Genomic DNA, 56263 nt, shown 5'->3' with positions numbered 1-56263 from the left:
GCCCTCACCGGCCATGACACGAGCACCGGGGCCGATCTGAAGACCGACAAGGACGAGGTGGCGGCATGAGCACCGCGACGACCACGGACACCCACGACCTCGCCCCGGTGAGCGCCGAGTCGCTGGCCGCGCTGCTCGTGGCCGGCGAACGGCCGGCGCGCCCCAGCGCCTGGTCGGCCTCCCTGACCTTCGGCTGGCGGGCGATCCTGAAGATCAAGCACGTGCCGGAGCAGCTCTTCGACGTCACCGCGTTCCCGATCATGATGGTGCTGATGTACACGTACCTCTTCGGGGGCGCGCTGGCCGGCTCCCCGCAGGAGTACATCCAGTTCCTGCTGCCGGGCATCCTGGTGATGTCGGTCGTGATGATCACGATGTACACGGGCGTCTCGGTGAACACCGACATCGAGAAGGGCGTCTTCGACCGGTTCCGCTCACTGCCGATCTGGCGGCCGTCGACGATGGTCGGCTATCTCCTCGGCGATGCCCTGCGGTACACCATCGCCTCCGTCGTGATGCTGACCGTCGGACTCGCCCTCGGCTACCGGCCGGACGGCGGTGTCATCGGCGTGATCGCGGGGATCGCCCTGCTGGTCGTCTTCTCGTTCGCCTTCTCGTGGATCTGGACCATGTTCGGGCTGCTGCTGCGCACCGAGAAGTCGGTGATGGGCGTCAGCATGATGGTGATCTTCCCGCTCACCTTCCTGTCCAACGTGTTCGTCGACCCGCACACCATGCCCGGCTGGCTGCAGGCCTTCGTCAACAACAGCCCGGTCACCCATCTGTCCTCGGCGGTACGGGGCCTGATGGCCGGGGACCGGCCGGTCGCCGAGATCGCCTGGTCACTGGGGTGGGCCGGACTGTTCGTGCTGGTCTTCGGGCCGATCACCATGCGCCTGTACAACCGCAAGTGATCCGGTTCCCGGCGCGAAACCGCTCTAGTCGACCCGGACGATCGTGATCAGCCGGTCCGTCAGCTCCAGTACGCCGACGGCGGGGTCGTCGTAGGCGAGGACCCGGTGGCCCCGGACGACGCTGACCACCAGGTCCTTCGTCTCGCGCGGACCGCGGCCCGCCTCCGCCTTGGTCACGGTCCGTTCGACGAGGTCCAGCCCACTGCCCTGCTGTATGAGGTCCTCCATCACCAGACCGGCCGACGGGCTGAGCACACTGAGCCCCAGCAGCCGCCCGGCCGCTCCGGCGCTGGTGATGACCTCGTCGGCGCCGGACTGCTTGAGCAGCGGCGCGTTCTCCTCCTCGCGCGCCGCGGCCACGATCTTCGCCGTCGGGTTGAGCTGGCGGGCCGTCAGCGCCACCAGGACGGCCGTGTCGTCGCGCTGGGTCGCGATGACGATCCGTCCGGCCCGCTGCACCTCCGCCCGCCCCAGCACATCACTGCGGGTGGCGTCCCCGACCACGCCCTGGTAACCCTCGGCCGTCGCCGCGTCGATCGCCTTCGAGCTGGGGTCGATCACCACGACCTGCTCCTTGCGCAGCCCCGAGGCACAGGCCGTCCGGATCGCGGACCTCCCCTTCGTGCCGAAGCCGACGACGACAATGTGGTCGCGCAAGGGGACCTCCGGTGCGGGAACGGACACGGGCCCTGGGACCGTGTTGCTTCATGACGGGTGGGGACCCGCCGGGAACCATGGTGCCCATCGATCGGATCACGGCCACAGGGGGCGCGCGATGAAGGACCAGGAACGACAGCCCACCGGGCCGGTGCGGCTCTCTCTCGTCAGGTCCCTCTGGTACCGCTCCCGCCGGGAGGCACGCGACGACGCCGAGGCGGGTCGCTCCATCACCATGCCGGTGAGCGTCGGCGCGCCCCCGCTCCAGCAGGTGCTGCGCCGCCTCGCCATGGGCCTGCTGGTGCTGGCCCTGACCACCCTGATCGTCTACGCCGACCACGAGGGCTACAACGACAACTCCGACGGTTCCGTGGACCTCCTCGACTCCGCCTACTACGCCACGGTCACCCTCTCCACCACCGGCTACGGCGACATCACCCCCGTGAGCGACACCGCCCGGCTGGTCAACATCCTCGTCATCACCCCGCTGCGCGTGCTGTTCCTGATCATCCTGGTCGGCACCACCCTGGAGGTCCTCACCGAACGCACCCGGCAGCAGGTGCGCATCCACCGCTGGCGGATGCGCACCCGGGACCATGTCGTGGTCGTCGGATACGGCACGAAGGGCCGGCACGCGGTGGAGACGCTCGTCGCGCAGGGGATCGCCAAGGAGCGGATCGTGGTCGTGGACACCCAGCGCAAGGCCACCGAAGCGGCCGGCGACGACGGGCTGGTAGCCGTCACCGGGGACGCCACCCGCAGCGAGGTGCTGCGGCGGGCGGAGACGCAGCACGCCTCCCGGGTGATCGTCGCCCCGCAACGCGACGACACGGCCGCCCTGGTCACACTGACGGCCCGACAGCTCAACCGACGCGCCACGATCGTGGTGGCCGCCCGGGAGGACGAGAACGTGCCGCTGCTCCGGCAGTCCGGCGCGAACACCGTGGTCACCAGTTCCTCGTCCGCGGGACGGCTGCTCGGTGTCTCGATGGTCAGCCCGACCGTGGCGAAGACCCTGGAGAACCTGATGACCCTCGGCAGCGGGCTGACCCTCTTCGAACGCCCCGTCGCCGAAGGGGAGGAAGGACAGTCTCCGCGCAGCTCCGCGGACCTGGTCGTGGCCGTCGTGCGGGGCCGGCAGCTGCTCGACTACGCCGATCCCCGACTCACCCAGCTCCAGCAGGGGGACCGGGTGATCACGGTCCGCCGGGCCGTTCCGGCACCCGAACAGGTGTGACGGGGTCCGCCATGCGGGTGTTTCACGTGAAACAGATGATTTGTTTCACGTGAAACAGGGCGTGGTCGAGGCCGGGCGTTTCACGTGAAACAGGCCGCGACCCCGGCCGTCGCCCACGGCAGATCGAGAAGTTCCGTCCGCTGACCGGCCCGCGCTCCACCCGGCGGTACGACGGCCAGCGCATCGGCCGCCGCGACCCCCCGGAGCATCGCCGGGCCGTTGTAGTGCAGCGGGACGACATGATCGCCGCGCAGCACCACCGGGACCAGCCGGGTGTCATGGGGATGCCCGTGCACCTCGTCCCGCAGGGGCAGCGCATACCGCTCCGGGGCGGACCGGGCGGACAGGGTGCGCAGCAGGGGCTCGGCGAGCGTGAGGAGCCCGGAGACGGCCGCGAGGGGGTTGCCGGGCAGCCCTACGAGGTGCTGCTCGTCCTTGGTACGGGCCAGCAGCATCGGGTGCCCGGGACGCACCTGGACGCCGTCCACGAGGAGCTCGGCGCCGACCCGGCGCAGGACGGGGTGGACGTGGTCGACGGGGCCGGAGGCGGTGCCGCCGGTGGTGACGATCAAGTCGGCGGACGACCTGCTGACGGCCTTGTGCAGAGCCTTCTCGTCGTCGCCGATCCGCCGCACGGCGACGACCTCGGTGCCCAGGGCCCGCAGCCACGGCGGCAGCATGGGGCCGAGCGCGTCCCGGATGAGACCGTCGTGCGGGCGGCCCTCGGTGAGCAGTTCGTCGCCCAGGACGAGCACCTCGGCCCGGGGCCGGGGCACGGCGGACAGGGTGTCGTATCCGGCGGCCGCGGCGAGGCCGAGCACGGCCGGGGTCACCACCGCACCGGCGGGCAGCAGATGATCGCCGCTACGGCACTCCTGCCCACGGGGGCGGATGTCCTGGCCGTGGCTCATGTCCCGGGTCGGGTGGAGCCGCCCCTGGGCGTCGGTGCGGCCGTGCTCGCTGCGCAGGACCGCCGTGGTGTCCGGGGGGATCCGGGCGCCGGTGGCGATCCCGACGGCCTCGCCGTCGGCGAGGGGCTCGGGCGCGGTACTGCCCGCCAGCACGCCCTCGTCCCGGACCCGCCAGGGGCCGGGGCCCGCGACAGCCCAGCCGTCCATGGCGGAGGTGTCGAAGGAGGGCAGATCGGTGAGGGCGGTCAGCGGGGCGGCGAGGACCAGCCCGAGGGCGTCGCCGAGGGTCACGGAGACGGGGGCGCGGCGCGCGGCCTGGGACCGGGCGGCCCGGGCGGCGACGGTCCGCGCCTCGGGCCAGGGGGTGGCGTGGTGCCGGTGGCCCTGGCGGTCGGCCGGAGCGGGTCCGGAGGCCCCCCGGTGGGCGGCAGCCGGGGTGTGGGGGCCGTGGGCGGGGTCGCCGCATTCGGGGCGGGCGGATGCCCGCCCGGGCGCGGGGTCGCCGACCGGGCGTGCGGGGCCCTTGCCGTCGTTCACGAGGGCGAGCACCTCCTCCACGTCGAAGCCCTCGGCATCGGGGGCCTGTGTGTCCCGGCCCTCACGGATGCCGCGGCGGGTCATCCGGCGTCCGGTGCCGCGTCACCGGGCCGGCCGGCAGCGGGGCCGCCGGAGCCGCCGGAGCCGTCCTGGCCTCCTGCGGCTGCCTCTTCCGCCTCCTTCGCCCAGCGCAGCGCCAGGGCGGCGGCCTTGCGGGCGGCCTCGGCCACGGCCTCGGGCCCTCCCTCGGCCTGGGCGGCCGCGTAACCGACCAGGAAGGTGGTCAGCGGTGCGGCGGGCCGGGCCACGCCGTGGGCGGCGTCCCGGGCTAGATCGAGGAGCACCCCGATGTCGACCTCCAGGTCGATGCCCAGCTCGTCCTTGACTGCGGAAATCCATTCGTCCAACACGTGGTCATGCTCCCTGATGCGTGCCCTGGCGGTGGCGATGTCGTCCCAGGTGTCGCAGTCGAAGGACGCGACGGGGTCGGGGACGCGCGTGAGGTGGAGACCGGCGGTCAGCCGGCGCAGGGGCAGCCCCGTGAGGCCGCCGGGGGCGGCGCCGAGCGGCGCGAGCTCGCGGCGCAGGGCGGCCGTGCGGTACGCGGCGACGAGCGGCTGGTCGCGGCCGTCGGCGTCGGTGAGCAGCGCGCCCTCGGCGGTGCCCGCGCGCAGGGCGGCCAGCAGCCGTCGTACGGTGCCGGCCGCGAGGAAGGGCAGGTCGGCGGAGAGGACGAGGACGTCGTCGGCCGTGGTGCGGCGCAGACCGGCGTCGAGCGCGGCCACGGGACCCGCGCCCGGCGGGTCCTCGCGCGCCCAGCGCACCGGCCGGGCGGTGGGCCGGGGATCGGCGACCACGACGGTGGTGCGGGCGTCGGCGCAGGCGGCGAGCACCCGGTCGAGCAGCGCCCGCCCGCCCACGCGCACCCCCGGCTTGTCGGCGCCGCCGAGCCGCCGGGCGCCGCCGCCCGCGAGCACGACGGCGTCATACGCGGTGGCGGCCCGCGCCGACGGAGGGCCGGCGGGGGGGCCGGAGGGCTCGAACGAGGTCACCCCCTGAGTATGCGGGCCTCCTCGATCACAGGGAACGTGGGGAGCCGCGTGATCACAGCGTGCGCAGCAGCACCGCCGGCTGTTCCACGCAGTCCGCGACATAGCGCAGGAAGCCTCCGGCGGTGCCGCCGTCGCACACCCGGTGGTCGAAGGTGAGCGAGAGCTGCACGACCTGGCGCACGGCCAGCTCGCCCTCGTGCACCCACGGCTTGGGGACGATCCGGCCGACGCCCAGCATGGCCGCCTCGGGGTGGTTGATGATCGGCGTGGAGCCGTCGACGCCGAACACGCCGTAGTTGTTCAGCGTGAAGGTCCCGCCGGTCAGCTCGGCGGGGGTGAGCCGGCCGTCCCGGGCGAGGTCGGTGAGCCGGGCGAACTCCGCGGTGAGCCCCTCGGCGTCCCGGGCGTGCGCGTCGCGGACGACGGGCACGACCAGCCCCCGCTCGGTCTGCGCGGCGAAGCCCAGGTGCACCTGGTCGAACCGGACGATCTCCCGCGCCTGAAGGTCCACGGCGGAGTTCAGCTCCGGGAAACGGGCCAGGGCGGCGGTGCAGATACGGGCCAGCAGCGCGAGGAGGGAGATCTTCGGGCCGCCGACGGCGTTCATCGCGGCGCGGGCCCGCATCAGCTCGGTCGCGTCGGCGTCCACCCAGCAGGTCGCGTCGGGGATCTCGCGGCGGCTGCGGGAGAGCTTGTCGGCGACGGCGCCCCGGACGCCCTTGAGGGGGACGCGATGGCCGCCGGTGAGGGCGGCGGGGATCGGGGTGGGGGCCGCCGGGGCGGGCGAGGGCTCGGGCGTGGCCACCGCCGCCCTCAGGGCGTTCTCCACATCCGCCCGCAGGATGAGCCCGTCGGGGCCGGAGCCGGTGAGTTCGCGCAGATCCAGGCCGTTCTCGCGGGCGAGCCGGCGGACCAGCGGGGAGATCACCGGGACGGGTCCCCCGGGCAGACCGCCGCCGGCGCCCGGCCCGCCCGGTGCCGGGAGATCCCCGCGACCGCCCGCCGTGAGCGGCGCGGGAGCAAGGGGCGGCACCGGAGCGACGGGCGGCACGGGAACGGCAGGCGGCACGGGAGCGACGGGCGTCGGCCGTTCCGGCCGTACCCGCCTGCGTCGCGCCGGTGCCTCCGAGGTGCCGTAGCCCACCAGCACGTTCCCCGAGCCCGCCGCAGGACCGCCGGAGGCCGGCGGACCGACCGCGACGGTGATCAGCGGCGCGCCGACGGGCAGTTCGGTGCCCTCCTCGCCGAAGCGGGCGGTGACGACACCGCCGTAGGGGCAGGGCACCTCGACCATCGCCTTGGCCGTCTCGACCTCGACGACCGGCTGGTCCACGGCGACGACGTCGCCGACCTGGACGAGCCAGCGCACGATCTCCGCCTCGGTGAGCCCCTCACCGAGGTCGGGCAGCTTGAACTCCAGCACCTGTGCCATCAGTTCCCGGCCTCCCACTGCAGCCGTGCCACGGCGTCCAGGACACGGTCGACGCCAGGCAGATGGTGGCGCTCCAGCATCGGCGGCGGGTACGGGATGTCGAAGCCCGCGACGCGGAGCACCGGCGCCTCCAGGTGATGGAAGCAGCGCTCGGTGACCCGGGCCGCGATCTCCCCGCCGGGACCGCCGAAGGAGCCCGACTCGTGGACGACGACCGCGCGCCCGGTGCGGCGGACCGAGGCGGCGACCGTCTCGTCGTCGAAGGGCACCAGGGAGCGCAGGTCGACGACCTCGAGGTCCCAGCCCTCGGCGCGGGCCGCCTCGGCGGCTTCGAGGCAGACCGGGACCGAGGGGCCGTACGTGATCAGAGTCGCGCTGGTGCCGGCGCGGCGCACGACGGCGCGTCCGATCGGGTCGACCGTCTGCGGGTCCTCGGGGTTCCAGGTGTCCTTGGACCAGTACAGCCTCTTGGGTTCGAGGACCACGACCGGGTCGTCGGAGGCGATGGCGGCGCGCAGCAGTCCGTAGGCGTCGGCGACCGTGGCGGGCGTGACGACATGGAGCCCGGGGGTCGCCATGTAGTAGGCCTCGGAGGAGTCGCTGTGGTGCTCGACGCCGCCGATGCCGCCGCCGTAGGGGACGCGGATCGTGATCGGCAGGGGCATCCGGCCGCGGGTGCGGTTGCGCATCCGGGCGACATGGCTGATCAGCTGCTCGAACGCCGGGTAGGCGAACGCGTCGAACTGCATCTCGACGACCGGGCGCAGTCCGTACATGGCCATGCCGACGGCGGTGCCGAGGATGCCGGCCTCGGCGAGCGGGGTGTCGGTGCAGCGGTCCTCGCCGAACTCCTTCGCGAGCCCGTCGGTGACCCGGAAGACTCCGCCGAGGGTGCCCACGTCCTCGCCCAGGACGTGCACGGACGGGTCGGCCGCCATCGCGTCGCGCAGCGCGCGCGTGAGGGCCTGCGCCATGGTGGCGGGCTTGAGGGCGACGGTGGTCATCGGTGGGCGCCTTCCTGCTCCGCCGCGAGTTCGGCCTCCAGCAGGGCGCGCTGTTCGCGCAGCTGCGGGGTGTCCTCGGCGTACACGTGGGCGAAGAGGTCCATCGGGTCGAGGGCCGGGTCCTGGTTCATCCGGGCGCGCAGGTCGGCGGCCATCGTCTCGGCGGCGTCCTGTGCGGCCTGCCGGGCGTCGTCGTCGAGCAGCCCGCGCGCGGTGAGCTCGTGTTCCAGCAGGAGGATCGGGTCGTGCTCGCGCCAGGTCTCGACCTCGGCGTCGCCGCGGTAGCGGGTGGCGTCGTCGGCGTTGGTGTGGGCGTCGATGCGGTAGGTGACGGCCTCGACGAGGGTGGGGCCGCCGCCCTCGCGCGCCTGCCGTACGGCGTCGGTGAGGACCTCGTGCACGGCGGCGGCGTCGTTGCCGTCGACCAGGCGGCCCGGCATGCCGTAGCCGACGGCCTTGTGGGCGAGGGAGGGGGCGGCGGTCTGCTTGGCGAGCGGTACGGAGATCGCGAAGCCGTTGTTCTGGACGAGGAAGACGACCGGGGCCTGCCAGACGGCGGCGAAGTTCAGCGCCTCGTGGAAGTCGCCCTCGCTGGTGCCGCCGTCGCCGACCATGGCGAGCGCCACCACGTCGTCGCCCTTGAGGCGGGCGGCGTGCGCGAGTCCCACGGCGTGCGGGAGCTGGGTGGCGAGCGGGGTGCACAGGGGGGCCACCCGGTGCTCGTACGGGTCGTAGCCGGTGTGCCAGTCGCCGCGCAGCAGGGTGAGCGCCTCGACGGGGTCGACCCCGCGGGCGACGACCGCGAGGGTGTCGCGGTAGCTGGGGAACAGCCAGTCGCGGTCCTTCAGGGCCAGCGCGCCGGCGACCTCGCAGGCCTCCTGGCCGGTGCTGGAGGGGTAGACGGCGAGCCGTCCCTGCTTGGTGAGGGCGGTGGCCTGCGCGTTGTAGCGGCGGCCCAGCACCAGATGGGCGTACAGCCGCCGCAGCAGCTCCGGATCGGCCTTCGCGGCCTGCTCGGTGCCGAGGACGCGGTAGGGCTCCGCGTCGGGCAGCAGCGGCGCGGGGTCGGTGCGGGGCTGCCAGGCGGGCGGCGGGGTCGGCCGGTACGCGCCCCGCTGCTCCATGACCGTCATGACGGCACCTCCTCGTGGGAGCGGCTCAGGGAGGCGGGTCGGCTTGTGACCCGCCTCACCTACCGATTGTTCGGTCGTCGGCACATTTTGGCTACAGGCACCCTCAGGCTGTGGACAAACGGTTCTCCACAACCTGAGATGGACGCAGGACGTCCATGGCGGAGAGGCGGGGGGACATGGCACCTGAACAAATGGCCGAGTACCCAGAGAGCGGGGAGAGCGGGGACAGCGCGCAGGAGCCGCCGCCGGCGCGGCCGCTCGACGCCATCGACCGGGACATCCTGCAGATGCTCCAGGCGGACGGCCGGGCCTCGATACGGTCGGTCGCCGAACGGGTGCACGTCTCACGCGCCAACGCCTACGCGCGGATCAACCGTCTCGTCGAGGACGGCGTCATCCGGGGGTTCGGCGCCCGGGTGAACCACGAGCGGGCCGGCCAGGGGACGAGCGCGTACATCACGCTGAAGATCGTGCAGAACACCTGGCGGACCGTGCGCGAGCAGCTCAGACAGCTGCCCGGCGCCTCCCACATCGCCCTCGTGGGGGGCGATTTCGATGTCCTGCTGCTGGTGCACACGCCCGACAACAGGGCGCTGCGCGAGGTGGTGCTGACCCGGCTCCAGGCCATCCCCGAGGTGCTCAGCACCCGCACACTGCTGGTGTTCGAGGAGGAGGACCTGGAGCCGCAGGGGTAAGGCGTCAGTGCTCCGTGCGCAGGCCGGCGAAGACCAGGCGCACCACCGCGTCGGCCACGTCGCCCTCGGCCATCCCCCGGCCGCCCGGCCGGTACCACTCGACGATCGAGTTGATCATCCCGAAGACCAGCCGGGTGGCGAGCCGCACCTCCACGTCGCCGCGCACGTCCCCGTCGGCGGCGGACGCCTTCAGCAGGTCGGCGACCCGGTGGTCGAAGTCGCGGCGGCGCTCCAGGGCCCATCGCTCGGTGTCGGTGTTGCCGCGCACCCGCAGCAGCAGCGTGACGTACGGCAGTTCGCCGATGAGGACCTCGACCATGCGCCGTACGACGTACTCCAGGCGTTCCACGGAGCGCCCCACGCGCGCGTGCTCCTCCTCGAGGATGCCGAACAGCCCGTCCAGGGCCCGGCTGACGGCCCGCCGCAGCAGTTCCTCCTTGCCGGCCACATGGTGGTAGATCGAGGACTTGGAGATGCCTGCCGCGCGGGAGAGGTGCTCCATGGACGTGCCGTCGTAGCCGCGCTCGTTGAAGACCTGGACGGCGACGGAGAGCAGGGTCTCCGGGGTGTACGTGTCGCGCTTGGCGGTGGTCACGAGGCGCCCTCCCGCTTCTCGGTGGCGAACGAGTGCCGGTACAGGGCGAGGGACGGGGCGTAGCGGCCCGAAGGGTCGCGGTCGTGCAGGTCGTCCAGGAGGGAGAAGGCCCACATACGGCCGAGGCGACGGCTCCACTCGAAGGGGCCGAGGGGGTAGTTCACGCCGAGGCGCATCGCGGTGTCGATGTCCTCCTCGGTGGCGACGCCCTTGGCCACGGCGTCGTGCGCGAGGTCGACGATCCGGGCGACCGTGCGGGCGACGATCATTCCGGGGATGTCGCCGATGACGCTGACGTCCTTGCCGAGCGCCTGGAACAGGCCGATCGCCTCGGACAGGGTCTGCTGCGAGGTGTCCTGGGAGGCGGACAGGGCGATCCGGGTGGCCTTGCGGTAGTCGAGGGCGAGGTCGAAGTAGACGACGTCGCGGAACTCCACGGAGGTCTGGCCGTCGGCGAGGGCGAGCTGGCCGCCGCCGGGCAGCACCAGCCGGGTGCCGTGGTCCTCCTCGTCCTCGCGGACCTGGATGCCCGCCTCGCGGATCAGCGCGAGCAGCTCGGCGGCGGGGCCCAGGTCGCCCTCGGCGAGGACGTAGGCGGGCGCCTGCTGCTTCTCGGCGGTGTGCGGCTCGGCGCCCTCCGCCCCCGTGCCGTCGTCGCGGTAGTCGAACCAGCCGTGGCCGGTCTTGCGGCCGAGGCGGCCGGACTCGACGAGACGGCGCTGGGCGAGCGAGGGGGTGAAGCGCACGTCCTGGAAGAAGGACTGCCACACCGAGTGCGTGACGGACTCGTTGACGTCCTGCCCGATCAGGTCGGTCAGTTCGAAGGCGCCCATCCGGAAGCCGCCGGACTCGCGCAGTACCGCGTCGATGGTGGCCGGGTCGGCGCCCTGCGCCTCGTAGACCGCGAACGCCTCGGCGTAGAAGGGCCGCGCGATGCGGTTGACGATGAAGCCGGGGGTGTCGGCGCAGGCGACCGGGGTCTTGCCCCAGGAGCGGGCGGTCTCGTACGCGCGCGTGGCCGACGTGACGTCGGTGGCGTACCCGGAGACGACCTCGACCAGCGGCAGCAGCGGCGCCGGGTTGAAGAAGTGCAGGCCCACAAAACGGCCCGGGTTGCGCAGGGCGCCGCCGATGGCCGTCACCGACAGGGAGGACGTGTTGGTGGCGAGCAGACAGTCCTCGCCGACCACGTCCTCCAGCGCGCGGAAGAGCTCCTGCTTGACGTCCAGCTGCTCCAGGACGGCCTCCACGACCAGTCCGCAGTCCGCGAGGTCGCCGAGGCTCTCCGCGGCCACCAGACGCGCGCGTGCGATGTCCCGGTCGGAGGCGGCGAGACGGTTCTTCTCCACGAGCCGGTCGAGGCGGGCGCCGATCGCGACGGCCGCTTCCCGGGCCCGGCCGGGGGCGGTGTCGAACAGCCGTACGGGGTGGCCGGCGACCAGCGCGACCTGGGCGATGCCCTGGCCCATGGTGCCGGTGCCGACGACGGCCACGGGGCTGCTGAGGTCGAGTGCTGTCATGTGCGCGATCCTCCCGCACGGGGTTTTCCACAGATGCGGCAGGCCCCCTTGTCCCGACCGATCGTTCGGTTACTCTAGCCCTGACTGGCTGTTCCTGCCCAGGTTTCCGCCAGGTCATGAGCTCGACGGAGAGTTCTCAAGACGAGGAGTTGGTCCCGCATGGCCGCCGCCGAACCGACCGCGCACGATCTGATCGCCCAGCACCGGCCCACCCTCGACCAGGCCCTGGAGGCAATCCGCACCCGCGCGTACTGGTCCCCCCACCCGGAGCACCCCAAGGCCTACGGCGAGAACGGCAGCCTGGACGCTGCGGCCGGCAAGGCCGCCTTCGACGCCCTCCTGAACACCCGTCTCGACCTCGGCCAGCCCGGCACCGACGACTGGGTGGGCGACGAGACCTCCCCCTACGGCATCGCGCTCGGCGTGACCTATCCGCACGCGGACGTCGACGTGCTGCTGCCCGCCATGGCGGCCGGGCAGCGCGCCTGGCGCGAGGCGGGCGCGGAGGTCCGCGCGGTGGTCTGCCTGGAGATCCTCAAGCGGATCGCCGACCGGACGCACGAGTTCGCGCACGCGGTCATGCACACCTCCGGCCAGGCGTTCATGATGGCGTTCCAGGCGGGCGGCCCGCACGCGCAGGACCGCGCCCTGGAGGCCGTGGCGTACGCGTACGCCGAACAGATCCGCACGCCGGGCACGGCGGAGTGGAGCAAGCCCCAGGGCAAGCGCGACCCGCTCGCGATGACCAAGACGTTCACCCCCGTCCCGCGCGGCATCGCCCTGCTCATCGGCTGCAACACCTTCCCCACGTGGAACGGCTACCCGGGCCTGTTCGCCTCCCTGGCCACCGGCAACGCGGTCCTGGTCAAGCCCCACCCGCGCGCGGTGCTGCCGCTCGCGCTGACCGTGGGCGTCGCGCGCGAGGTGCTCGCCGCGGCCGGCTTCGACGCCAACCTCGTCGCCCTGGCCGCCGAGCGCCCGGGCGAGGGCATCGCCAAGACCCTCGCGACCCGCCCCGAGATCAAGATCATCGACTACACGGGCTCGACCTCCTTCGGCGACTGGCTGGAGGCCAACGCCCGACAGGCGCAGGTCCACACCGAGAAGGCCGGCGTCAACACGGTCGTCGTGGAGTCCACCGCGCACTACAAGGGCATGCTCGCCAACCTGGCGTTCTCGCTGTCCCTGTACAGCGGCCAGATGTGCACCACCCCGCAGAACCTGCTGATCCCCCGCGACGGCATCCACACCGACGAGGGCCCGAAGACCTACGACGAGGTGGTCGCCGACCTCGCCCGCTCCGTCGACGGCCTGCTCGGCGACGACGCGCGCGCGAACGCGCTGCTCGGCGCCATCGTCAACCCGGACGTCAAGGCCCGGCTGGAGGCCGCCGCCGGCCTCGGCGAGGTCGCCCTCGCCTCCCGCGAGGTGACGAACCCGGAGTTCCCGGACGCGGTCGTGCGCACGCCGGTGATCGTGAAGCTGGACGGGGCGCGGAAATACTGGGAGGGCGCGGACGACGAGGCCGCGTACATGAGCGAGTGCTTCGGGCCGGTCTCCTTCGCCGTCGCCGTCGACTCCGCCGCGGACGCGCTGGCGCTGCTGCGGCGGACGGTGCGGGAGAAGGGGGCGATGACGGTGGGCGCGTACACGACCGACGACGCGTTCGAGCGGGACGTCGAGGAGGTCTGTCTGGAGGAGTCCGCGCAGTTGTCGCTCAACCTCACCGGTGGGGTGTACGTCAACCAGACGGCTGCCTTCTCCGACTTCCACGGGTCGGGGGGCAACCCGGCGGCCAACTCCGCGCTGTGTGACGGGGCGTTCGTGGCGAATCGGTTCCGGGTGGTCGAGGTGCGCCGGGACGCCTGAGGGCGCGGGAGGGCACGGGAGGGCACGGGAGGGCACGGGAGGGCGCCTCACGGCCCTCCCGACGCGCTCCAGTGGTACAGCGTCATCGCCACGCTCGTCGCCAGGTTGTAGCTGGAGACCTGGGGGCGCATCGGCAGGGACAGCAGGTGGTCGGCGCGGGCGCGCAGCTCGGTGGAGAGGCCGGTGCGTTCGGAGCCGAAGGCCAGGAGGGCGTCGTCGGGGAGCTTGACGCCCCGTAGGTCGTCGCCCTCGGGGTCCAGGGCGAACAGCGGGCCGGCGGGCAGGTCGGGCACGGCCAGCCGCTCCACGGCGGTCGCGAAGTGCAGGCCCGCCCCACCGCGCACGACGGTCGGATGCCAGGGGTCGAGCGTGCCGGTGGTGACCACGCCGGTCGCCGCGAAGCCGGCGGCCAGCCGGATCACCGCACCCGCGTTGCCCAGGTTGCGCGGGTTGTCGAGGACCACGACGGGCGCGGTGCGCGGTGTGTGCGCCAGCCTCGCCAGCTGTGCCTCGCGGGAGGGTCGTACGGCCAGGGCGGCCACGGCCGTGGGATGCGGGCGGGGGACCAGCGTGGCGTACGTGGTCTCCGGGACCTCCGTCAGAAGGGCGTCCAGGGTGTCGCGTACGTCCGGGGCGAGCTCGTCGGCCAGGGCGAGCGCGGCCGCGCGGTCGGCGGTGACCGCGACCGGCACCTCCGCTCCGAAGCGCACGGCGTGCTTGAGGGCGTGGAAGCCGTCCAGCAGGACGTGCGAGTCGGCCAGGCGGCGCCAGGCGCTGACGGGGTCGGTCATCGCATCGCTCACGGGGTCGGGCATAGGTCGGTCATGTCGGGGAGCCTACGTGGCTGGGCTCGGTGTTCTCCGGAGTCCGCTGGTGCGGCAGGGCAACCCGGCCGTCGCGCGAGAACACCAGCTCACGCGCGCGCAGCGACCAGGCGCCGAGGCGGCGCAGGAAGGGCGTCGGCAGGAAGATCGCATCCGCAGCGATCATCGCCAGGGAGAAGAACGGCAGGCCGAGGACGACGGCGATCGCGGCGTGCTCGGTCATCATCACCGCCAGCAGGACGTTCTTCACCCGGCGGTTGAACAGCGTGAACGGGAAGGCGACCTGCACGACGACCGTGCCGTACGTCACCAGCATCACCATGGTGCCGCTGCTCGACAGCAGGTCGCCGAGCACGGGCCAGGGCGAGAAGTAGTCCAGGTGCAGGGGGTAGTAGACGGCGGTGCCGTCCTGCCAGCGCGAGCCCTGGATCTTGTACCAGCCGGCCGTCGCGTAGATCAGACAGGCCTCGGCCATGATCACGACCAGGGCGCCGTTGTGCAGGATGTTGCCGATCACGTCGAGCAGGATCCGCGGCTCCGCCGACCCGGTGCGGCGCCCGACGAGCCACCACAGGGCCTGCGCGGCCCAGGCCGCCCACAGGAGCGCCGGAATCGTCCACTGGCTGTGGAAGCCGCCCGTGGCCGTCACGGTGATCAGCACGGCCCCGAGGGCGAACCACAGGGCGGGCCCGACCCGGTCGGTGACCCGTTCGCCCCGCGCGCGTGCCTCCTCGGCGCGGCGCGCCCGGCGGGCGTCCAGCGACCACACCCGGCCGCAGCGGGTGAACACCAGGTAGATCGACATCAGGTGCAGGACGTTGTCGCCGCCGTCCCCCATGAAGACGCTGCGGTTCTGCAGCGAGAGCACACCGACCATGAACAGCACCGACATGGTGCGGGTGCGCCAGCCCACCAGGAGCAGGGCGCTCGCGAGGACGGCGAGGGCGTACACGAGCTCGAACCAGACCCGCCCGTCCGACCACATCAGGGCCGTGAACGCGCCGTTGGTGTCGATCAGCTGCTTGGCCAGGACCCAGCTCCAGGGGCTGTCGGGGCCGTAGAGCTCCGCGCGGTGGGGGAGCTCGCGCAGCAGGAACATCAGCCAGGTCGCGCTGAAGCCGATCCGGACCACGGCGCTCTGGTACGGGCCGTGCGCGGACTCGGTCACGCGTGCGATGGCGGAGGACACCGTGAGGGTGAAGCGGTTCACCGCACACCTCCCCGGGCCTCGGCGGCCGGCACCGTCCACCAGGGCAGCACCCGGTACACCGGCGTCGAGGACGCCTTCTCCGTGCTCCACTTCGGCGGGGTCACGTTGACGGTCCGGGAGCGGACCTGGACCCGCTCGAGCTTCCCGTCCTCACCGGCGGCTCCACCGCGGTGCAGGCGCAGCTCGACGATCCGGCGCAGATAGGTCTCGGAGAGGTCGCCGCGCAGACCGACGGGGCGGTTGTCGGAGCCGTGGGTGGCGGTGAAGAAGTCCCAGGCGCGGCGCAGCTCGTTCTGCTGGGTGTGGCTCGGCACGATGTTGCGGTCGATGTCCCGGCCGTCCTGCGCGGACAGGTCGTACCAGCCGGTGGTGCGCAGGCCGCCGTCCGCGGTGCTGATCCGGGCGCGGACCTGGACCGCGATGTTCTGCTGGAGCGGGTTCGGCGCGAACAGCTTCCAGTTCTGTTCGAACTCCGGGTAGACCCAGTCGTCTATCGCCCTGCCGTGGGTCTTCGTCACCGTGTTCGAGGGCGCGACGTGCAGGAACACCATTCCCAGGTGCACACAGACGGCGACGGCGACGACGGCCAGCGCCAGGGCGGCGCCTATCTGGTAGCGGGGCGAGAGCGCGGCCACACCGGTACGGGGTTCGGGGGGAGGCGCGTCGTCCGGGGGCGGGGTGCCGAGGGGCGCGGCGGCCGGCAGCGGGGTGTCCTCGGGTGCGGCGCCCTGCGGCGGCACGCTCACCGGCGCGGCGGCCGACGACGGAGTCTCCGCCTCCGGTTCCGGCGCCGCCCCCGGCCCCCGTGCGGCGTCACGCCCTGTGTCGTACGCGTCCATTCCGCCCCGTTCCCCGATCCCGGTCGACTTCCCGTGTCCGCTGCGGCTGCCCGTGCCTGCCGCGTCGCGCAATCGCGAACGGTACTCAGCCCCACCCGCTCGGCGCAGCCCCTCCCCGCCCGCAGGTTATCCACAGCGGTTGACACCTTACGACGGCCGTCCCACCATGGAATCGCACGGACCGAACGATCGGTCGGGAGCGATCCGGACGGACAGCCGGGGAAGACAGCCGGACAGACAGCCGGGAAGCCAGGCAGACAGCCAGGAAGACAGAGGGGGACCTCATGGCGACAGCTACCGCGCCCCGCACGGCCGACGACGAGGCGTACCAGCGCACCTTCGACGCCGCCGTCGCCGCCGACGAGCGCATCGAGCCCCGCGACTGGATGCCCGACGCCTACCGCGCGACGCTGGTGCGGCAGATCGCCCAGCACGCCCACTCCGAGATCATCGGCATGCAGCCCGAGGCCAACTGGATCACCCGCGCGCCCTCCCTGCGCCGCAAGGCCATCCTGATGGCCAAGGTCCAGGACGAGGCCGGCCACGGGCTCTACCTCTACAGCGCCGCCGAAACGCTCGGCGTCGGCCGCGACGAACTGCTCGACAAGCTCCACACCGGCCGCCAGAAGTACTCCTCGATCTTCAACTACCCCACGCTGACCTGGGCGGACGTCGGCGCGATCGGCTGGCTCGTGGACGGCGCGGCGATCACCAACCAGGTCCCCCTGTGCCGCTGCTCCTACGGGCCGTACGCCCGCGCGATGGTCCGCATCTGCAAGGAGGAGTCCTTCCACCAGCGCCAGGGGTACGAACTGCTGCTGGCCCTCAGCCGCGGCACCCCCGAACAGCACGCGATGGCGCAGGACGCGGTGGACCGCTGGTGGTGGCCCTCGCTGATGATGTTCGGCCCGCCCGACGACGAGTCCGCGCACTCCGCGCAGTCCACGGCCTGGAAGATCAAGCGGCACTCCAACGACGAGCTGCGCCAGCGCTTCGTCGACATCTGCGTCCCGCAGGCGGAGTCCCTCGGCCTCACCCTGCCCGACCCGGACCTCCGGTGGAACGAGGAGCGGGGGCACCACGACTTCGGCCCGATCGACTGGACGGAGTTCAAGGAGGTCATCAAGGGCAACGGGCCGTGCAACGAACAGCGGATCACCCAGCGCAGGCGGGCCCACGACGAGGGCGCGTGGGTCAGGGAGGCGGCCGCGGCCCACGCGGCCAAGCACAGCACGGAAAGGAACGGGTCCTCGGCATGACGAACACCGACTGGCCACTGTGGGAGGTCTTCGTGCGCTCCCGGCGCGGCCTCTCCCACACCCACGCCGGCAGCCTGCACGCACCGGACGCGGAGTTCGCCCTGCGCAACGCCCGCGATCTGTACACCCGGCGCGGCGAGGGCGTGTCCATCTGGGTGGTGCCGTCCTCGGCGGTCACCGCCTCCTCGCCCGACGAGAAGGACCCGTTCTTCGAGCCGTCCGCCGACAAGCCCTACCGGCACCCGACCTTCTACGAGATCCCGGAGGGGGTGCAGCACCTGTGACCGCGACCGTCCCGATGACCGCCGCCCTCGCCCTCGGCGACGACGCCCTGGTGCTCTCCCACCGCCTCGGCGAGTGGATGGGCCACGCGCCCGTGCTGGAGGAGGAGGTCGCCCTCGGCAACATAGCCCTCGATCTGCTGGGCCAGGCCCGCGTCCTGCTGTCGATGGCCGGTGACGAGGACGCCCTCGCCTATCTGCGGGAGGAGCGCGCCTTCCGCAACCTCCAGCTCGTCGAGCAGCCGAACGGCGACTTCGCCCACACCATCGCCCGCCAGCTGTACTTCTCGACGTACCAGCATCTGCTCTACGCCGAACTGGCCACCGGCGACAGCCCGTTCGCCGCCCTCGCCGCCAAGGCCGTCAAGGAGACCGCCTACCACCGCGACCACGCCGAGCAGTGGACCCTGCGGCTCGGCGACGGCACCGACCTCAGCCATGAGCGGATGCGGACGGCGTGCACCGCGCTGTGGCGGTTCACCGGCGAGATGTTCCAGCCGGTGGACGGGCTCGACACGGATACCGGGGCGCTGCGGGCCGGCTGGCTGGAGGCGGTCGGCGCGGTGCTGCGGCAGGCCGGTCTGCCGGTTCCCGAGGGAGCGCAGTCCGGCGCCTGGACGGCCGGCGCGGGCCGGCAGGGCCTGCACACCGAACCGTTCGGCCTGATGCTCGCCGAGATGCAGCATCTGCACCGCAGCCACCCGGGGGCGTCATGGTGACCGCCACCGCCCTGGAGGCGGAGCTGCTCGCGCTGGCCGGTTCGGTGCCGGACCCGGAGCTGCCCGTGCTGTCGCTGAGCGAGCTGGGCGTGGTGCGGGGCGTGCGCGTCCAGGACGCCGGCGCCGTCGAGGTCGAGCTGACCCCGACGTACACCGGCTGCCCGGCGATCGAGACGATGGCCGCGGACATCCGGCAGGTGCTGCACGAGCACGGCGTCCGGGACGTCACCGTGCGCACGGTGCTGGCCCCGGCCTGGTCGACGGACGACATCACGGCCGAAGGCCGCCGCAAACTGCGGGAGTTCGGCATAGCGCCGCCCCGGACCACGCGGGAGACCGGCCCGGTCGCACTGCTTCTGGGCCCCACCAGGACGCTCGACGAGGACCCGGTGCGCTGCCCGCACTGCGGCTCCGCCGACACCGAGCTGCTCAGCCGGTTCTCCTCCACCGCCTGCAAGGCGCTGCGCCGCTGTCTGGCCTGCCGTGAACCCTTCGACCACTTCAAGGAGTTGTGATGGCCCGAGCCGTGACGGCCCGTTTCCACCCGCTCCCGGTGGCCGCGGTGGACCGGCTCACCGACGACTCCGTCGCCCTCACCCTCACCGTCCCCGAGGCCCTGCGCGAGGAGTACCGGCACGCGCCCGGCCAGCACCTCGCGCTGCGGCGGGTGGCCGACGGCGGCGAGATCCGGCGGACGTACTCGATCTGCTCTCCCGCCCCCGACCCGGCCGGCGAGGGACCGCGCACGCTGCGGGTGGGCGTGCGGCTGGTCGACGGCGGCTCCTTCTCGACGTACGCGCTGAAGGAGATCGCCGTCGGCGACGAGCTGGAGGTGATGACCCCGGCGGGCCGGTTCACGCTCGACCCGGCGCCCGGGCTGTACGCGGCGATCGTCGGCGGCAGCGGCATCACCCCCGTGCTGTCGATCGTCTCCACCCTGCTGGCACGCGAACCCGGCGCCCGGTTCTGTCTGATACGCGGCGACCGTACGGCCGCGTCGACGATGTTCCTGGAGGAGGTCGCCGACCTCAAGGACCGTTATCCCGAGCGGCTGCAGCTGGTCACCGTGCTCTCCCGGGAGGAACAGCAGGCGGGGCTGCCGTCCGGACGGCTGGACCGGGAGCGGCTGACCGGGCTGCTGCCGGCGCTGCTGCCGGTCGCGGAGGTGGCGGGCTGGTTCCTGTGCGGACCGTTCGGGCTGGTGCAGGGCGCCGAGCGGACCCTGCGCGAGCTGGGCGTGGCCCGCTCCCGGATCCACGAGGAGATCTTCCATGTGGACGGCGCCGCGCCCACCGCCCGCGTGGCGGCGCCCGCGCACGCCACGGTGACGGCCCGGCTCGACGGCCGGGGCGGCAGCTGGCCGGTGCGGGACGGGGAGTCGGTGCTGGACACGGTGCTGCGCAACCGGCCCGACGCGCCCTACGCCTGCAAGGGCGGGGTGTGCGGGACCTGCCGGGCCTTCCTGGTCTCCGGCGAGGTGCGCATGGACCGCAACTACGCGCTGGAACGGGAGGAGACGGAGGCCGGGTATGTGCTGGCGTGCCAGTCGCATCCGGTGACGGAGGCGGTGGAGGTGGACTTCGACCGGTGAGGTGCGGGGGCCCGCCGCGGGCGTTCCCTTCTTCTAGAACCTGTTCTATCTTGACGGACCGTCAGATCGACCGTCAGATCGACCGTCGGATCCAGGCGCAGCCATCGCGGTGCCGCCGGATCAGCCGACCCGTCGGAGAGGACAGGCCGTGGACTTCACCTTCAGCGAGGAGCAGCAGGCGGCGGCCGAGGCGGCGCGCGGAGTCTTCGCCGGGGTCGCGCCCGACGCCGTGCCGAGCCCCGCGCTCACCCAGGGCCGCCCGGTGGCCGACGACTTCGACCGGGCGCTGTGGGCCACGCTCGCCTCGGCCGATCTGCTGAGCCTGCTGCTCGACGAGGAGTACGGCGGGGCCGGACTGGACGCCGTGGCGCTGTGCCTGGTGCTGCGGGAGGCCGGGAAGGTGCTGGCGCGGGTGCCGCTGCTGGAGAGCACCGCGGCCGCCGCGGCCGTCCAGGCGTACGGCGGGCCGGAGCTGAAGGCCGAGCTGCTCGCGCGGGCCGGACGGGGCGAGGTCGTGCTGACCGCCGCCGCGCACGGCCGCACCGGGCACGACGCAGCCGAACTCGCCGTGACCGCCCGGCGGGACGGCGCGGGGGGCGCGGGCGGCACGGGCGGCGAGGCTGGCGCGGGCGGTGCGAGCGGCATGGGCGTTGACGCAGGCGCGGGCGGCGGCGATGACTGGATTCTGGACGGGGTGCAGACGGCGGTGCCCTGGGCGTATGAGGCCGACTACCTCCTCGTACCGGCGCGCACCGGCGACGACCGCGGTGTCCTCGCCGTGGTCGCACGGGAGCGGGAGGGGGTCGTCCTCGCCGAGCAGATCTCCACCACCGGGGAGCGGCTGGGCGAACTGCGGCTGGAGTCGGCGCGGATCCCGGCCCGGTACGTCCTCACCGCCGAGGGTGCCGGGGAGTGGCTGCGGCAGCTGCTGGCCACCGGTACGTGTGCGCTGGCGCTCGGCCTCGGGGACCGGGTCCTCGGGATGACCGGCGACTACGCGAGCAAGCGGGAGCAGTTCGGGCACCCGATCGCCACCTTCCAGGCCGTCGCCGTGCAGGCCGCCGACCGCTACATCGACCTGCGCGCCATGGAGGTCACCCTGTGGCAGGCCGCCTGGCGGATCGCCTCCGGGGCGCCGGGCGCGCTGCCCGCCTCCGGCGATGTCGCCGTGGCCAAGATCTGGGCCTCGGAAGGGGTACGGCGGATCGTGCAGACGGCACAGCATCTGCACGGCGGGTTCGGTGCCGACGTCGACTACCCGCTGCACCGCTACCACGCCTGGGCCAAGCATCTCGAGCTGTCGCTCGGGCCGGCGGCCGCCCACGAGGAGACCCTGGGCGACCTGCTGGCCGCCCATCCCCTCGTCGGCTGACCGTCAGGCTCCCCAGGCTAGAGAACGGCCCCCGGCTGTCCCTCGTCGGTGACGACGGGACGGCCCAGGGCCTGCCAGAACTGCATACCGCCGTCGACGTTCACGGCGTCGATGCCCTGCTGGACGAGGTACATGGTGACCTGGGCCGAGCGGCCGCCGGAGCGGCAGATCACATGGACGCGTCCGTCCTGCGGGGCCGCCTCGGTCAGCTCGCCGTAGCGGGCGACGAACTCGCTGATGGGGATGTGCAGCGCGCCTTCGGCGTGACCCGCCTGCCACTCGTCGTCCTCGCGGACGTCCAGCAGGAAGTCGCCGTTCTCGACCTCGCCGACCTCGACCGTGGGCACCCCAGCTCCAAAACTCATGCCCCCGACGCTACCGGACGTGACAAGCCGGGCTACCCCACGAGCTCGGCGAGCTCCGCCTCCTTCTTGGCGACATCGATCAGCAGCTGCTCGGCGATCTCGTCCAGGAGGCGGTCGGGGTCGTCCGGAGCCATCTTCAGCATGGAGCCGATGGCGCTGTCCTCCAGGTTGCGGGCGACCAGCGTGAGCAGTTCCTTGCGCTCGGCGAGCCACTCCAGGCGGGCGTACAGCTCCTCGCTGGGCGTCGGGCGGCGCTCGGCGGGCGGCGGGCCGGCGGCCCACTCCGCGGCGAGCTCGCGCAGCGCGGCCTCGTCACCGCGGGCGTAGGCGGCGTTGACTCGGGTGATGAACTCCTCGCGCCGGGCCCGCTCCCCGTCCTCCTGCGCCAGATCGGGGTGGGCCTTGCGGGCCAGCTCGCGGTAGAGCTTGCGGGCCTCCTCGCTGGGCCGCACCCGCTCCGGGGGGCGCACCGGCTGGTCCGTGAGCATCGCCACGGCCTCCGGGAAGAGGCCCTCGCCGTCCATCCAGCCGTGGAACAGTTCCTCGACCCCCGGCATCGGCAGCACCCGGGCCCGCGCCTCCCGCGCGGCGCGCAGGTCCTCGGGGTCACCGGTGCGGGCCGCCCTCGCCTCGGCTATCTGTGCGTCCAGCTCGTCGAGCCGGGTGTACATGGGGCCGAGTTTCTGGTGGTGGAGCCGCGAGAAGTTCTCGACCTCGACGCGGAAGGTCTCCACCGCGATCTCGAACTCGATCAACGCCTGCTCGGCGGCCCGCACGGCCTGCTCCAGCCGCTCCTCGGGCCGCGACTGCTCAGCTTCGGGGGTCGTCACCCGACCAGCGTAGGCCAAGCGCGACGTACCTACCGGCGTGCCTCGGGGCAATCCACGGCGACCCACTCGGCCTCGAGATCCCGGCAGACCACCATCAGCGTTCCGGGACGGCAGGCGATCTCATGGGTGCAGCCCTCGGGATGCGGGAGGATCTCGTCGAGGATCACATCGCCGAGGTCGTCGAGGGCGCAGACGTCGAGGATCCCGGCCTGAAAGCGGGAGACGCCCCGGTAGCGGACCACCAGGTCCTCGTCGTGCTTCCAGCAGTTGTGGCCGAAGTGGATCTCGATGTCGCCGTCCCCGGTCCGGCGGGCCTCGCCCGGCTTGAGGTCCTTCACGCACCGCTTGCCGGAGAAGGTGTAGTGGGCGGGGTCGGTGGCGAAGGCGCGGGCCCCCGGTGGCAGCTGCTCCGCCAGCTCGGGGAGCCGCTCCAGATAGGGCCGGGGGTCGATGACCCCGGTCAGGCCCCCGACCTCGCCGTCGAGATCCACGTACCTCACCAGGACGTCATCCTTCTCACACTCCCGTCTCCGCCGCGATCCTCCCCGCCCGTACCGCCGTCACCAGGTCGCTGTGGTCGGCCTCCGTGCGGTCGGCGTAGGTGACGGCGAAGGCGGCGATCGCCTCGTCGAGTTCCTCGTTCTTGCCGCAGTAGCCGGCGATCAGGCGTGGGTCGGCGCTGTGGGAGTGGGCGCGGGCCAGGAGGGCGCCGGTCATCCGGCCGTAGTCGTCGACCTGGTCGGCGGCGAGCGCGGCCGGGTCGACGCTGCCCTTGCGGTTGCGGAACTGCCGTACCTGGAAGGGCCGCCCCTCGACGGTCGTCCAGCCCAGCAGGATGTCACTGACGACCTGCATCCGCTTCTGGCCGAGGACCACCCGGCGGCCCTCGTGGGCCTCGTCCGGCGTCTCGAAGCCGGCCGTCCGCAGATGCGGCACCAGGGCCGAGACACGCGCCTCCTTCACCTGGAGGATCAGCGGCTCGCCCCGGTGGTCCAGGAGCAGGACGACGTACGAGCGGGTGCCGACGCTGCCCGTGCCGACGACCCGGAAGGCGACGTCGTGGACCGCGTGCCGGGCGAGCAGGGGGTGGCGGTCCTCGGAGAGGGTGGCCAGGTACGGCTCCAGGGAGAGGGCCACCGCCGCGGCCTCCCCGTCCGGGATCCGGCGCAGCACCGGCGGGGCGTCGACGAAGTGGCGGCCCCCGTCCTCGGTGCGGGTGGTCGACTTCGCCGCGAACCGCCCGCTGGTGTTGGCCCGCGCCTTCTCCGAGACCCGCTCCAGGGTGCCCACGAGGTCGTGGGCGTCGGTGTGGGAGACGAGCTCCTCGTCGGCGATCGCGTTCCAGGCGTCCAGCACCGGGAGCCTGGCCAGCAGCCGCATGGTGCGGCGGTACGAGCCGGCCGCGCCGTGGGCGGCCTGGCGGCAGGTGTCCTCGTCGGCGCCGGCCTCCCGGCCCGCGAGCACCAGGGAGGCGGCGAGCCGCTTGAGGTCCCACTCCCAGGGGCCGTGGACCGTCTCGTCGAAGTCGTTGAGGTCGATCACGAGACCGCCGCGGGCGTCCCCGTACAGACCGAAGTTGGCCGCGTGGGCGTCACCGCAGATCTGGGCGCCGATCCGGGTCATCGGGGTGCGGGCGAGGTCATGGGCCATGAGACCGGCCGAGCCGCGCAGGAAGGCGAACGGAGTGGCCGCCATCCGTCCGACCCGTATCGGCGTCAGCTCCGGGATACGCCCCTGGTTGGACTCCTCCACCGCCGTCACCGCGTCCGGGCGGGAGGCGTCCAGGTCGAGCAGGGCGTGCGAGGACCGCGCGACCGCGTCCCGCAGCGCCTTGCCCCGCTCCTTCGGCGTGACGGCCCGAGCCGCCACCCCGGCGCCCGCCCCGGCCCCCGTCACGACCTCGGCCGCGGCCCCGGCCTCCGAGGCGAACCGCCCGGCGAATCCGCGCACATGAGGCAGCCTGCGCGCCCCGCCCGCCACTGCCCCCGCCTCGACCTCGGCCACAGTGACCGCCTCCCCCACATATCCGCACACGTCGATCAATTCGAGCCGACCGTACAGCCCGTGGCCTGCATCACGGCAGCCCTGTTTCACGTGAAACCAAGGAGGTCGACAGCCTGAGACGTTCCTCACACGCTGTAAGCACCTCACGCCCCGCTCGACACAACGCAGAAGCCCCCAGGTCTGAGACCTGGGGGCTTCCGACTGGTGCGCGAGGGGGGAGTTGAACCCCCACGCCCTTGCGGGCACTGGAACCTGAATCCAGCGCGTCTGCCTATTCCGCCACCCGCGCATTGGGTGTGTCCTCCGGCTTCGGGCTTTTCTTCCCTCGGGCCTTCCGACATGCAGAACAGTAGCACGGTGACCAGGGTGCGTTCACATCCCTTATCCGGGGCAGAGGACCCCTGAAGAGGGCGTCGGCAACCTCCTACGTCTCGGCGGTGACTGGTTCACGTATCAACCTCGTACCTATGGCGCTCGTCTCCCCGGGAGCCGGACGAGGTCCACAGTCGGGTGCGGGACACTGGTCGTCGGCCGCCTCTACGATCCTGGGCAGAAAACAGGTACGGAAGCAGGTACGGAGACAGGTGCGGACGAGGGCGTCGACACCCGTCGACGGGGCCGACAGAGGGAACCAGCCGATTCAGCGGCGCGTGGATACGATCAGTAAGCAGTACCAGGTAAGCAGCAGGACACGGGACGCAGGTCACGACGGAGGAGGTGCCTCATGGGAGTCCTGAAGAAGTTCGAGCAGCGTCTCGAGGGTCTGGTCAACGGCACCTTCGCCAAGGTCTTCAAGTCCGAGGTCCAGCCCGTGGAGATCGCGGGAGCGCTGCAGCGCGAGTGCGACAACAACGCGACGATCTGGAACCGCGACCGGACCGTCGTCCCCAATGACTTCATCGTGGAGCTGAGCGCGCCGGACTACGAGCGCCTCAGCCCCTACTCCGGCCAGCTCGGCGACGAGCTCGCCGGCATGGTGCGCGACTACGCCAAGCAGCAGCGCTACACCTTCATGGGACCGATCAAGGTCAACCTGGAGAAGGCGGACGACCTCGACACCGGCCTGTACCGGGTCCGCAGCCGTACGCTCGCCTCCTCCAGCAGCCAGGCCGCCGCGGGCGCACCCGGCGGCGCGGCCCAGCGGCCCGGCGGATACGGCCAGCCGCCCGCCGGCGGCACCGCCGCTCCCCCCATGCCGTCCGCGCCGCCACCGGCCGCCGGCGGCCGTCCCGGCGGATACGGCTATCCGCCCGCCGCCGGTGCCCAGCGCCCCGGCGCGGCGGGCGGCGGACTCGCCGGCGCCCCGGCGCCCGGCTCGCGCGCCCGCCACTGGATCGAGATCAACGGCACCCGCCACCAGATCTCCCGCAACACCCTCGTGCTGGGCCGCTCCACCGAGGCCGACGTGCGGATCGACGACCCCGGCGTCTCCCGCCGGCACTGCGAGATCCGCACCGGCTCGCCGTCGACGGTCCAGGATCTCGGCTCCACCAACGGCATCGTGGTGGACGGGCAGCACACCACCCGCGCTACGCTCCGCGACGGCTCGCGGATCGTCGTGGGCAGCACCACCGTTATCTATAGGCAAGCCGAAGGGTGAAGCGGGGGCAATGTCAGAGCTGACCCTCACGGTCATGCGGCTGGGTTTCCTGGCCGTACTGTGGCTGTTCGTGATCGTGGCCGTGCAGGTCATCCGCAGCGACCTGTTCGGTACGCGCGTCACCCAGCGCGGCTCGCGACGGGAAGCGGGACGACCGCAGCAGGCACAGCGCCAGCAGGCGCCCCCGCAGCAGCGCCAGCAGCCCGCCGCCGCCTCAGGTGGCCGCCGGGGCCGTAACGCCCCGACCAAACTCGTCGTGTCCGAGGGCACCCTCACCGGCACGACCGTCGCGCTGCAGGGCCAGACCATCAGCCTGGGCCGGGCGCACGACAGCACGATCGTGCTGGACGACGACTACGCCTCCAGCCGTCATGCCAGGATCTACCCGGACCGCGACGGCCAGTGGATCGTCGAGGACCTGGGCTCCACCAATGGCACGTACCTCGACCGAACGCGGTTGACGACCCCCACGCCGATCCCGCTGGGCGCGCCGATCCGTATCGGCAAGACCGTCATCGAGCTGCGGAAGTAGTGCTACATCATGACTGAGCGCGAGCGGAGCGAGCACGCCACGGCGGCCGGCACCCCGGTCCCAGGCGCGCTCCCGACCGGAGGGTGGGCAGTGTGGCTCGACACGACCGGCTGTACCCGGGGCCGACGGGCGAGGTGGGCATGAGTCTGTCACTGCGTTTCGCCGCCGGATCGCACAAGGGCATGATCCGCGAGGGCAACGAGGACTCGGGTTACGCCGGCCCCCGCCTGCTCGCCATCGCCGACGGCATGGGCGGCGCCGCCGCCGGTGAGGTCGCCTCCTCCGAGGCCATCTCCACCATCGTCGCCCTCGACGACGACGTGCCCGGCTCCGACGTCCTCACCTCGCTCGGCACCTACGTCCAGCGCGCCAACGACCAGCTGCGCTCCCTGGTCGAGGAGGACCCCCAGCTCGAAGGCATGGGGACCACCCTGACCGCCCTGCTGTGGACGGGCCAGCGCCTCGGTCTGGTGCACGTCGGCGACTCGCGCGCCTACCTGCTCCGGGACGGCGTACTGACCCAGATCACCCAGGACCACACCTGGGTACAGCGGCTCGTCGACGAGGGCCGCATCACCGAGGAAGAGGCCACCACCCACCCCCAGCGCTCCCTGCTGATGCGGGCGCTCGGCAGCGGCGAACACGTCGAGCCCGATCTGTCGATCCGTGAGGTCCGGGCCGGCGACCGCTATCTGATCTGCTCCGACGGACTGTCCGGGGTGGTCTCCCACCAGACCCTCGAGGACACCCTCGCCAGCTACCAGGGCCCGCAGGAGACCGTGCAGGAGCTGATCCAGCTCGCGCTGCGCGGCGGCGGCCCCGACAACATCACCGTCATCGTCGCCGACGTCCTCGACCTGGACACCGGCGACACCCTCGCCGGGCAGCTCTCCGACACCCCGGTCGTGGTCGGCGCCGTCGCCGAGACCCAGCACCAGCTGCACGACAACGGCATCATGCAGACCCCGGCCGGCCGCGCCTCGAACCTCGGTCGCAGACGCCACGCGGGCGGCGGGGGCGGCGAGTTCGGCCCGCCCGGCTCCGGCGGCGACATCACCGGCTTCATCCCCACCGACGGCTTCCAGCAGTACACCGACGACGACTTCGTCAAGCCGCGCAAGGGCCGCAGGTGGCTGAAGAGATCCTTCTACAGCGTCCTCACCCTCGCCGTCCTCGGCGGGGGACTCTACGGCGGCTGGCGCTGGACGCAGACGCAGTACTACGTCGGCACCAACGGCGAACACCTCGCGCTGTACCGGGGCATCAGCCAGGACCTGGCCTGGGTCTCGCTCTCGAAGGTGGAGAAGGACCACCCCGAGATCGAACTCAAGTACCTCCCGGAGTACCAGCAGAAGCAGGTCCAGGCCACGATCCCCGAGGGCAGCCTGAGCAGCGCCCAGAAGAAGATCGAGGAACTGTCGGTCCAGGCGTCGGCGTGCCAGAAGCAGGCGCAGTCCGACGCGGCCAAGACCACGGCCGGTGCGAAGACCGGCTCCGGCCAGTCCACCGGCGGCACGGGAACCACCCCCGCGTCCCTCACGTCCAAGGCTTCACCGAGCCCGACCCCGAACCCGAGCAAGCCCTCGGGTTCGTCGTCCCCGTCCCCGTCCGCGACCGCCAACCCCAGCCCCGGCCCCACTCTCTCGGAGGAAGAGCAGAAGGTCGTCTCGCGGTGCGGTGAGCAGTAGGCAAGCCGTGAGAGGCCCTGTCACATCATGAGCAGTACTACTAATTCGCCGACGCATCACACGTCCACGATCGGCTCGATCGGCACCCCGAGCCGGCGCAACACCGAGCTCGCGCTGCTGGTGTTCGCCGTCGTGATCCCGGTCTTCGCCTACGCCAACGTGGGCCTCGCGATCAACGACAAGGTGCCGTCCGGCCTGCTGGCCTACGGCCTGGGCCTCGGCCTGCTGGCCGGCGTCGCCCATCTCGTCGTACGCAAGTTCGCGCCGTACGCCGACCCGCTGCTGCTGCCGCTGGCCACCCTGCTGAACGGCCTCGGGCTCGTCGCGATCTGGAGACTGGACCAGTCGAAGCTGCTCCAGCAGATCAAGCAGGCGGGCACGGCCGCGCCCCGGCAGCTGTTGTACACGGCGATGGGCATCGCGCTCTTCATCGTGGTGCTGATCTTCCTCAAGGACCACCGCGTCCTGCAGCGCTACACGTACATCTCCATGGTCGGCGCGCTCTTCCTGCTGCTGCTCCCGCTCGTTCCCGGCCTCGGCCAGAACATCTACGGCGCCAAGATCTGGATCTCGGTCGCCGGTTTCTCCATCCAGCCCGGTGAGTTCGCGAAGATCGTGCTCGCGATCTTCTTCGCCGGCTATCTGATGGTGAAGCGCGACGCGCTCGCCCTCGCCAGCCGCCGCGTCCTCGGCCTGTACCTGCCGCGCGGCCGCGACCTCGGCCCGATCATCGTGGTCTGGCTGGTCTCGATCCTCATCCTGGTCTTCGAGACGGACCTCGGCACCTCGCTGCTGTTCTTCGGAATGTTCGTCATCATGCTGTACGTCGCCACCGAGCGGACCAGCTGGATCGTCTTCGGTCTGCTGATGTCCTCGGTCGGCGCGGTCGGTGTGGCCCAGTTCGAGAGCCACGTCCAGCAGCGCGTCCAGGCCTGGCTCTCCCCGATGGGCGAGTACAAGCTGTCCCAGAAGGGCGTCTACGGCCACTCCGAGCAGGCCATGCAGGCCCTGTGGGCGTTCGGCTCCGGCGGCACCCTCGGCACCGGCTGGGGCCAGGGCCACTCCGAGCTGATCAGGTTCGCCGCCAACTCCGACTTCATCCTCGCCACGTTCGGCGAGGAGCTGGGCCTCGCCGGCATCATGGCGCTGCTCCTGCTGTACGGCCTGATCGTGGAACGCGGCGTGCGCACCGCCCTCGCCGCCCGCGACCCGTTCGGCAAGCTGCTCGCCATCGGCCTCTCCGGCGCCTTCGCCCTCCAGGTGTTCGTCGTCGCCGGCGGTGTGATGGGCCTCATCCCGCTCACCGGTATGACGATGCCCTTCCTGGCGTACGGCGGTTCGTCGGTCATCGCCAACTGGGCCCTGATCGGCATCCTGATCCGGATCAGCGACACCGCGCGCCGCCCGGCCCCGGCCCCCGCCTCCAACCCCGACGCCGAGATGACCCAGGTGGTCCGCCCGTCATGAACAAGCCCCTGCGCCGGATCGCGATCTTCTGCGGCCTTCTCGTACTGACCCTGCTGCTGCGGGACAACTACCTGCAGTACGTCAAGGCGGACACTCTCGCGAGCGACACCAAGAACCGCCGCGTCAACATCACGCGCTACTCCACGCCGCGCGGCGACATCATCGTCGACGGCAAGGCCATCACCGGCTCGGTCGAGACCACCGGCGACTACAAGTACAAGCGCACCTGGAAGGACGGCGCCATGTGGGCGCCGGTCACCGGCTTCTCCTCGCAGGCCTTCGGCGCCAACCAGCTTGAGAAGCTCGAGGACGGCATCCTCTCCGGCAACGACGACCGGCTCTTCTTCCGCAACACCCTGGACATGATCACGGGCAAGGAGAAGGAGGGCGGCAGCGTCGTCACCACCCTCAACGCCGCCGCGCAGAAGGCCGCCTACAACGGCCTCGGCAGCAAGAAGGGCGCCGTCGCCGCGATCGACCCGTCCACCGGCAAGATCCTGGCCCTGGTCTCCACGCCGTCTTACGACCCCTCGAAGTTCGCCGGGTCCTCCACCAAGGACCAGGAGGCCTGGCTGGCCGTCCAGAAGAAGAACGACCCCGACGACCCGATGCTGAACCGCGCGCTGCGCGAGACCTACCCGGCGGGCTCCACGTTCAAGGTGGTCACCGGCGCCGCCGCGCTGGAGAACGGCGTGGTGTCGGACATCGACGACGCGACCAAGACCCCGGACCCGTACCAGCTGCCGCAGTCCACCACGCCTCTCACCAACGAGCACGGCGCCTGCGAGAACGCCACCCTGCGCGAGGCGCTGCGGGTCTCCTGCAACACCGTCTTCGCGAAGATGGCCGACAACGTCGGCAACGAGAAGATGATCGAGCAGGCGGAGAAGTTCGGCTTCAACGAGGCCGAGCTGGACACCCCGGTCCGCGCCGAGGAGAGCGTCTACCCCAAGGACAACCGGCCGCAGAACGCGCTCGACGGCATCGGCCAGGGCTCCATGCGGGCCACCCCGCTGCAGATGGCCATGGTCGCCTCGGCGGTCGCCAACGACGGCAAGCTGATGAAGCCGTACATGGTCGACGAGCTCAAGGCCCCGAACCTGGACACCCTGGAGACCACCGAGCCCCAGGAGCTGTCCCAGGCGGTCTCGGCGGAAACCGCCCAGAAGCTCCAGGAGATGATGGAGACGGTCGTCAAGAGCGGTACCGGTACGGCCGCGAAGATCGACGGCGTCACCGTGGGCGGCAAGACCGGTACCGCCCAGCACGGCATCAAGAACAGCGAGAAGCCGTACGCATGGTTCATCTCGTACGCGAAGCTGTCCGACGGCAGTTCGCCGGTGGCCGTCGCGGTGGTCGTCGAGGACGGCGCGGCCAACCGTGAGGACATCACCGGCGGCGGTCTCGCCGCCCCGATCGCGAGGAGCGTGATGAAGGCCGTCATCGACAGCAAGAAGTGACCCCCATCACGTTGCCTGCCCATCGGTGCACGTTGCGATACCGGTCCTGCATCAGGTGACGGGCTTGGCCAGGTCACAGACCGCCGTCCGGGTACGGTATGCCCGGACGGCAGCCTTCGACCGCACACGTGTGCCGGTCGGGACCGACGGAGAGGGCTGGTAGGTAGCTATGGAAGAGCCGCGTCGCCTCGGCGGCCGGTACGAGCTGGGCCATGTGCTCGGTCGTGGTGGCATGGCGGAGGTCTATCTCGCGCATGACACCCGCCTCGGCCGCACCGTGGCGGTGAAGACGCTGCGCGTGGACCTCGCGCGCGACCCTTCCTTCCAGGCCCGGTTCCGCCGGGAGGCCCAGTCGGCCGCCTCACTGAACCACCCCGCCATCGTCGCGGTCTACGACACCGGCGAGGACTACATCGACGGGGTGTCGATCCCGTACATCGTCATGGAGTACGTCGACGGCTCCACGCTGCGCGAGCTGCTCCACTCCGGCCGCAAGCTCCTGCCGGAGCGGACGCTGGAGATGACGATCGGCATCCTCCAGGGCCTGGAGTACGCGCACAGAAGCGGCATCGTGCACCGGGACATCAAGCCGGCGAACGTCATGCTGACGCGCAACGGCCAGGTCAAGGTCATGGACTTCGGCATCGCCCGGGCGATGGGCGACTCCGGGATGACGATGACGCAGACCGCGGCCGTGATCGGCACCGCTCAGTACCTCTCGCCGGAACAGGCGAAGGGCGAGCAGGTCGACGCGCGCTCGGACCTGTACTCGACGGGGTGCCTCCTCTACGAACTGCTGACGGTCCGCCCGCCCTTCGTCGGGGACTCCCCGGTGGCGGTGGCCTACCAGCACGTCCGCGAGGAGCCCCAGCCCCCGTCGGTCTTCGACCCCGAGATCACCCCCGAGATGGACGCGATCGTCCTGAAGGCGCTGGTCAAGGACCCGAACTACCGCTACCAGTCGGCCGACGAGATGCGCGCGGACATCGAGGCCTGCCTCGACGGCCAGCCGGTCGCGGCCACGGCGGCGATGGGCTCCGTGGGCTACGGCTACGGCGACGACCAGGCCACCACGGCGATGCGCTCCGCGGGCGCCGGCGCCACGTCGATGCTGCCGCCGATGAACCCGGACGACGGGGGCTACGGCTACAACGACTACGACGACCGCCCGGACCGCCGCCGCCAGAAGAAGTCGAACACCTCGACGATCCTGCTGGTGGTGGCCGCGGTCCTGGTGCTGGTGGGCGCGATCCTGATCGGGAAGTGGGCGTTCGGCGGCGGGGACGCGGCCAACGAGACGGTGGACGTGCCCAGCCTGATCAGTCAGACCGAGGCCAACGCCAGACAGCAGTTGGCCAACGTCGACCTCAAGGTCGGCACGGTCACTCAGAAGGCCTGTGAGGACCAGCCCAAGGGCCAGATCTGCGACCAGGACCCCGATCCCAAGACCAAGGTCAACAAGCAGACGGAGGTCAACCTCGTCGTCTCGACGGGCGCTCCGAAGGTCGCCGTGCCGAACGTGATCGACAAGGACGTCGAAACGGCGACGAGCCAACTCGAGGACAAGGGTTTCGAGGTCAAGACCAAGGAGACTGAGTCCTCGCAGGAGGCGGGTACCGTCCTCAGCCAGGACCCCGATCCGGGTACGGAGCTGGAAAAGGGCAAGACGGTGACCTTGGAGGTCGCCAAGGCCGAGGAGAAGGCCACCGTGCCCGACGTCTCCGGTCAGACCTGTGAGGCGGCCAAGGCCCAGATGCAGGCCAACAACCTGACCGGCAACTGCGTCGACGTCGACACCCAGGACCAGAACCAGGTCGGCAAGGTCGTCTCGACCAGCCCCCAGATCGGCTCCCAGGCCGACAAGGGCTCCACGGTGACCATCCAGATCGGCAAGAGCAGCCAGACCCAGGTGCCGTCCGACCTCCAGGGCCTGACCCTGAAGGACGCCAAGCAGAAGCTGCAGGACGCCGGTCTGAACGTCGGCAACATCTCCGGCTCCCAGGACGACAACGCCCAGGTCATCAGCTCGGACCCGAGCCCCGGCAGCACGGTCAACCGCGGCACGACGGTCAACCTGGTCGCCATCAACACCGGCAACAACAACGGCGGCAACGGCGGATTCCTCAACGGCGGCAACGGTGGCTAGCGGCTGAGCCCGCGAGGCAAGCGTGAGGGGCCCGGTACTCGTCCGAGTACCGGGCCCCTCGTCGTCGCGGTCAGCCGCGCAGTTCCTTCGGCGGCGTCCGGTCCGCGTCCACCTTCTGGACCCGCTCCAGTTCGCCCCACACCACGTACCGGTAGCGCGAGGTGTACACCGGGGTGCAGGTGGTCAGGGTGATGTAGTGGCCGGCCTTCTTCTTGCCGGACTCCTCGGGGATCCGGCCGAGGACCTCGACGTTGTACTTCGAGGTCTCGGGGAGGATCGCGTAGACCTTGTAGACGTACCAGTCGTCCCGGGTCTCGAAGACGATCGGGTCGCCCTTCTTCAGCTTGTCGATGTTGTGGAACTTCGCGCCGTGGCCGTCCCGGTGCGCGGCGAGGGTGAAGTTGCCCTCCTTGCCGCTGCTGGGGAGCGCGGCCTTGACGGGGTCGGTGTAGTAGCCGGCCACGCCCTCGTTGAGGACATCCGTCGAGGTGCCCTTCTCGACCAGGACCTCGCCGTTCTTCATGGCGGGCACATGCAGGAAGCCGATGCCGTCCTTGGTGTCGAGCGCGCCCGGCCCGGTGTCCTGCTGGGCCCAGTTGTCCCGGACCTTGTCCGCCTGTTTGTCGGCTTGCCGGTCGGCGACGACGTTCGTCCACCACAGGGAGTAGACGACGAACAGGCCGAGGACCAGGCCCGCCGTGATGAGGAGTTCGCCGAAGACGCTGACGGCCAGGGCGATCCGCCCGCCGCGCCGGCGCCGGGGACCCTCCTCGGGCGTGTCCGTGTCCGGTACGTGCTCGGTGTCGTCGGTGGTCGCTGCCACGTGCATCTGCCCCTACTCGAAACCCTTGACGCAGGGCCCTTACCCAAGGCTCTTACTGGACGAGCGCATCCGGCTTGCCCTTGCTGCGCGGCCGCTCCTCGACCATCTTGCCCCAGACGATCAACCGGTACTTGCTGGTGAACTCCGGCGTACAGGTGGTGAGGGTGATGTAGCGACCCGGACCGGTGAACCCGGACTGCGGCGGCACGGCGTCCAGGACGCTGGTGTTGCTGGGCGAGGTGACCGGCAGCGAGGACGTCATCTTGTAGACGAAGTACTCGTCCTGCGTCTCCACGACCATCTCGTCGCCCGCGGTGAGCCGGTTGATGTAGCGGAACGGTTCGCCGTGCGTGTTGCGGTGGCCCGCGAGGCCGAAGTTGCCGCTCTTGTCCTCGGGCATGGCCGTCTTCAGCGCGCCCTCGCCGTAGTGCCCGACCATGCCCTTGTCGAGCACCTTCTTGTTGCTGACGCCCTCGGCGATCGGCACCACCACGTCCAGCTTGGGGATGTGCAGGATCGCGAAGCCCTGCCCGGGCGAGAAGGTGCCCGGGTTGCGCTTGCCGTTCGCCCAGTCGTCCTGGAGGCTGTTCGCCTCCTTGCTGGCCTGCGCGTGCGCCCGCACATTGGTCCACCACAGCTGGTAGCTGACGAAGAGCAGCATCAGCACGCCCGTGGTGATGAACACCTCGCCGACCGCCCGGCTGGCGACCACCGCGGCGCTGGGCTTGCGCGCCTTGGCCTGCCGGCGCGCCTCCACCCGCGACAGCGGCCGCTCGTCCTGCGAGGGCGCGATCGCCGAGTCGTCCACGTCGAGGGATTCCGCGGCGGAGCCGCCGTGACGCCCGTGACGGCCCTTGGCGGCCTTTCTGCGGGCCGCCCGGCCGCCCGCGGGGGTTCCAGGGGCGGGAGAGGCCGGTGTGGCGCCAGAGGCGGCTGCGGCGCCTCCGGAAGGTCCGAAAGGATCGGCCCCGGCCGGCAGTGGCTCCGGTATCCGCAGCGCCACCGTCTCCTCGTCGATGGGCGAAAGCTGCTGGGTGAACGCCTCGCCCCCCGCCACACCGCTCCTCGGTCCGGCGACCGGAGCGGCTTTCCGCCGCCGCCCGGTGCCGGGGCGCGGATCGGCGGCGTACGGCTCGGCGCCCGGCGGCTGCTCCCCCGCATACGCGTCCACGCCGAAGGACTCGTACGGCGCGGTGCCGTACGAGTCCTCGCGCTCGGGGCGCAGCGCGGTCACGCCGTGGCCCTGCCCACCACCGGGGCGAGCCCCGCCGACCTCGCCACCGCGCCCTGGTCGCCGCACTCCACCAGCCAGTTGGCCAGCATCCGGTGGCCGTGCTCGGTCAGCACCGACTCCGGGTGGAACTGCACGCCCTCGACGGGCAGTTCCCGGTGGCGCAGGCCCATGACGATCCCGTCGTGGGTGCGGGCGGTGACCTCCAGCTCGGCCGGGACGGTGGCCGGCTCGGCGGCGAGGGAGTGGTAGCGGGTCGCGGTGAAGGGGGTGGGCAGTCCGGCGAAGACGCCCTTGCCGCCGTGTTCCACCAGCGAGGTCTTCCCGTGCAGCAGCTCGGGCGCGCGGTCCACGACACCGCCGTACGCCACCTGCATCGACTGCATGCCCAGGCAGACCCCGAAGACGGGGACGCCGGTGGTCGCGCAGTGGCGGACCATCTCGATGCAGACTCCGGCCTCCTCGGGGGTGCCGGGGCCCGGCGACAGCAGGACGCCGTCGAAGCCGTCCTGGGCGTGGGCCGTGGAGACCTCGTCGTTGCGCAGGACCTCGCACTCGGCGCCCAGTTGATACAGGTACTGGACGAGGTTGAAGACGAAGCTGTCGTAGTTGTCGACAACGAGAATGCGCGCGCTCACTGGTTGTCCACCGTCACATCGTTGAAGGGAAGCAGCGGTTCGGCCCACGGAAAGACGTACTGGAACAGGGCATAGACGACAGCCAGGACCAGCACGATCGAGATCAGCGCCTTCACCCACGCGTTTCCCGGCAGATGCCGCCAGATCCAGCCGTACATGCCGTCCCTTCCGTCGCGCCACGGCACCTGACTCACGCCGTACGCCACCAGACTAACGGCGCAGGGCCTCGGGTTCGCCTGCCTCCACAGGCTGTGTGGAGTCGAGGTGCGCCCAGACGATCAGCCGATGACTGTGCCCCCATTCCGGATCGCACGTGGTCAGCGTCAGATACCGGCCCGGACGCGTATACCCCGACTTACGTGGCACAGCGTCGATCACCTCGACGTCCGAGGGCACGGTTTTGTAAGGGCCTTTGTCGATCCGATACGTGAACCAGGTCGTGCCGTCGGTGAGCACCACCGCGTCCCCGCGCCGGAGCTTGGGGAAGTCCTTGAACGGGTCGCCGTAGGTGCGCCGGTGACCTGCGACGGAGAAGTTCCCGGGCTGTCCGAGCCGTGCCGTGCCCGCGTAGTGGCCCAGCCCCTTCTTCAGGGTGCCGGTCGAGGTGCCTTCGAGGACCGGCTTGTTCCACGTGAAACCAAGACGCGGGATGTACATCACCGCGAAGGGCCGACCGCTCCGGTACGGCGCCGGGGGCGCGGGCGTGCTCGCCGTCGGGGTCGGCTGCCGGGTCGCCCACTGCTGGTGCAGATCGTCGATCTGGTCGCCCATGTCCCGGTCGGCCCGTACGCCGGTCCAGAACAGCACGTAGGCGACGAAGAGGACGATGACGGCGCCGACGGTGATGCACAGCTCGCTGAACGTCCTGACGATCACCCGTAACGACACAGGCGCCCCCGCCGGTTGCTACTCCACAGGCTTCGCGTAGTGCAGATCCACTGTGCCCGAGTAGCCCGGAAGAGTCACCGTCCCGTCCTCGGTGACTTTCCAGCCGAGGCCGTAGACATTGACGTAGACCATGTAGTTCTGGATCGCGGGCGAGTCCGCGATCGCCTTCTGCAGCTTCTCGGGGTCGCCGACCGCCTGGATCTTGTACGGCGGTGAGTAGACCCGGCCCTGGAGGATCAGGGTGTTGCCGACGCAGCGCACGGCGCTGGTGGAGATCAGCCGCTGGTCCATCACCTTGATGCCGTCGGCGCCGCCCTTCCACAGGGCGTTCACCACGGCCTGGAGGTCCTGCTGGTGGATGACCAGGTAGTCGGGCTGGGGCGCGGGGTAGCCGGGGAGCTTGGCCGTGGCGTTGGGCGGGGCGTCGTTGAGGGTGACCGTGATCGCCTTGCCCTTGAGCTTCTGGGTGCCGGCGTTCTTCTCCAGGCCCGCGAGCTTCTCGTCCTCGGCGCTGGTGCTGCCGTCGTCGGCCTCGGCCAGGGACTCCACCTGGGAGCGCAGGGCCGCGTTGGACTCGTCCAGCTCGCCGTTCTTGCGGCTGTGCTCCTGGATCAGGTCGGAGAGCTTCAGCAAGGAGGCGTCCGTACGAATGTTCGTACCCTTGGCCGTGTTGAAGCTGGTGATGAAGAGAAGTCCGGCGAGGGCGAAGACACCCGCGGTGAGCATCCGCACGGGACGGAAGCGGGGCGTTGAACTCGTCCCGGGGGAGTCGGCAGAATTGCTCAACGTACCCTTATCTCCTTCGGCGCCGTAGAAGCACTACGCTAACGGACGCCCGGGGGAGCCCTTCAGTCCCCTAGTACGCAGCCCCCGAGCCCGACCAGCACCTGCGCGGCCACGCAGCGCATCGACAGGAGAGACCCTCGTGCCGAAGTCACGTATCCGCAAGAAGGCCGATTACACGCCGCCGCCGGCGAAGCAGGCGACCGCGATCAAGCTGACCAACCGCGCCTGGGTCGCACCGGTGATGCTGGCCATGTTCCTGCTCGGGCTGGCCTGGATCGTCATCTTCTACGTGACGGACGGCACGCTGCCGATCGACGGTCTGAACAACTGGAACATCGTGGTGGGCTTCGGGTTCATCGCGGCCGGCTTCGGCGTCTCCACGCAGTGGAAGTAGCGGCCCCAGCAGCTCTCCCCAGGGCTGTTCGCTGAGTTATCCACAGGCCTGAGCCTTCTTTCCACAGAGTGGGGAAAAGAAACGACGATCTGTGGATAACTCACCGGAGGTTGACGCCGGTACGACGTAACTACCGGCAGTGACCAGCCCTCGAAAACCCGTTCGCCCCCTGCCTGACCTGCGCAAACAAAGGTCACCGGCAGGGGGCGTCGCCGTTCCCGCACGTTGTGCACAAGATTCGCCACGCGCTGTGGACAACAGGGCGCTCAAGTGAGCTGAGCGGTCCTCAGGAGCGTCAACACGACCACCACGGCCAGCACCACCGCACAGGTCCCGTACTGCACCAGGGCCCGGCGCTCACGCGGGGCGTGGACCATGGCGTATCCGACGACCACACCCGCGACGAGACCGCCGATGTGGGCCTGCCAGGCGATGTTGCTCCACCCGAAGGTGAAGATCAGGTTGATCACCAGCAGCGCGATGATCGGCCGCATGTCATAGCGCATCCGGCGCATCAGGACCGCCGTGGCGCCGAAGAGACCGAAGATGGCGCCCGAGGCCCCGAGGGACGGCTGGTTGGGCTCGGCGATCAGATACGTCAGCGCGCTGCCCGCCAGCCCGGAGACGAAGTAGAGCGCCAGATAGCGGGCCCGGCCGAGCGCCTGTTCGAGCGGGCCGCCGAGCCACCAGAGGCTCATCATGTTGAACAGGATGTGGACGATCCCGCCGTGCAGGAACATCGGCGTCAGCAGCCGGTACCACTGGCCCTCCGCGATCCCCTCGACATCTCCGAGGACCGGCACGTACGCCCGCCCGAGCAGCTCGAAGCTGTCGGTGAAGCGGTCGCCGACGGCCATCTGGACCAGATAGACCGCCAGACACAGCCCGATCAGGATCTTGGTGACCAGGCGGGGATCGTCCGCGAGGGAGCCCCCGGCGAGGGTGCGCGGCCGGGACGCCGCCGGCGGATGCGCGCTGCCCGCGCCCTCCCGGACGCAGTTCGGGCACTGGAACCCGACCGAGGCGCTGACCATGCACTCCGGGCAGATCGGCCGCTCGCAGCGCGTGCACCGGATGCCGGTCTCCCGGCCCGGATGCCGGTAGCAGGAGGGCAGCCCGCTGTGGGTGCCGTCCGGCCGGCTGCCTGGCGCCTGGTCCATGAGCTCCCCCAGTTCGTCGTCGCGCGGGACTGGCCTACGGGCTTCGCCCTGCTCGTCCTTCTCATCCTTACGGACGAGCGGGGCAAATGGTTCCTGTTCCCGCTGTTCCCGCTGTTCCCGCCGCGGACCGCGCTAACGCGTCTCGACGACGACCGACTCGACGACGACGTCCCGCAGCGGCCGGTGGGTGCGCGGGTTGGTCTCGGTGGCCGCGATCTCGTCCACGACCTTCTGGCCGGCCTTGTCCACGACCTCCCCGAAGATGGTGTGCTTGCGGTTGAGCCAGGCCGTCGGGGCGACGGTGATGAAGAACTGGGAGCCGTTGGTGCCCGGGCCCGCGTTGGCCATGGCCAGCAGATACGGGCGGTCGAAGCGCAGCTCCGGGTGGAACTCGTCGGGGAACTGGTAGCCGGGGTCGCCGGTGCCGTTGCCCAGCGGATCGCCGCCCTGGATCATGAACCCGCTCATCACCCGGTGGAAGACCGTGCCGTCGTACAGGGGAGCCGCGGACCGCTCACCGGTCGCGGGGTGGACCCACTCGCGCGCGCCGGTGGCGAGCTCGACGAAGTTCGCCACCGTCTTCGGGGCGAAGTCCCGGAAGAGCCGGATCTCGATGTCGCCCCTGGTGGTCCTCAGGGTGGCGTAGAGCTGCTCGGCCACGATCCTGCCTTCCGTTGTGCTCGTGTGATCCCCCGATCCTCGCACGGACGGGAGCGGGCGGCGCCGATCCGTGGCATTGTCGACGACAAGGTCCCGTTGCCCTTATTCATCCCCTATGGCACTCGCCTGGTCCACTGTCGCAACCGCCCGGCACCCGGATGCCCCTCCGCGCGTGCCGCGACGGACAGCGGCAGGCATGATCCGTAAAAGGGTGGAAAGTCGAAATACCGTACGCCACCGAGGAGGAGGAACCCGTGACCCGCATCGACAGCGTGCGCGCCGCGACCGGCTCGGCGAAGGACAGCGTGCTGCACGCCGCGGAAGTGGTGGCGCCCTACGCCGACACCGCCAAGGAAAGGGCCGCGCAGTACGCGCAGGAGGCCCGAGAACGACTCGCGCCGAGGGTGTCGCTGGCCGCCGAGCAGGCCCGCGCCCAGTACGACACCCATGTCGCGCCCCGGCTGGAACTGGCGCGGACGCATGTACCGCCGAAGGTCGACCAGGCCGCGCACGAGGCGGCCGTCCGCACCCGGATCGCCGCCCGGCAGGCCGCCGAGTACTCCCGGCAGGCGGCGGAGTACTCCCGGCCGAGGATCGAACAGGCGGTCGCCGCGGCCGGGCCCATGAAGACCGAGGCCACCGCCCGGAGCGTCGCCGCCGTGGCCGCGCTGCGCGGCCAGGTGACACCGAGAGAGATCGAGCGGCTCGTGCGCAGGCACCGGCGGCAGGCCCGGGCCGGGAAGGTCGCCCGGATCCTCCTGGTGTGCGGTGCGGTCGCCGGCGGTGCCTTCGCGGCCTGGAAGTGGTGGGACAAGCAGGCCAACCCCGACTGGCTGGTCGAACCGCCCGCCCCCACGGAGGTACCCGCCTCCGGCGGCCTGACCTCGGTGGACGGCAGCGGTGCCGTCCTGGACCCGGAAGTGCAGGCCAAGCAGGCCGAGGACGAGGCCGCGGACCGCGACGACGACCGCGGCTGACACCCGTACGAACGGGACCTCGCCCACCCGGAGTTCGACGCCCCGGGTGTCCTTCCGGACAGGGAGGAACCGTCCGTACGACCGGTCGGGCGGGACCGGCCGCCGTCCTCCGAGACAACCCGAAACAACCGAAGAAAAACCGAGAAAGCCCCTCTGCTCTGCGTTTCCGCAGGTCAGAGGGGCTTTTCCGGTGTGGAGCCTAGGGGAGTCGAACCCCTGACATCTGCCATGCAAAGACAGCGCTCTACCAACTGAGCTAAGGCCCCGGAAGGGACGTCCGGCCGGGAGCTCGTCCCGACGGCCGCCGCAGACCAGAGTACCGGGTCACCGGGGGTATCTCGCAAAAAGATTGGGGGTCCCCGTGGATGACCACTCTCCGTAAGATGCTCGACGTGGTTCGCTACAGCGAACCGTGGATGTTCTGGGGAAGCGATGGGGAGACGCAATGGACGCCGCACAACAGGAAGCGACCGCGAGAGCGCGGGAACTTCAGCGGAACTGGTACGGGGAGCCACTGGGGGCGCTCTTCCGTAAGCTCATCGACGATCTTGGCCTCAACCAGGCTCGTCTCGCGGGGGTGCTGGGACTGTCGGCGCCGATGCTGTCCCAGCTGATGAGCGGTCAGCGGGCGAAGATCGGCAACCCGGCCGTGGTGCAGCGCGTGCAGCTGCTCCAGGAGCTGGCCGGACAGGTCGCGGACGGCAGCGTCAGCGCCGCCGAGGCGACCGAGCGGATGGACGAGATCAAGCGGTCGCAAGGGGGTTCCGTGCTCAGCAACACCACCACCACGACGAGCAGTTCGGGGGCGCCCACGGTGAAGCGGGTGGTCCGGGAGATCCAGTCGCTGCTGCGCTCGGTGGCCGCCGCCGGCGACATCATCGACGCCGCCGACACTCTCGCCCCGAGCCACCCGGAACTGGCGGAGTTCCTCCGGGTGTACGGCGCCGGCCGTACCTCGGACGCCGTCACGCACTACCAGTCCCACCAGAGCTGAGCCGTCGGACCGGTCGCTGAAGGGGGTTCGGCACCGGACGCACGCGCCTGGCCAACGGGGGACGGTCATGGGGTACTCGGGGAGACCACTACGGGCAACGGGAGACCCGTACGGGTACACGGGGGACGAGTACGGAGTACGTGGGGGACGAGTCCGGGGGACTCGGGGGACGAGTACGGGGTACATGGGGGACGAGTCCGGGGGACTCGGGGGATACATACGGGGGCACGGGGGACATACCCGAGGGGCCGGGAAGACCTTTCCACAGGACCGCGGGGACACGGGGGTCCATCGCTCGTCGCGGGGGTAGCGAGGGGGTAGCAGGACAGCCGAGGGGGAGGAGCGACGCACTGCCATGGGTGAGGTCTTCGCGGGACGGTACGAACTGGCCGACCCGATCGGGCGCGGAGGGGTCGGCGCGGTCTGGCGCGCCTGGGACCACCGTCGGCGCCGGTACGTGGCCGCGAAGGTGCTCCAGCAGCGGGACGCGCACTCCCTGCTGCGGTTCGTCCGGGAACAGGGACTGCGGATCGACCACCCGCATGTGCTCGCGCCCGCCAGCTGGGCCGCCGACGACGACAAGGTGCTGTTCACCATGGACCTGGTGGCCGGCGGTTCGCTGGTCCACCTCGTCAACGACTACGGTCCGCTGCCACCCGCGTTCGTCTGCACCCTGCTCGACCAGCTCCTGTCCGGGCTCGCCGCCGTGCACGCGGAGGGCGTGGTCCACCGTGACATCAAACCGGCGAACGTCCTCCTCGAAGCCACCGGCACCGCCCGCCCCCGGCTCAGGCTGTCCGACTTCGGCATCGCGATGCGGCTCGGCGAACCGCGCCTGACCGAGACCAACCTCGTGGTGGGCACGCCCGGTTACCTCGCCCCCGAGCAGATGATGGGCGCCGAGCCGGACTTCCCCGCCGACCTGTTCGCCGTAGGACTCGTCGCGCTGTACCTCCTCGAGGGCGCCAAACCGGACGCCAAGGCGCTCGTGCAGTACTTCGCCGAGCACGGAACTCCCGGCGCCCCCAAGGGAATCCCGGATCCGCTGTGGCAGGTCGTCGCCATGCTGCTGCAGCCCGATCCGCAGGCCCGCTTCCGTACGGCCACGGGGGCGCGCAAGGCGCTCGCGGCGACCGCGGAACTCCTGCCGGAGCCCGGGCCCGACGACGAACTCATCGAGATATTCGACCAACTCGGGTCCCTTCCCCAGGGGTTCGGCCCCGAGGGACCCTTGAAGCCGCTCCCGAGGAAGCCTCCCGCCGAGGGGACGGCACATACCGGCCCGACGGGATCCACCGGCGAGCGTCTCCTGCCCGCCCGGCCGACCACACCCCCCGGCGGACAGCCTCTTCCCGTACAACCGGACACTCCCCCCGGGCCGGCCCGCGCGGGCACGGATTCCCTGCCCGCACGGCCCCTCACACCCCCTGGCCCGCCGGGGGCGGGACCGACCGGCCCGACCGCTTCAGGCGAAACGTCCCCCCACACCCCGTCCACGCCGACGCCGTCTTCTTCCGGCCCGGTCCCCCCTCAGCCGACCGGGGCGCCCACGTCACCAAGCACACCGAGCCTGCCCGCGCACCCACCGACGGTCACCCCGACCCCGACCCCCACCCCGTCCATGTCGGAGACCGGCAGCTTCCACCTGCCGCCCCCTCTCCCGACGGTCACCGCCACGCCCACGCCCACACCGACCCCGCACCCCTATCTCACCCCCACGCCCACGCCCACCCCCTACGACCCCACCTTCGCGCTGACCCCCTCGGGCGGCCCCCGCGCCGCCACCGCCACCGCCTCCTACACCGCGCAGGAACCGGTGTCGGCGGTCCCGCGGCCGCGGGGGCACCGGGCCGTGCGCCAGCGGCGGCCGGGGCCGCCCGTCAAGGTCGCGGTACCGATGCTGCTGCTCGCGCTGGCCTGTTACGCCGTGGGGTTCTGGGCGCTGACGCGGATCTGAGCGGAGGCCCGGCGGCGGGCGATCAGGGTCCAGCCGCCGAGGATCAGCAGCAGCGCGGTGCCCGTGCCGATGCCGGTCGCCGCGACCGCCCGCATCACGGGGTCGTCCCCGGCCGCCGTGGTTCCCCCGGACGGCCCTGACGCCAGGTCGGTACCGAAGACCCCGCTGGGCACGGGCCGGCCCAGATACCCCGGCCCGGACTCCGGGGTGCCCCCGAGGCGGACGCGCAGGGTCACCTCGTAGGGGCCGTCGCCGAACTGCTCGGCGACCTCCGTGGAGAGATGGACGACGAGGTAGTAGGAGCCGGCGAAGCGCAGGCTGTTCTGCGGGTCGGTGGGCGCGTACCGGTTGGCGTACCGGACGGGCGGAACGGGGTCGAGCGCGGCCGACTTCTGGGTGCCGCCGTAGCCGGTGCCCCGGGCCACCACCTTGGCGCGCACCGGGTTGTAGAGGGTCAGCTCCAGCGCGTCGACCGCGTACCCGGTCCCGGCTCCGGCGCCGGATCCGCTCCCCGAGGCGCTGCTCGCGGTGCCGCCGGCCAGGTCCGCCTCGGCGTACAGCTGCTGTCCCCAGTCGACGGGCACCCGGTAGAAGACGGTCTCGCCGGGGACCACCTCGTCGCGCCAGACGCCCGGCCCGACGGCGGTCGCCGCCGTGAAGCCCGCGCCGCCGGGCCGCACGACCGGCTCCCCGGACGGCGGCGCCGGGGTCGCGGAGTCCCAGGCCCGCGGGGTGCTCGTGGCGCCGGCCCGGGCGAGCGGGGGCTCGGTGACGGGCGCGAGTTCCAGCTGCCAGGGGTCGCCGGACGTCTCCCCGGTGCCCGTGTCCGACCGCTCGACGACCACGTAGTACGTGCCCGCCCTCTGGCACAACCCCTTGCCGGGCTGGATCTCCCGCGCGCCCCAGGCCGTCACGGGCTGCGGGCTGCGCGCGGCGCCGATCGTCGCCGACTCGTAGGAGCAGCTCCCGCTGTCGGCGTCCTGCACGGAGACCGTGATGCCGTCGCCGACGGCGGGGGTGCTGCCGGGGCGGGGGATCGCGGTGACGGCGACGTACGCGGTGGACTCGGCGTCCAGTTCCAGGCGGTAGTACGCCTTCCCGCCGCCCTCGAGCGTGCTCTTGTACGTCGCTCCGGGCTCCAGCCGTACGGCCCCGGAGGCGCCGGTCGCGGCACGGGCCTCGCGGACGTCGTCGGCGAAGGCGTACGCCGGGACGTCCGGCGCGGCGACGGCGGCCGGCGCCGGGACCGCCCACCCGAGCAGCACGCCCAGGACCACGGCGCGCAGCACCACCACCGCGCGCCCCGTACCCCCCGTACGCCGGGCCATCAGAACCCGCCCCCTCGCCTTGGTCCGAACGAGGCCCATCCTGCCTCGCCGCCCCGGCCCCCGCCCCCGCATTCCCCACGGGCGTCCGGAACGCCCGCCTCTATCCGCAAACCGGAACATCCGCAACCGAAGGCCGACACACCGGGGGCCGGCATCCCGGGGGCAACACAAAACCCCGACCGCTGCGGCGGCCGGGGTCTGATCTCGATCTCAGTCTCTGGTGTCGGTACTCACGAACCCGTGGGCACGGAGTCAGTGGCCTCCGTCCACAGGTCCTGCTCGGCGCGATCCGCCTGGATCTGGCGGTACACGAGGAGACCGCCGATGGCGGCCAGTGCGACCAGGAGCAGCTTCTTCACCGCGCGACCTCGTCTTTCCTTGACGTAGGGGACCTCTGGCGCCCGACTATACACACCGACCGATATCGATCGGTGACCTGCGTCGGCCTCCCAACTCCCGTCGTCGGCCGCCCTGTGACCCGTTTTCCCCGGTGCGCCCATACGAGTGGTGTTCATCGGAACATCGCCTCGTCGTGTGCGTCGGTCCCCCGGTTCACGCTCCCCATACACATGATGAGCAAAGTACGCAAATCGCCCAACCCGAAGGTGAGGGGCATGACCGTGAACCGGGTCATGAAGCTGTGGACCGCCATCGTCACCGCGTTCCTCGCGCTGTGCACGGCGCTCGGCTTCGTCGCTTCGACCGCCGCGACCGCGACGGCGCAGACCGGGCCGACGCACACCGACGCCGAGAAGGCCGGCGGCAGCGAGAGCCCGCACGGCGAGAGCACCGGCGGCTGGAGCCCCGAGGGGGCGGCCGCAGGAGCATCGAGCGCCGCGAGGTCGAGCGCCGGAGCATCCGGCGTCGAGGGCGAGAGCGTCCGCGGAGCGAGCCTCCGCGCCACGCGCCCCGAGGCGTCGAGCCCGGAGGCGTCGAGCCCGGAGGCGTCGAGCCCCCGCGGTGCCGGCATCCGCGGCGAGGTCCCCGTCGGAGAGCGGATCTCCGGCGAGTTCCCGGCCGCAGAGCGCATCCCCGGCGAGTTCCCGGCCGCAGCGCGCATCCCCGGCGAGTTCCCCGCCGCAGAGCACGCCTACCGCGAGTTCCCCGCCGAAGAGGGCACGTACAGCGAGATCTCCGCAGGAGAGCGCACGTACAGCGAGGCCCCCGCCGACGTGCAAACCCGCAGCGAGACCCCCGCCGACAGGCAGACCCGCAGCGAGACCCCCGCCCTCGAGCGCACCCAGGGTGAGGTCCCGAGTGGTGAGCGTCCCGGCGGTCCGGTCACCGGGGGCGCGCCCACCACCACTCCATCGGCCGCCGACGCCGCCGCTTCCGCCTGGGACTGGTTCCGCACCCGCTCCCTGCCCCCCACCATGAAGCAGCGCATCCTGGCCGAAGCGCACGGCAAGTCCCCCAGCTGCCGCCACCGCTCCCTCTCCGACCCGGACGCGGCCGAGCACACCACGGACTGCGACCTCGCCGAGGCGGCCGAGCCCTCGATCCCGGTCCAGCGCTGAGCCTCCGCGGCGAAACCGCCCATATGCACCGACGTACGACGTGACGGCGACTTGCGTACCGACCGCACGATGCAGGCCCGGCGGCTCCCCGAGCGACCGGGCCTTCGCCGCATGTACACATCACACGGCTAACCTGAGGCCGTGCCCCAGGACCATGAACGCATCCGGCGCATAGTCGTCCTCACCGCCGTGCACGCGCCCTCCGCCCGGTATCTGCCCGAGGCCTGGAAGTCGCTGCGCGAGCAGAGGCTGCCCGAGGACTGGGAGTGGCACTGGGTGATCCAGGAGGACGGTACGACGGACGAGGTCCGCCCGTACGTCCCCGACGACCCCCGGGTGACCTTCCGGCAGGGACGCCCCGGCGGGCCCGGTGTCGCCCGCACGATCGCGCTGGCGCACAGCGAGGGGTCGTACGTGAAAGTCCTGGACGCCGACGACCTGCTCACCCCCGGTGCGCTCGCCCGGGACCTGGCCGCACTGGAGCGCGATCCCGGCCTCGGCTGGGCGACCTCACGGGTCCTGGACCTCCTCCCCGACGGCTCCACGGTCGGTTTTCCCGGCGATCCCGCGGGCGGGCCCCTCGAACGCGGCGCCGTCCTCGACCACTGGGCGACGCACGACCACCGCGCCCAGGTGCACCCGGCCTCCCTGTGCGTACGACGGGACCTGCTGACCGCGCTCGGCGGCTGGATGGCACTGCCGGCCTCGGAGGACACCGGCCTGCTGCTCGCGCTGAACGCGGTGAGCCGTGGCTGGTTCACCTCGGAGGCGGGGCTCTTCTACCGCAAGTGGTCAGGCCAGGTCACGGGCCAGGCCGCGCACGTCGACCCCGCCGAACGGGCGGCCCGGACGGCGGTCGCGGAGGCCAGGGCCCGCGCGCTGGCCTCCTTAGGCTGGACCTACCCGGCGGGCTGACCCGCGGCGACGGCCAGCCAGTGGGCCACCCGGCGCAGCGTGCTCTCGTCGGCCCGGTCCACCAGCGCCCGTACGGCCGTGACGTCGTCCGGCGTGAGGTCGTACAGGCCCGCCTTGCTCAGCCCGGCCATCAGCACCTGGTGCCGCCGGTCCTCCATGCGCTCGGCGAGCTTGGTGAGACCGGCGGCGGGAACAGCGGCCTCCGGACTCTCGGCGGCCTCCCGGCTCTCGGCGGCCGCCGGCGCGGGAGCGGGGTCGCCAGCCGGGTCGAAGAGGTGCCACGCACCCTCCTTCGGTCCCCACAGGGCGACCGCCGCCTCCTCCCCCCGCGCCCGTTTGACCTGCGTCATCTCGCCCATCGCGTACAGCACGGGGGTGCGGTCGGGCGATTCGGCGGCGGGCCGCCAGGAATCCGAGGACGGGTCGTGGAACATCGCGACCCAGCGCGGGGCGCCCGTCGGCTGCGGGCTCCGGGGACGGCTCTGTCGGGCCTGACCACTCTGTCCGATCTCCATGGCTGGCGCTCACCCCTTCCGTATCGCCGTATCGGCACGGCGGGGCGACGATAGCTGACGGACCGTCAGCTATCCAGGCCTCGTCCCCGTGACGCTTCCCTACTGCGCCGCCGCGATCGCCGCCCGCGCCCGCGCCCGGAACGCCTCCAGCTTGTCCACCGGCTCCGTCAGCTGCCGGCTGCGCGAGCGGACGCTGACGTCATGGCCGGCCGCGGCCCTGCGCAGCGCGCCGACCGTGGCCCGCTCGCGCGGGATGTGGGCGAAGGGATCGAAGGAGTACCAGCGCATCGCGTTCTCGTGGGTCATCTTCACGATGTCCGCGTCCGGCACCGCGCAGTCCGCCAGCACCTGGTGCAGCTGCTCGGGCGCGTCCGGCCACAGCGAGTCGCTGTGCGGGTAGTCGCCCTCCCAGCAGATGTTGTCGATGCCGATGTCGTGCCGCAGCTTGATGCCCAGCCGGTCGGTGATGAAGCAGGTCAGGAAGTGCTCGCGGAAGACCTCGGAGGGGAGCTTGCCGCCGAAGTCCTGGAGGGTCCAGGTCGCGTGCATCTCGAACGTGCGGTCGACGCGCTCCAGGAAGTAGGGGATCCACCCGGTGCCGCCCTCCGAGAGGGCGATCCTCAGGTCCGGGAACTCCTTCAGCACCCGGGACCACAGCAGATCGGCCGCGGCCTGGACGAGGTTGATCGGCTGGAGCGTGATCATCACGTCCGGCGGCGAGTCGACGGCCGGGATGGCGAGCCGGCCGGAGGAGCCGATGTGCACCGACAGCACGGTGTTCGTGTCGCAGGCGGCCTGCCACACCGGGTTCCAGTACGGGTCGTGGAAGCTCGGGTAGCCGAGGGCGGCCGGGTTCTCCGGGAAGGTCATCGAGTGACAGCCCTTGGCCGCGACCCGCCGGATCTCGGCCGCCGTGAGCTCGGCGCTCCAGATGGCGGGCAGCGCCATGGGGATGAACCGGCCGGGGTACGCCCCGCACCACTCGTCGATGTGCCAGTCGTTGTAGGCGCGCACGAGGGCCAGGGAGAAGTCGGAGTCCTCGGTGGCGAACATCCGCGCCGAGAAGCCGGGGAAGGACGGGAAGTTCATCTGGGCGAGGACACCACCCGCGTTCATGTCCTTGACGCGCTCGTGGACGTCGTAGCAGCCGGGCCGGATCTCGTCCATGCCCTGCGGATCGAGGCCGTACTCCTCCTTGGGCCGCCCGGCGACCGCGTTGAGCGCGGCATTGCCCACGGTGTTGTCCCGGAACTGCCACACATCGCTGCCGTCCTCGCGGTGGACGAGCTTCGGCGCGTCGTCCAGGTACCGCTTCGGCAGGTGGTTCACGAAGATGTCCGGCGGCTCGATGATGTGGTCGTCCACGCTGATCAGGATCAGATCGTCCCGTTGCATGTCAGTGCCTCCCGCACGCCCTGCTGGATCCGCACTCTCGTTTTTTGAAAACTACATTCTCATCACAGGCGAATCAAGCATTCGGACCGCGGGCGTCGGAGCGGCATCGGCGGCATCCGGACAGCAGGGTCCGGGTCTCGGCCAAAGGTGATCGGGAACCGGCCCGGGAAGTGGATCAATGCGTGACGGCCGCGGGCCCGGGGTAGCTCAACCCGGTTCGGGAACCGAGGAGCGGAAAGTGACCGGTGCGCACTGCCTACGCCATCGCGCGCGCCGCACCGTTCGGCACCGGTCCCTCCCCTCGTGCGGACCGCTGCCGAACGGTGCGGGTGCCGTCCGGTTGCCCTTCGGATCCTGCCAGCTACGGCTTGCGGCGAGGAGGGTCCCGACCTCGGGCACCCCTCGTCGCCGCAGGTCAGCCGTATAAAGTGAGTTTTCCGGTCCGGATTCCAGGTGCGAGGGAAGTAAAGGGGTGGAGGCCTTGAGTTCCGACTCAGGGGCGCGCACAGCCTTCGCGGAACGCCTCGCGCTCCTCTACAGGGAGGCCGGCAACCCGCCCCTCAAACGCGTGTCCGAGGCGGTCGCCCGGCTGCGGCGGGTCGACGAGCGCGGGCGCCCGGTGCGGGTGTCGGCCCAGCGGATCAGCGACTGGCGCCGGGCACGGAACGTCCCCGCCCACTTCGTCGCCCTCGCCGCCGTCCTCCATGTCCTGATACCCGAGGCTCGCCGCGCCCGGCCCGTCCCCGTCTCCCCCGGCCTGTACGACATGACCCAGTGGCAGCGGCTGTGGGAACGCGCGCTGGCCGACCCGGTCGCGGCCGGCGAGGGCACCGCGCCCGCCGAGGAGACGGAGGGGGAGCAGACCGCCGCGGGCTCGGGCCCTGGTCCGGGCTCGGGCCCCGGCTCGGCCGAGTCCACCGTTCCGGGGAGCGTGTGCCCCTACCGGGGCCTGGCCTCCTACCGGCAGCAGGACGCCCGCTGGTTCTTCGGCCGGGAACGCAGCACCGAGGCCCTCGTCGCCCAACTGCGCGCGGCCCGGCGCACGGGCGGCCCGGTGATGCTGGTCGGCGCCTCCGGCGCGGGCAAGTCCTCCCTGCTCAGCGCCGGCCTGGTGCCCGCGCTGCGCGACGGGGCACTCGCCGACGGGGCGGATGAGGCGATTGAGGCGATTGAGGCGGGCGTACCGCAGGAGGACATCCTGCATCTCGTCCCCGGTGCCGACCCCCTCGCCGAGCTGACCGCCCGGATCCCCGAGCTCGCGCCCCTCGTCCAGGGCACCCACGAGCACTCCGACCCCGTTTCGCTGCGGTTCGCGCGCTCGGTGCGGGAGGCCGTCACCGTCTGGGCCCGCCGTACGGCGCCCGGTAGCGGCCAGGCGGTCGTCGTCGTGGACCAGTTCGAGGAGGTCTTCACCCTCTGTTCCGACGAGGCGAGCCGACGGCTCTTCGTCCAGCTGCTGCACGCCGCGGCCACACCGGGCGCGGGGGAGCGGGCCCCGGTGCTGGTCGTGCTCGGCATCCGCGCCGACTTCTACGAGCAGTGCCTCGCCCACCCCGAACTCGCCGACGCCCTCCAGCACCGGCACATGGTCCTCGGCCCGCTCACCACGACCGAGCTGCGCGAGGCGGTCACCGGTCCCGCGAAGGCCGTGGGCCTGGAGCTCGAACCGGGCCTCGCGGAGCTCATCGTCCGCGAGGTCAGCGCCGACGGCCCGCGCGGCGCCGACGCCGGTGTGCTGCCGCTGCTCTCGCACGCCCTGCTCGCCACCTGGCAGCGCCGCAAGGCCGGCCGACTGACCCTCGCCGGCTACCGCGCCGCCGGCGGTATCCAGGGCGCGGTCGCCGCCACCGCCGAACGGGCCTGGTCCGGCCTCGACCCGGCCGCCCGCACGGCCGCGCGGCTGCTGCTGCTCCGGCTGGTCCGGCTCGGCGAGGACACCCAGGCCACCCGGCGCCGCGGCACCCGCCGTCAGCTGGCGCAGGAGTCCACCGACCCCGGCGCGACCGAGGAGTCCCTGGAGGCGCTGGTGCGCGCCCGGCTGGTGACCCTGGACGCGGAGTCCGTGGAGATCACCCACGAGGCGCTGCTGACCGCGTGGCCGCGGCTGCGCGAGTGGATCGACGAGGACCGCAGCGACCATCTGCTGCGCCAGCGCCTGGAGGAGGACGGCCGGGCCTGGGAGGGCTCGCACCGCGACTCCTCGCTGCTCTACCGGGGCTCACGGCTCGAACAGGCGCACACCTGGGCGAGGTCGGCCGGCGACACCTTCCTCACCCGCAGCGCGGTGGACTTCCTGGCCGCCTCGGTACGGCTGCGCCGGCGCACGGTCTGGATCAGCCGCGGCGCCGTCTCCGCCCTGGTGGTGCTGTCCCTGCTCGCGGTCGGCGCGGCGGTCGTCGCCTGGCAGCAGCGCAACGACGCCGTGTTCGAACAGGTGGTCGCCGAGGCCGACCGGGTGCAGTACACGGACCCGTCGCTGTCCGCCCAGCTCGACCTGGTCGCCCACCGGCTGCGCCCCGACGACGAGGGCGCCCGCAACCGGCTGATCTCGATCGTCAACGCCCCCCTGGCCACCCCGCTCCTCGGCCACACCGGCGCCGTCTACCTCACCTCCTTCAGCCCCGACGGCAAGCTCCTCGCCACCGCCAGCTACGACCGCACGGTCCGGCTGTGGAGCCTGGCCGACCCCGCCCGCCCCAAACCCCTGGGCAAGCCGCTCAAGGGCCACACCAGCTGGGTGAGCAGCGCGGTCTTCAGCCCCGACGGCCATACGCTCGCCAGCGCCGGCGACGACGGCACGGTCCGTCTGTGGGACGTACGCGAGCCCACCGCGCCCCGCCCCCTCGGCAAGCCCCTCCAGGCCCACGGCGGCACGGTCTACCTGGTCGCCTTCAGCCCCGACGGCCGCACGCTGGTCTCCGCCAACGAGGACAGCAGGGTGCGCCTGTGGAACGTGGCCGACCCGGCCGCGCCGACGGCCCTCGCCACGCTGACCGGCCACAGCGCCGCCGTACGCTCCGTGGCGTTCAGCCCCGACGGCCGTACGCTCGCGACCGGCGGCGACGACAGCGCCGTACGCCTGTGGAACACGGCCGACCCCGGTCGGCCGCGCCCGCTGGGCGAGCCGCTGACCGGGCATGACGGCACGGTCCACTCCCTGGCGTTCAGCCCGGACGGCAGAACCCTCGCCTCCGGCAGCTCGGACGACACCGTCCGGCTGTGGAAGGTGTCCGACCCCGCGCACGCGAGCTCCCTCGGCGCCCCGCTCACCGGCCACACCGGCCCGGTCTGGTCGGTGTCCTTCTCCCCGGACGGCTCACTGCTCGCCGGCGCCAGCGCGGACAGCACGGCCATCCTCTGGAACGTCAGCGACCCGGCGTACCCCTCCCAGGTCGGCGAGCCGCTCGCGGGCAGCAGCGGCGAGATGTACGCGCTGGGCTTCAGCCCGGACGGCACCACCCTCGCCACCGGCAGCGGCGACAACAAGATCCGGCTGTGGTCCGTCCCCACCGCGGACATGATCGGCCGCACCGGCGCCTTCCGCCCGGACGGGCGGGTGCTCGGCACGGCGGCCCGCGACGGACGCATCCGGCTGTGGAACGTGGCGCGCCCCGACCGCCCGGAACCGCTCGGCAAGCCGTTCATGGCCGCGGACGGCGGCTACCGCTCCCTGGTCTTCTCCCCCGACGGCCGCACCCTCGCCGTGCTGACCGACAACCGGGCGGTCCACCTCTACGACGTCACCGACCCGTCCCATCCCGTCTCCCACGGCGCGCCGATCACCCTGCGCACCCGCTTCACGGGCCCGGACGCGCTCGCGTACAGCCCCGACGGCCGAACCCTGGCGACCGGCTACGACGACCGCACGATCCAGCTGTGGAACGTGGCCGACCCCGCCCATGTCACCCCCCTGGGCACCCCGCTCACCGGCCACCGCGGCTATGTCAACGCCCTGGCCTTCAGCCCGGACGGCAAGACCCTGGCCTCCGGCAGCGCGGACGCCACGATCCGCCTCTGGAACGTGACGAACCCGAGCCGCACGACAGGCATCGGCAAACCCCTCAAGGGCCACTCGGGCCCGGTCAACGCCCTCGCCTACAGCCCCGACGGCAGGACCCTCGCCTCCGGCAGCGACGACGACACGGTCCGCCTCTGGGACATCACGGACCTCTCCCGGGCGGGCGGCCTGGGCTCCCCCCTCACCGGTCACACCGAGGCGGTGGTCTCCCTGACGTTCAGCCAGGACGGCGGCACGCTGGCCTCCGGCGGCAACGACAACACGGTCCGCCTCTGGAACGTCCGCACCCCCTCCGACGCCTCCCCCATCGGCCAGTCGATGAGCCCCAACGCCAAGACCGGCAACTTCCTCTCCTTCAGCCCCAACAGCCGCATGCTGGGCGTCTCCAGCGGCGCCGACACGGTCCGCCTCTGGAACCTCGACGTCGACCAGGCCATCACCCACATCTGCGCCACCACCCGCAACGTCCTCACCGCCGAGAAGTGGCACGAGTACCTCCCCCGCCTCTCGTACGATCCTCCGTGCCCCACCTGACCCCGAAGTGATCCCGATCACAACTCCCCACTCCGCCCGACCAGTCGCCTCCCGTTGATCAACCACCCTTGTTAGCCTTGGCCCAAGCCCGGTCGCTGGTGCATCCCCCGTCGCCAGCGACCGGGCCTTTCTCATGCCCACCCTCCCCCCACCACCAACACAAAAGACCCCCGGTTCATCCGAACCAGGGGTCTTTCCACTGTGGGGCTAACAGGATTTGAACCTGTGGCCTCATCCTTATCAGGGATGCGCTCTAACCAACTGAGCTATAGCCCCGCCGCGCTCTGCGGTGTGTGTCCCGCGCGCTGACTCCTGAAGATTAGCGCACGACGTGGGCAGTCCCAAAATCGGTTGTCGGGGGACCGCCCACGGCGGGTTTAGGCGCAGCTCACTCGTCCTCGGCGAGCGTCAGCTCCACGCCGCCGACGAAGCCGGCGGAGAGGTTGTAGATGAACGCGCCGAGGGTCGCGAGGGCCGTCGCCAGGACGACGTCGATGACCGCGATGACCGCCGTGAACATCAGGACGTGCGGGAGGGAGAGGAAGGACTGCAGGTCGAAGCCGTTGGACTCGTTGGAACCGGTGGCCTCGGAGATGGTGCCGCCGACCGTCGAGAAGACGCCCATCGCGTCCATGACCATCCACAGCACCGCCGCCGCCACGATCGTGCAGATGCCGAGCGCGATCGACAGCAGGAAGCTGACCTTCATCACCGACCACGGGTCGGCCTTCGCGACCCGCAGCCGTGCCTTGCGCACCCGCGGCACGGTGCGCGCGCCGGCGCCGGTGCGCGGACGCCGTACCGTGCCCGGCGGCGTCGCCTGGGTCGGGTAGGCCTGCGGCGGGTGGTACGGCGCCGCGGCAGGCTGCGGGGCCTGCCGGTCGCCGGGCAGCGGTGAGGCCGGCTGCTGGGCCTGCGGACCACGGGTGTCCGTCACGGTTCCCCCCTGGGATCCCTTGGATCCTTGCGTGTCGGGCGAGGAGGAGGGGGCGTCGGCGGCCGCCGGCTTGATCGCCTTCAGCTGGGTCGTGTGCGTGTCCTGCTCACGTCCCTCCGCGCCCCGCGCGCTGGTCGTGCGCGCGTCCCCCTCCGGCGCGGCGGAGCCACGGCCGCCGCCGTTCTTGTCCGTGCCGGCAGAAGTACCGGCGCCCGTGGCTCCGCTCACGATGACTCACTCCTCGTGCCTACTCGGCCGAGGGCGCCTCACCCTCGTCCGTGCCGCTGGTGGCGGCGCCCTCGGCGGTCTCGTCCACGGCCACGTCGCCGTCGACCTCCTCCGCCTCGCGCCCCGCCTCGGCGTTACGTGCGATACCGACGACGGCATCGCGCTTGCCCAGGTTGATCAGTTGGACGCCCATGGTGTCACGGCCCGTCTCCCTGACCTCGTTGACTCGCGTACGAATCACACCACCCGACAACGTGATGGCGAGGATCTCGTCGGTCTCCTCGACCACCAGCGCGCCGACGAGCGAACCGCGGTCCTCCACGATCTTGGCGGCCTTGATACCGAGGCCGCCGCGGCCCTGGACGCGGTACTCGTCGACGCCGGTCCGCTTCGCGTACCCGCCGTCTGTGGCAGTGAACACGAACGTACCGGGTCGAACAACATTCATCGAGAGGAGCTCGTCGCCCTCGCGGAAGCTCATGCCCTTGACACCCGAGGTGGCGCGGCCCATGGGGCGGAGCGTTTCGTCCGTGGCCGTGAAGCGGATCGACTGTGCCTTCTTGCTGATCAGCAGCAGATCGTCGTCCGCCGAGACGAGTTCGGCACCGATCAGTTCGTCGTCGGA

At 71.6% G+C, this 56263-nt stretch carries 51 protein-coding genes, 3 tRNA genes and 2 pseudogenes (2 of these 56 only partly in view); 24 read left to right on the top strand and 32 right to left on the bottom strand.

Going from position 1 to position 56263, the window contains the following annotated elements; translation table 11 throughout:
* Positions 1–69: the final stretch of an ATP-binding cassette domain-containing protein gene (locus ABZ464_RS14745; protein WP_359275973.1), read on the top strand. It extends 945 nt beyond the left edge of the window; 69 of the gene's 1014 nt are visible here — the last part of the coding sequence; its start codon lies off the left edge, out of view; the stop codon is at positions 67–69.
* Positions 66–914, top strand: coding sequence for an ABC transporter permease (locus tag ABZ464_RS14740; RefSeq protein ID WP_359275971.1), 849 nt, complete (start codon positions 66–68; stop codon positions 912–914). Before ABZ464_RS14745 ends, ABZ464_RS14740 begins: the two co-directional genes overlap by 4 nt.
* A gap of 24 nt (positions 915–938) precedes the next feature.
* Here ABZ464_RS14740 and ABZ464_RS14735 read toward each other — a convergent pair.
* Positions 939–1571 (bottom strand): annotated as a pseudogene (locus tag ABZ464_RS14735) (NAD(P)-binding protein); the annotation flags it as partial.
* Between the two features lie 118 nt (positions 1572–1689).
* Between ABZ464_RS14735 and ABZ464_RS14730 the strand changes: the two are divergent.
* The gene (locus ABZ464_RS14730) at positions 1690–2808 is read left to right on the top strand and encodes an NAD-binding protein (RefSeq protein WP_359275968.1); all 1119 of its coding nucleotides are present in this window, start codon (positions 1690–1692) and stop codon (positions 2806–2808) included.
* 80 nt (positions 2809–2888) lie between these two features.
* Here the strand turns inward: ABZ464_RS14730 and ABZ464_RS14725 are convergent, their stop codons facing one another.
* The 5 genes from ABZ464_RS14725 to pdhA are packed head-to-tail and all read right to left on the bottom strand — an operon-like array spanning position 2889 to position 8877.
* Complete coding sequence (locus tag ABZ464_RS14725; RefSeq protein WP_359275965.1) at positions 2889–4340, bottom strand: molybdopterin molybdotransferase MoeA; 1452 nt, start codon at positions 4338–4340, stop codon at positions 2889–2891.
* Positions 4337–5308: an NTP transferase domain-containing protein gene (locus ABZ464_RS14720; RefSeq protein ID WP_359275962.1), complete on the bottom strand. Its 972-nt coding sequence runs from the start codon at positions 5306–5308 to the stop codon at positions 4337–4339. The genes ABZ464_RS14725 and ABZ464_RS14720 overlap by 4 nt, the downstream gene beginning before the upstream one ends.
* A 52-nt stretch (positions 5309–5360) precedes the next feature.
* A complete protein-coding gene (locus ABZ464_RS14715; RefSeq protein WP_359275959.1) occupies positions 5361–6740 on the bottom strand; it encodes a dihydrolipoamide acetyltransferase family protein in 1380 nt (459 codons plus the stop codon).
* Positions 6740–7744 (bottom strand): alpha-ketoacid dehydrogenase subunit beta, encoded by a 1005-nt coding sequence (locus ABZ464_RS14710; RefSeq protein WP_359275956.1) that lies wholly within the window; start codon positions 7742–7744, stop codon positions 6740–6742. Before ABZ464_RS14710 ends, ABZ464_RS14715 begins: the two co-directional genes overlap by 1 nt.
* Complete coding sequence (gene pdhA, locus ABZ464_RS14705; protein WP_359275953.1) at positions 7741–8877, bottom strand: pyruvate dehydrogenase (acetyl-transferring) E1 component subunit alpha; 1137 nt, start codon at positions 8875–8877, stop codon at positions 7741–7743. Before pdhA ends, ABZ464_RS14710 begins: the two co-directional genes overlap by 4 nt.
* A gap of 191 nt (positions 8878–9068) precedes the next feature.
* Between pdhA and ABZ464_RS14700 the strand changes: the two genes are divergently transcribed.
* Positions 9069–9572: an Lrp/AsnC family transcriptional regulator gene (locus ABZ464_RS14700; protein WP_359276200.1), complete on the top strand. Its 504-nt coding sequence runs from the start codon at positions 9069–9071 to the stop codon at positions 9570–9572.
* Between the two features lie 4 nt (positions 9573–9576).
* On the opposite strand, the gene ABZ464_RS14695 is transcribed toward ABZ464_RS14700, so the two are convergent.
* Entirely contained in the window at positions 9577–10167 is a 591-nt protein-coding gene (locus ABZ464_RS14695; protein ID WP_359275950.1) for a TetR/AcrR family transcriptional regulator, read from the bottom strand.
* Positions 10164–11687, bottom strand: coding sequence for a 3-hydroxyacyl-CoA dehydrogenase (locus ABZ464_RS14690; protein ID WP_359275947.1), 1524 nt, complete (start codon positions 11685–11687; stop codon positions 10164–10166). The genes ABZ464_RS14695 and ABZ464_RS14690 overlap by 4 nt, the downstream gene beginning before the upstream one ends.
* Before the next feature lie 159 nt (positions 11688–11846).
* On the opposite strand from ABZ464_RS14690, the gene paaN reads away from it, so the two are divergent.
* A complete protein-coding gene (paaN, locus tag ABZ464_RS14685; protein WP_359275944.1) occupies positions 11847–13556 on the top strand; it encodes a phenylacetic acid degradation protein PaaN in 1710 nt (569 codons plus the stop codon).
* Between the two features lie 47 nt (positions 13557–13603).
* Here the strand turns inward: paaN and ABZ464_RS14680 are convergent, their stop codons facing one another.
* The 3 genes from ABZ464_RS14680 to ABZ464_RS14670 are packed head-to-tail and all read right to left on the bottom strand — an operon-like array spanning position 13604 to position 16429.
* Positions 13604–14347, bottom strand: a complete 744-nt coding sequence (locus ABZ464_RS14680; protein WP_359276197.1) for a TrmH family RNA methyltransferase — start codon at positions 14345–14347, stop codon at positions 13604–13606.
* A gap of 31 nt (positions 14348–14378) precedes the next feature.
* Positions 14379–15590, bottom strand: a complete 1212-nt coding sequence (locus ABZ464_RS14675) for an HTTM domain-containing protein (protein WP_359275941.1) — start codon at positions 15588–15590, stop codon at positions 14379–14381.
* Positions 15587–16429, bottom strand: a complete 843-nt coding sequence (locus tag ABZ464_RS14670) for a DUF5819 family protein (protein ID WP_359276194.1) — start codon at positions 16427–16429, stop codon at positions 15587–15589. Before ABZ464_RS14670 ends, ABZ464_RS14675 begins: the two co-directional genes overlap by 4 nt.
* Positions 16430–16713: 284 nt before the next feature.
* On the opposite strand from ABZ464_RS14670, the gene paaA reads away from it, so the two are divergent.
* The 6 genes from paaA to ABZ464_RS14640 all read left to right on the top strand — a co-directional run bounded on the left by paaA (position 16714) and on the right by ABZ464_RS14640 (position 21651).
* Positions 16714–17688 (top strand): 1,2-phenylacetyl-CoA epoxidase subunit PaaA, encoded by a 975-nt coding sequence (paaA, locus tag ABZ464_RS14665; protein WP_359275938.1) that lies wholly within the window; start codon positions 16714–16716, stop codon positions 17686–17688.
* The gene (gene paaB / locus ABZ464_RS14660) at positions 17685–17972 is read left to right on the top strand and encodes a 1,2-phenylacetyl-CoA epoxidase subunit PaaB (RefSeq protein WP_055636201.1); all 288 of its coding nucleotides are present in this window, start codon (positions 17685–17687) and stop codon (positions 17970–17972) included. Before paaA ends, paaB begins: the two co-directional genes overlap by 4 nt.
* Positions 17969–18688, top strand: a complete 720-nt coding sequence (gene paaC / locus ABZ464_RS14655; RefSeq protein ID WP_359275935.1) for a 1,2-phenylacetyl-CoA epoxidase subunit PaaC — start codon at positions 17969–17971, stop codon at positions 18686–18688. The genes paaB and paaC overlap by 4 nt, the downstream gene beginning before the upstream one ends.
* Positions 18682–19203: a 1,2-phenylacetyl-CoA epoxidase subunit PaaD gene (paaD, locus tag ABZ464_RS14650; protein WP_359275932.1), complete on the top strand. Its 522-nt coding sequence runs from the start codon at positions 18682–18684 to the stop codon at positions 19201–19203. The genes paaC and paaD overlap by 7 nt, the downstream gene beginning before the upstream one ends.
* Entirely contained in the window at positions 19203–20279 is a 1077-nt protein-coding gene (locus ABZ464_RS14645) for a 2Fe-2S iron-sulfur cluster-binding protein (protein ID WP_359275929.1), read from the top strand. The genes paaD and ABZ464_RS14645 overlap by 1 nt, the downstream gene beginning before the upstream one ends.
* Before the next feature lie 148 nt (positions 20280–20427).
* A complete protein-coding gene (locus tag ABZ464_RS14640; protein ID WP_359275927.1) occupies positions 20428–21651 on the top strand; it encodes an acyl-CoA dehydrogenase family protein in 1224 nt (407 codons plus the stop codon).
* A 17-nt stretch (positions 21652–21668) separates the two neighbouring features.
* Here ABZ464_RS14640 and ABZ464_RS14635 read toward each other — a convergent pair whose 3' ends face one another.
* From ABZ464_RS14635 to ABZ464_RS14615, 5 genes are all read right to left on the bottom strand, one after another.
* Positions 21669–21998: a rhodanese-like domain-containing protein gene (locus ABZ464_RS14635; protein ID WP_359276191.1), complete on the bottom strand. Its 330-nt coding sequence runs from the start codon at positions 21996–21998 to the stop codon at positions 21669–21671.
* Positions 21999–22048: 50 nt separating this feature from the next.
* Positions 22049–22846: a J domain-containing protein gene (locus tag ABZ464_RS14630; protein ID WP_359275925.1), complete on the bottom strand. Its 798-nt coding sequence runs from the start codon at positions 22844–22846 to the stop codon at positions 22049–22051.
* Positions 22847–22875: 29 nt separating this feature from the next.
* Positions 22876–23346: a hypothetical protein gene (locus ABZ464_RS14625; RefSeq protein WP_359275923.1), complete on the bottom strand. Its 471-nt coding sequence runs from the start codon at positions 23344–23346 to the stop codon at positions 22876–22878.
* 16 nt (positions 23347–23362) lie between these two features.
* Complete coding sequence (locus ABZ464_RS14620) at positions 23363–24742, bottom strand: DUF2252 domain-containing protein (RefSeq protein WP_359276189.1); 1380 nt, start codon at positions 24740–24742, stop codon at positions 23363–23365.
* 310 nt (positions 24743–25052) lie between these two features.
* A tRNA-Leu gene (locus ABZ464_RS14615) sits at positions 25053–25139 on the bottom strand.
* 435 nt (positions 25140–25574) lie between these two features.
* Between ABZ464_RS14615 and ABZ464_RS14610 the strand changes: the two genes are divergently transcribed.
* The 6 genes from ABZ464_RS14610 to pknB all read left to right on the top strand — a co-directional run bounded on the left by ABZ464_RS14610 (position 25575) and on the right by pknB (position 33743).
* Positions 25575–26450, top strand: a complete 876-nt coding sequence (locus ABZ464_RS14610) for a DUF3662 and FHA domain-containing protein (RefSeq protein WP_359275920.1) — start codon at positions 25575–25577, stop codon at positions 26448–26450.
* A gap of 10 nt (positions 26451–26460) precedes the next feature.
* Entirely contained in the window at positions 26461–26982 is a 522-nt protein-coding gene (locus ABZ464_RS14605; protein ID WP_359275918.1) for an FHA domain-containing protein, read from the top strand.
* Between the two features lie 140 nt (positions 26983–27122).
* Positions 27123–28670, top strand: a complete 1548-nt coding sequence (locus ABZ464_RS14600; protein ID WP_359275916.1) for a Stp1/IreP family PP2C-type Ser/Thr phosphatase — start codon at positions 27123–27125, stop codon at positions 28668–28670.
* 27 nt (positions 28671–28697) lie between these two features.
* On the top strand, positions 28698–30137 hold the full coding sequence (locus ABZ464_RS14595) for an FtsW/RodA/SpoVE family cell cycle protein (RefSeq protein ID WP_359275913.1): 1440 nt from the start codon (positions 28698–28700) through the stop codon (positions 30135–30137).
* Positions 30134–31597, top strand: a complete 1464-nt coding sequence (locus ABZ464_RS14590) for a penicillin-binding transpeptidase domain-containing protein (RefSeq protein WP_359275910.1) — start codon at positions 30134–30136, stop codon at positions 31595–31597. Before ABZ464_RS14595 ends, ABZ464_RS14590 begins: the two co-directional genes overlap by 4 nt.
* Before the next feature lie 169 nt (positions 31598–31766).
* A complete protein-coding gene (gene pknB, locus ABZ464_RS14585; RefSeq protein WP_359275907.1) occupies positions 31767–33743 on the top strand; it encodes a Stk1 family PASTA domain-containing Ser/Thr kinase in 1977 nt (658 codons plus the stop codon).
* Positions 33744–33813: 70 nt separating this feature from the next.
* On the opposite strand, the gene ABZ464_RS14580 is transcribed toward pknB, so the two are convergent.
* Genes ABZ464_RS14580 through ABZ464_RS14555 form a run of 6 tightly spaced genes read right to left on the bottom strand, consistent with a single transcriptional unit; the run spans position 33814 to position 38109 of the window.
* The gene (locus tag ABZ464_RS14580; RefSeq protein WP_359275904.1) at positions 33814–34572 is read right to left on the bottom strand and encodes a class E sortase; all 759 of its coding nucleotides are present in this window, start codon (positions 34570–34572) and stop codon (positions 33814–33816) included.
* Between the two features lie 46 nt (positions 34573–34618).
* On the bottom strand, positions 34619–35800 hold the full coding sequence (locus ABZ464_RS14575) for a class E sortase (protein ID WP_359275903.1): 1182 nt from the start codon (positions 35798–35800) through the stop codon (positions 34619–34621).
* Positions 35797–36435: an aminodeoxychorismate/anthranilate synthase component II gene (locus ABZ464_RS14570; RefSeq protein WP_359275900.1), complete on the bottom strand. Its 639-nt coding sequence runs from the start codon at positions 36433–36435 to the stop codon at positions 35797–35799. Before ABZ464_RS14570 ends, ABZ464_RS14575 begins: the two co-directional genes overlap by 4 nt.
* Entirely contained in the window at positions 36432–36641 is a 210-nt protein-coding gene (locus ABZ464_RS14565; RefSeq protein ID WP_079061838.1) for a hypothetical protein, read from the bottom strand. The genes ABZ464_RS14570 and ABZ464_RS14565 overlap by 4 nt, the downstream gene beginning before the upstream one ends.
* Before the next feature lie 4 nt (positions 36642–36645).
* Positions 36646–37323 carry a class E sortase gene (locus ABZ464_RS14560; protein ID WP_359275896.1) on the bottom strand — a complete coding sequence of 226 codons (678 nt, stop codon included), beginning with the start codon at positions 37321–37323 and terminating at the stop codon, positions 36646–36648.
* Positions 37324–37341: 18 nt separating this feature from the next.
* Entirely contained in the window at positions 37342–38109 is a 768-nt protein-coding gene (locus ABZ464_RS14555; protein WP_359275894.1) for a DUF881 domain-containing protein, read from the bottom strand.
* 139 nt (positions 38110–38248) lie between these two features.
* On the opposite strand from ABZ464_RS14555, the gene crgA reads away from it, so the two are divergent.
* Positions 38249–38503 (top strand): cell division protein CrgA, encoded by a 255-nt coding sequence (gene crgA, locus ABZ464_RS14550; RefSeq protein WP_359275891.1) that lies wholly within the window; start codon positions 38249–38251, stop codon positions 38501–38503.
* Between the two features lie 266 nt (positions 38504–38769).
* Here crgA and ABZ464_RS14545 read toward each other — a convergent pair whose 3' ends face one another.
* Both ABZ464_RS14545 and ABZ464_RS14540 read right to left on the bottom strand, forming a co-directional pair.
* Positions 38770–39663 (bottom strand): rhomboid family intramembrane serine protease, encoded by an 894-nt coding sequence (locus tag ABZ464_RS14545; protein WP_359275889.1) that lies wholly within the window; start codon positions 39661–39663, stop codon positions 38770–38772.
* Positions 39664–39795: 132 nt separating this feature from the next.
* Entirely contained in the window at positions 39796–40323 is a 528-nt protein-coding gene (locus ABZ464_RS14540) for a peptidylprolyl isomerase (protein ID WP_359275886.1), read from the bottom strand.
* A 254-nt stretch (positions 40324–40577) separates the two neighbouring features.
* On the opposite strand from ABZ464_RS14540, the gene ABZ464_RS14535 reads away from it, so the two are divergent.
* Complete coding sequence (locus ABZ464_RS14535) at positions 40578–41300, top strand: DUF5324 family protein (protein WP_359275883.1); 723 nt, start codon at positions 40578–40580, stop codon at positions 41298–41300.
* 193 nt (positions 41301–41493) lie between these two features.
* Here the strand turns inward: ABZ464_RS14535 and ABZ464_RS14530 are convergent.
* Positions 41494–41566: transfer RNA gene (locus ABZ464_RS14530), tRNA-Ala, on the bottom strand.
* Positions 41567–41745: 179 nt separating this feature from the next.
* Between ABZ464_RS14530 and ABZ464_RS14525 the strand changes: the two genes are divergently transcribed.
* Complete coding sequence (locus tag ABZ464_RS14525) at positions 41746–42294, top strand: hypothetical protein (protein WP_055636222.1); 549 nt, start codon at positions 41746–41748, stop codon at positions 42292–42294.
* A 355-nt stretch (positions 42295–42649) separates the two neighbouring features.
* Positions 42650–44251 (top strand): serine/threonine-protein kinase, encoded by a 1602-nt coding sequence (locus ABZ464_RS14520; RefSeq protein ID WP_359275880.1) that lies wholly within the window; start codon positions 42650–42652, stop codon positions 44249–44251.
* Here the strand turns inward: ABZ464_RS14520 and ABZ464_RS14515 are convergent.
* Positions 44215–45579 (bottom strand): hypothetical protein, encoded by a 1365-nt coding sequence (locus ABZ464_RS14515; protein ID WP_359275877.1) that lies wholly within the window; start codon positions 45577–45579, stop codon positions 44215–44217. The two genes, ABZ464_RS14520 and ABZ464_RS14515, sit on opposite strands and share 37 nt — an antisense overlap.
* A gap of 230 nt (positions 45580–45809) precedes the next feature.
* The gene (locus ABZ464_RS14510; RefSeq protein WP_003999697.1) at positions 45810–45938 is read right to left on the bottom strand and encodes a DLW-39 family protein; all 129 of its coding nucleotides are present in this window, start codon (positions 45936–45938) and stop codon (positions 45810–45812) included.
* A 993-nt stretch (positions 45939–46931) separates the two neighbouring features.
* Between ABZ464_RS14510 and ABZ464_RS14505 the strand changes: the two are divergent.
* Positions 46932–47096: pseudogene (locus ABZ464_RS14505) on the top strand (DUF6344 domain-containing protein); the annotation flags it as partial.
* Between the two features lie 141 nt (positions 47097–47237).
* On the top strand, positions 47238–48011 hold the full coding sequence (locus ABZ464_RS14500; RefSeq protein WP_359275875.1) for a glycosyltransferase family 2 protein: 774 nt from the start codon (positions 47238–47240) through the stop codon (positions 48009–48011).
* Here the strand turns inward: ABZ464_RS14500 and ABZ464_RS14495 are convergent.
* Positions 47996–48526 carry a hypothetical protein gene (locus ABZ464_RS14495; protein WP_359275872.1) on the bottom strand — a complete coding sequence of 177 codons (531 nt, stop codon included), beginning with the start codon at positions 48524–48526 and terminating at the stop codon, positions 47996–47998. The genes ABZ464_RS14500 and ABZ464_RS14495 overlap by 16 nt on opposite strands.
* Positions 48527–48625: 99 nt before the next feature.
* Positions 48626–49921 (bottom strand): amidohydrolase family protein, encoded by a 1296-nt coding sequence (locus ABZ464_RS14490; protein WP_359275870.1) that lies wholly within the window; start codon positions 49919–49921, stop codon positions 48626–48628.
* 472 nt (positions 49922–50393) lie between these two features.
* Between ABZ464_RS14490 and ABZ464_RS14485 the strand changes: the two genes are divergently transcribed.
* Positions 50394–54473 carry an AAA family ATPase gene (locus ABZ464_RS14485; RefSeq protein ID WP_359275867.1) on the top strand — a complete coding sequence of 1360 codons (4080 nt, stop codon included), beginning with the start codon at positions 50394–50396 and terminating at the stop codon, positions 54471–54473.
* Positions 54474–54675: 202 nt separating this feature from the next.
* On the opposite strand, the gene ABZ464_RS14480 is transcribed toward ABZ464_RS14485, so the two are convergent.
* From ABZ464_RS14480 to gyrA, 3 genes are all read right to left on the bottom strand, one after another.
* Positions 54676–54749, bottom strand: a tRNA-Ile gene (locus ABZ464_RS14480).
* A gap of 112 nt (positions 54750–54861) precedes the next feature.
* Positions 54862–55638 carry a DUF3566 domain-containing protein gene (locus ABZ464_RS14475; RefSeq protein ID WP_359275864.1) on the bottom strand — a complete coding sequence of 259 codons (777 nt, stop codon included), beginning with the start codon at positions 55636–55638 and terminating at the stop codon, positions 54862–54864.
* Between the two features lie 19 nt (positions 55639–55657).
* Positions 55658–56263: the final stretch of a DNA gyrase subunit A gene (gene gyrA, locus ABZ464_RS14470; RefSeq protein ID WP_359275861.1), read on the bottom strand. The gene runs 1989 nt beyond the window's last position; only the last 606 of its 2595 coding nucleotides appear in the window; its start codon lies off the right edge, out of view; it ends in the stop codon at positions 55658–55660.

Source organism: Streptomyces sp. NPDC005820 (genome assembly GCF_040630255.1).
Lineage (GTDB): Bacteria > Actinomycetota > Actinomycetes > Streptomycetales > Streptomycetaceae > Streptomyces.
This window is presented reverse-complemented; position numbering and strand designations above follow the sequence as displayed.

Coding starts and splice junctions, on each gene's coding strand:
- ABZ464_RS14740 (WP_359275971.1), top strand. CDS start 66: ATGAGCACCGCGACGACCACGGACACCCACGACCTCGCCCCGGTGAGC.
- ABZ464_RS14730 (WP_359275968.1), top strand. CDS start 1,690: ATGAAGGACCAGGAACGACAGCCCACCGGGCCGGTGCGGCTCTCTCTC.
- ABZ464_RS14725 (WP_359275965.1), bottom strand. CDS start 4,340: ATGACCCGCCGCGGCATCCGTGAGGGCCGGGACACACAGGCCCCCGAT.
- ABZ464_RS14715 (WP_359275959.1), bottom strand. CDS start 6,740: ATGGCACAGGTGCTGGAGTTCAAGCTGCCCGACCTCGGTGAGGGGCTC.
- ABZ464_RS14710 (WP_359275956.1), bottom strand. CDS start 7,744: ATGACCACCGTCGCCCTCAAGCCCGCCACCATGGCGCAGGCCCTCACG.
- pdhA (WP_359275953.1), bottom strand. CDS start 8,877: ATGACGGTCATGGAGCAGCGGGGCGCGTACCGGCCGACCCCGCCGCCC.
- ABZ464_RS14700 (WP_359276200.1), top strand. CDS start 9,069: ATGGCCGAGTACCCAGAGAGCGGGGAGAGCGGGGACAGCGCGCAGGAG.
- ABZ464_RS14690 (WP_359275947.1), bottom strand. CDS start 11,687: ATGACAGCACTCGACCTCAGCAGCCCCGTGGCCGTCGTCGGCACCGGC.
- paaN (WP_359275944.1), top strand. CDS start 11,847: ATGGCCGCCGCCGAACCGACCGCGCACGATCTGATCGCCCAGCACCGG.
- ABZ464_RS14680 (WP_359276197.1), bottom strand. CDS start 14,347: ATGACCGACCCCGTCAGCGCCTGGCGCCGCCTGGCCGACTCGCACGTC.
- ABZ464_RS14670 (WP_359276194.1), bottom strand. CDS start 16,429: ATGGACGCGTACGACACAGGGCGTGACGCCGCACGGGGGCCGGGGGCG.
- paaA (WP_359275938.1), top strand. CDS start 16,714: ATGGCGACAGCTACCGCGCCCCGCACGGCCGACGACGAGGCGTACCAG.
- paaB (WP_055636201.1), top strand. CDS start 17,685: ATGACGAACACCGACTGGCCACTGTGGGAGGTCTTCGTGCGCTCCCGG.
- paaD (WP_359275932.1), top strand. CDS start 18,682: ATGGTGACCGCCACCGCCCTGGAGGCGGAGCTGCTCGCGCTGGCCGGT.
- ABZ464_RS14645 (WP_359275929.1), top strand. CDS start 19,203: ATGGCCCGAGCCGTGACGGCCCGTTTCCACCCGCTCCCGGTGGCCGCG.
- ABZ464_RS14610 (WP_359275920.1), top strand. CDS start 25,575: ATGGGAGTCCTGAAGAAGTTCGAGCAGCGTCTCGAGGGTCTGGTCAAC.
- ABZ464_RS14605 (WP_359275918.1), top strand. CDS start 26,461: ATGTCAGAGCTGACCCTCACGGTCATGCGGCTGGGTTTCCTGGCCGTA.
- ABZ464_RS14600 (WP_359275916.1), top strand. CDS start 27,123: ATGAGTCTGTCACTGCGTTTCGCCGCCGGATCGCACAAGGGCATGATC.
- ABZ464_RS14595 (WP_359275913.1), top strand. CDS start 28,698: ATGAGCAGTACTACTAATTCGCCGACGCATCACACGTCCACGATCGGC.
- ABZ464_RS14590 (WP_359275910.1), top strand. CDS start 30,134: ATGAACAAGCCCCTGCGCCGGATCGCGATCTTCTGCGGCCTTCTCGTA.
- pknB (WP_359275907.1), top strand. CDS start 31,767: ATGGAAGAGCCGCGTCGCCTCGGCGGCCGGTACGAGCTGGGCCATGTG.
- ABZ464_RS14580 (WP_359275904.1), bottom strand. CDS start 34,572: ATGCACGTGGCAGCGACCACCGACGACACCGAGCACGTACCGGACACG.
- ABZ464_RS14545 (WP_359275889.1), bottom strand. CDS start 39,663: ATGGACCAGGCGCCAGGCAGCCGGCCGGACGGCACCCACAGCGGGCTG.
- ABZ464_RS14525 (WP_055636222.1), top strand. CDS start 41,746: ATGGACGCCGCACAACAGGAAGCGACCGCGAGAGCGCGGGAACTTCAG.
- ABZ464_RS14520 (WP_359275880.1), top strand. CDS start 42,650: ATGGGTGAGGTCTTCGCGGGACGGTACGAACTGGCCGACCCGATCGGG.
- ABZ464_RS14515 (WP_359275877.1), bottom strand. CDS start 45,579: ATGGCCCGGCGTACGGGGGGTACGGGGCGCGCGGTGGTGGTGCTGCGC.
- ABZ464_RS14495 (WP_359275872.1), bottom strand. CDS start 48,526: ATGGAGATCGGACAGAGTGGTCAGGCCCGACAGAGCCGTCCCCGGAGC.
- ABZ464_RS14490 (WP_359275870.1), bottom strand. CDS start 49,921: ATGCAACGGGACGATCTGATCCTGATCAGCGTGGACGACCACATCATC.